The 53311-nt window shown below is 42.2% G+C and carries 78 protein-coding genes (2 of these 78 running past the window's edge); 13 read left to right on the top strand and 65 right to left on the bottom strand.

Annotation, left to right across the window (positions count from 1 at the left end):
- On the top strand, positions 1 to 140 hold the 3' portion of the coding sequence (locus H7F26_RS09635) for a hypothetical protein (protein ID WP_003179386.1). The gene continues 91 nt to the left of window position 1, outside the view; only the last 140 of its 231 coding nucleotides appear in the window; the start codon falls outside the window, past its left edge; its stop codon occupies positions 138 to 140.
- A 40-nt stretch (positions 141 to 180) separates the two neighbouring features.
- Positions 181 to 855, top strand: a complete 675-nt coding sequence (locus tag H7F26_RS09630; protein ID WP_011197592.1) for an SOS response-associated peptidase — start codon at positions 181 to 183, stop codon at positions 853 to 855.
- Between the two features lie 64 nt (positions 856 to 919).
- Here the strand turns inward: H7F26_RS09630 and H7F26_RS09625 are convergent, their stop codons facing one another.
- From H7F26_RS09625 to H7F26_RS09615, 3 genes are all read right to left on the bottom strand, one after another.
- Positions 920 to 1381 (bottom strand): GNAT family N-acetyltransferase, encoded by a 462-nt coding sequence (locus tag H7F26_RS09625; RefSeq protein WP_003179383.1) that lies wholly within the window; start codon positions 1379 to 1381, stop codon positions 920 to 922.
- Between the two features lie 223 nt (positions 1382 to 1604).
- Positions 1605 to 2054, bottom strand: coding sequence for a YfmQ family protein (locus H7F26_RS09620; RefSeq protein ID WP_003179380.1), 450 nt, complete (start codon positions 2052 to 2054; stop codon positions 1605 to 1607).
- 117 nt (positions 2055 to 2171) lie between these two features.
- Positions 2172 to 3089 (bottom strand): VanW family protein, encoded by a 918-nt coding sequence (locus tag H7F26_RS09615; RefSeq protein ID WP_003179378.1) that lies wholly within the window; start codon positions 3087 to 3089, stop codon positions 2172 to 2174.
- A 1058-nt stretch (positions 3090 to 4147) separates the two neighbouring features.
- Here H7F26_RS09615 and H7F26_RS09610 point away from each other — a divergent pair.
- Both H7F26_RS09610 and H7F26_RS09605 read left to right on the top strand, forming a co-directional pair.
- On the top strand, positions 4148 to 4462 hold the full coding sequence (locus tag H7F26_RS09610; RefSeq protein WP_061565917.1) for a YolD-like family protein: 315 nt from the start codon (positions 4148 to 4150) through the stop codon (positions 4460 to 4462).
- 434 nt (positions 4463 to 4896) lie between these two features.
- Positions 4897 to 5463, top strand: a complete 567-nt coding sequence (locus H7F26_RS09605) for a hypothetical protein (protein ID WP_016886468.1) — start codon at positions 4897 to 4899, stop codon at positions 5461 to 5463.
- 1309 nt (positions 5464 to 6772) lie between these two features.
- Here the strand turns inward: H7F26_RS09605 and H7F26_RS09600 are convergent.
- Together H7F26_RS09600 and H7F26_RS09595 are read right to left on the bottom strand one after the other, a co-directional pair.
- The gene (locus H7F26_RS09600) at positions 6773 to 6994 is read right to left on the bottom strand and encodes a hypothetical protein (RefSeq protein ID WP_043054128.1); all 222 of its coding nucleotides are present in this window, start codon (positions 6992 to 6994) and stop codon (positions 6773 to 6775) included.
- 79 nt (positions 6995 to 7073) lie between these two features.
- Positions 7074 to 7292, bottom strand: coding sequence for a LexA family protein (locus H7F26_RS09595; protein WP_073461339.1), 219 nt, complete (start codon positions 7290 to 7292; stop codon positions 7074 to 7076).
- 226 nt (positions 7293 to 7518) lie between these two features.
- Between H7F26_RS09595 and H7F26_RS09590 the strand changes: the two genes are divergently transcribed.
- Positions 7519 to 8088, top strand: coding sequence for a hypothetical protein (locus H7F26_RS09590; RefSeq protein ID WP_073461338.1), 570 nt, complete (start codon positions 7519 to 7521; stop codon positions 8086 to 8088).
- Between the two features lie 245 nt (positions 8089 to 8333).
- Here H7F26_RS09590 and H7F26_RS09585 read toward each other — a convergent pair whose 3' ends face one another.
- The 42 genes from H7F26_RS09585 to H7F26_RS09390 form a co-directional block, all read right to left on the bottom strand.
- A complete protein-coding gene (locus tag H7F26_RS09585; protein ID WP_073461337.1) occupies positions 8334 to 9176 on the bottom strand; it encodes a peptidoglycan recognition protein family protein in 843 nt (280 codons plus the stop codon).
- Between the two features lie 51 nt (positions 9177 to 9227).
- Positions 9228 to 9491: a phage holin gene (locus H7F26_RS09580; RefSeq protein ID WP_145628628.1), complete on the bottom strand. Its 264-nt coding sequence runs from the start codon at positions 9489 to 9491 to the stop codon at positions 9228 to 9230.
- Positions 9492 to 9506: 15 nt separating this feature from the next.
- Positions 9507 to 9776 (bottom strand): hemolysin XhlA family protein, encoded by a 270-nt coding sequence (locus H7F26_RS09575; RefSeq protein ID WP_069500916.1) that lies wholly within the window; start codon positions 9774 to 9776, stop codon positions 9507 to 9509.
- Between the two features lie 62 nt (positions 9777 to 9838).
- Positions 9839 to 10024, bottom strand: a complete 186-nt coding sequence (locus H7F26_RS09570; RefSeq protein ID WP_009329195.1) for an XkdX family protein — start codon at positions 10022 to 10024, stop codon at positions 9839 to 9841.
- Positions 10021 to 10344 carry a hypothetical protein gene (locus H7F26_RS09565; protein ID WP_009329196.1) on the bottom strand — a complete coding sequence of 108 codons (324 nt, stop codon included), beginning with the start codon at positions 10342 to 10344 and terminating at the stop codon, positions 10021 to 10023. The genes H7F26_RS09570 and H7F26_RS09565 overlap by 4 nt, the downstream gene beginning before the upstream one ends.
- Positions 10345 to 10356: 12 nt before the next feature.
- Complete coding sequence (locus H7F26_RS09560) at positions 10357 to 11796, bottom strand: BppU family phage baseplate upper protein (RefSeq protein WP_185855268.1); 1440 nt, start codon at positions 11794 to 11796, stop codon at positions 10357 to 10359.
- Between the two features lie 20 nt (positions 11797 to 11816).
- Positions 11817 to 13862, bottom strand: coding sequence for a hypothetical protein (locus H7F26_RS21935; RefSeq protein WP_260627246.1), 2046 nt, complete (start codon positions 13860 to 13862; stop codon positions 11817 to 11819).
- A 19-nt stretch (positions 13863 to 13881) separates the two neighbouring features.
- Entirely contained in the window at positions 13882 to 15759 is a 1878-nt protein-coding gene (locus H7F26_RS09550; RefSeq protein ID WP_231133643.1) for a phage tail protein, read from the bottom strand.
- Between the two features lie 22 nt (positions 15760 to 15781).
- Positions 15782 to 16609, bottom strand: a complete 828-nt coding sequence (locus tag H7F26_RS09545; protein WP_069500278.1) for a phage tail domain-containing protein — start codon at positions 16607 to 16609, stop codon at positions 15782 to 15784.
- Positions 16606 to 20925 carry a phage tail tape measure protein gene (locus H7F26_RS09540; RefSeq protein WP_185855267.1) on the bottom strand — a complete coding sequence of 1440 codons (4320 nt, stop codon included), beginning with the start codon at positions 20923 to 20925 and terminating at the stop codon, positions 16606 to 16608. Before H7F26_RS09540 ends, H7F26_RS09545 begins: the two co-directional genes overlap by 4 nt.
- 203 nt (positions 20926 to 21128) lie before the next feature.
- Positions 21129 to 21491: a phage tail assembly chaperone G gene (gene gpG, locus H7F26_RS09535; RefSeq protein WP_098408404.1), complete on the bottom strand. Its 363-nt coding sequence runs from the start codon at positions 21489 to 21491 to the stop codon at positions 21129 to 21131.
- Positions 21491 to 22123 (bottom strand): major tail protein, encoded by a 633-nt coding sequence (locus H7F26_RS09530; RefSeq protein WP_098408406.1) that lies wholly within the window; start codon positions 22121 to 22123, stop codon positions 21491 to 21493. Before H7F26_RS09530 ends, gpG begins: the two co-directional genes overlap by 1 nt.
- Positions 22124 to 22504 carry a DUF3168 domain-containing protein gene (locus H7F26_RS09525; RefSeq protein ID WP_098408407.1) on the bottom strand — a complete coding sequence of 127 codons (381 nt, stop codon included), beginning with the start codon at positions 22502 to 22504 and terminating at the stop codon, positions 22124 to 22126.
- Positions 22501 to 22914 carry an HK97-gp10 family putative phage morphogenesis protein gene (locus H7F26_RS09520; protein WP_098408409.1) on the bottom strand — a complete coding sequence of 138 codons (414 nt, stop codon included), beginning with the start codon at positions 22912 to 22914 and terminating at the stop codon, positions 22501 to 22503. The genes H7F26_RS09525 and H7F26_RS09520 overlap by 4 nt, the downstream gene beginning before the upstream one ends.
- Positions 22892 to 23248, bottom strand: coding sequence for a phage head closure protein (locus H7F26_RS09515; protein WP_082142487.1), 357 nt, complete (start codon positions 23246 to 23248; stop codon positions 22892 to 22894). The genes H7F26_RS09520 and H7F26_RS09515 overlap by 23 nt, the downstream gene beginning before the upstream one ends.
- Positions 23211 to 23501 (bottom strand): head-tail connector protein, encoded by a 291-nt coding sequence (locus H7F26_RS09510; RefSeq protein WP_106071246.1) that lies wholly within the window; start codon positions 23499 to 23501, stop codon positions 23211 to 23213. Before H7F26_RS09510 ends, H7F26_RS09515 begins: the two co-directional genes overlap by 38 nt.
- Entirely contained in the window at positions 23479 to 24777 is a 1299-nt protein-coding gene (locus H7F26_RS09505; RefSeq protein ID WP_098408412.1) for a phage major capsid protein, read from the bottom strand. The genes H7F26_RS09510 and H7F26_RS09505 overlap by 23 nt, the downstream gene beginning before the upstream one ends.
- On the bottom strand, positions 24774 to 25364 hold the full coding sequence (locus tag H7F26_RS09500) for an HK97 family phage prohead protease (RefSeq protein WP_043054112.1): 591 nt from the start codon (positions 25362 to 25364) through the stop codon (positions 24774 to 24776). Before H7F26_RS09500 ends, H7F26_RS09505 begins: the two co-directional genes overlap by 4 nt.
- The gene (locus H7F26_RS09495; RefSeq protein ID WP_185855265.1) at positions 25357 to 26535 is read right to left on the bottom strand and encodes a phage portal protein; all 1179 of its coding nucleotides are present in this window, start codon (positions 26533 to 26535) and stop codon (positions 25357 to 25359) included. Before H7F26_RS09495 ends, H7F26_RS09500 begins: the two co-directional genes overlap by 8 nt.
- Positions 26536 to 26547: 12 nt before the next feature.
- The gene (locus H7F26_RS09490) at positions 26548 to 28302 is read right to left on the bottom strand and encodes a terminase large subunit (RefSeq protein WP_231133625.1); all 1755 of its coding nucleotides are present in this window, start codon (positions 28300 to 28302) and stop codon (positions 26548 to 26550) included.
- A complete protein-coding gene (locus H7F26_RS09485; protein ID WP_043054550.1) occupies positions 28299 to 28703 on the bottom strand; it encodes a P27 family phage terminase small subunit in 405 nt (134 codons plus the stop codon). The genes H7F26_RS09490 and H7F26_RS09485 overlap by 4 nt, the downstream gene beginning before the upstream one ends.
- 77 nt (positions 28704 to 28780) lie before the next feature.
- Complete coding sequence (locus H7F26_RS22215) at positions 28781 to 29002, bottom strand: HNH endonuclease (protein ID WP_367304416.1); 222 nt, start codon at positions 29000 to 29002, stop codon at positions 28781 to 28783.
- A gap of 146 nt (positions 29003 to 29148) precedes the next feature.
- Entirely contained in the window at positions 29149 to 29352 is a 204-nt protein-coding gene (locus tag H7F26_RS09475) for a hypothetical protein (protein WP_145644034.1), read from the bottom strand.
- Positions 29353 to 29354: 2 nt separating this feature from the next.
- A complete protein-coding gene (locus H7F26_RS09470; protein ID WP_185855264.1) occupies positions 29355 to 29639 on the bottom strand; it encodes a hypothetical protein in 285 nt (94 codons plus the stop codon).
- Positions 29629 to 29859, bottom strand: coding sequence for a hypothetical protein (locus H7F26_RS09465; RefSeq protein WP_069500267.1), 231 nt, complete (start codon positions 29857 to 29859; stop codon positions 29629 to 29631). The genes H7F26_RS09470 and H7F26_RS09465 overlap by 11 nt, the downstream gene beginning before the upstream one ends.
- 181 nt (positions 29860 to 30040) lie before the next feature.
- Positions 30041 to 30208: a hypothetical protein gene (locus H7F26_RS09460; protein WP_185855263.1), complete on the bottom strand. Its 168-nt coding sequence runs from the start codon at positions 30206 to 30208 to the stop codon at positions 30041 to 30043.
- A 204-nt stretch (positions 30209 to 30412) separates the two neighbouring features.
- On the bottom strand, positions 30413 to 30682 hold the full coding sequence (locus H7F26_RS22210) for a hypothetical protein (protein ID WP_048350381.1): 270 nt from the start codon (positions 30680 to 30682) through the stop codon (positions 30413 to 30415).
- Between the two features lie 76 nt (positions 30683 to 30758).
- Positions 30759 to 30962, bottom strand: coding sequence for a hypothetical protein (locus H7F26_RS09450; protein ID WP_017474601.1), 204 nt, complete (start codon positions 30960 to 30962; stop codon positions 30759 to 30761).
- A 336-nt stretch (positions 30963 to 31298) separates the two neighbouring features.
- Entirely contained in the window at positions 31299 to 31841 is a 543-nt protein-coding gene (locus tag H7F26_RS09445) for a site-specific integrase (RefSeq protein WP_043054216.1), read from the bottom strand.
- Positions 31841 to 32281, bottom strand: coding sequence for an ArpU family phage packaging/lysis transcriptional regulator (locus H7F26_RS09440; protein ID WP_069500264.1), 441 nt, complete (start codon positions 32279 to 32281; stop codon positions 31841 to 31843). The genes H7F26_RS09445 and H7F26_RS09440 overlap by 1 nt, the downstream gene beginning before the upstream one ends.
- 15 nt (positions 32282 to 32296) lie before the next feature.
- Positions 32297 to 32425 carry a hypothetical protein gene (locus H7F26_RS21930; protein WP_087654055.1) on the bottom strand — a complete coding sequence of 43 codons (129 nt, stop codon included), beginning with the start codon at positions 32423 to 32425 and terminating at the stop codon, positions 32297 to 32299.
- Positions 32426 to 32563: 138 nt separating this feature from the next.
- Positions 32564 to 32812 carry a hypothetical protein gene (locus H7F26_RS09435; protein ID WP_069500263.1) on the bottom strand — a complete coding sequence of 83 codons (249 nt, stop codon included), beginning with the start codon at positions 32810 to 32812 and terminating at the stop codon, positions 32564 to 32566.
- 148 nt (positions 32813 to 32960) lie between these two features.
- Positions 32961 to 33194, bottom strand: coding sequence for a hypothetical protein (locus tag H7F26_RS09430; RefSeq protein WP_185855262.1), 234 nt, complete (start codon positions 33192 to 33194; stop codon positions 32961 to 32963).
- Between the two features lie 35 nt (positions 33195 to 33229).
- Positions 33230 to 33430 carry an XtrA/YqaO family protein gene (locus tag H7F26_RS09425; RefSeq protein WP_185855261.1) on the bottom strand — a complete coding sequence of 67 codons (201 nt, stop codon included), beginning with the start codon at positions 33428 to 33430 and terminating at the stop codon, positions 33230 to 33232.
- A 72-nt stretch (positions 33431 to 33502) separates the two neighbouring features.
- The gene (locus tag H7F26_RS09420; RefSeq protein WP_142237344.1) at positions 33503 to 33652 is read right to left on the bottom strand and encodes a BH0509 family protein; all 150 of its coding nucleotides are present in this window, start codon (positions 33650 to 33652) and stop codon (positions 33503 to 33505) included.
- A gap of 104 nt (positions 33653 to 33756) precedes the next feature.
- Positions 33757 to 34299: a hypothetical protein gene (locus tag H7F26_RS09415; RefSeq protein ID WP_395958891.1), complete on the bottom strand. Its 543-nt coding sequence runs from the start codon at positions 34297 to 34299 to the stop codon at positions 33757 to 33759.
- Positions 34300 to 34301: 2 nt separating this feature from the next.
- On the bottom strand, positions 34302 to 34460 hold the full coding sequence (locus H7F26_RS22205) for a DUF6906 family protein (protein WP_017474696.1): 159 nt from the start codon (positions 34458 to 34460) through the stop codon (positions 34302 to 34304).
- Positions 34457 to 34615 carry a hypothetical protein gene (locus tag H7F26_RS09410; protein ID WP_017474697.1) on the bottom strand — a complete coding sequence of 53 codons (159 nt, stop codon included), beginning with the start codon at positions 34613 to 34615 and terminating at the stop codon, positions 34457 to 34459. The genes H7F26_RS22205 and H7F26_RS09410 overlap by 4 nt, the downstream gene beginning before the upstream one ends.
- 13 nt (positions 34616 to 34628) lie before the next feature.
- Positions 34629 to 35462: an ATP-binding protein gene (locus H7F26_RS09405; protein ID WP_048350368.1), complete on the bottom strand. Its 834-nt coding sequence runs from the start codon at positions 35460 to 35462 to the stop codon at positions 34629 to 34631.
- A complete protein-coding gene (locus H7F26_RS09400) occupies positions 35446 to 36318 on the bottom strand; it encodes a phage replisome organizer N-terminal domain-containing protein (RefSeq protein ID WP_185855259.1) in 873 nt (290 codons plus the stop codon). Before H7F26_RS09400 ends, H7F26_RS09405 begins: the two co-directional genes overlap by 17 nt.
- Positions 36311 to 36529 carry a hypothetical protein gene (locus H7F26_RS09395; RefSeq protein WP_185855258.1) on the bottom strand — a complete coding sequence of 73 codons (219 nt, stop codon included), beginning with the start codon at positions 36527 to 36529 and terminating at the stop codon, positions 36311 to 36313. Before H7F26_RS09395 ends, H7F26_RS09400 begins: the two co-directional genes overlap by 8 nt.
- Before the next feature lie 101 nt (positions 36530 to 36630).
- A complete protein-coding gene (locus tag H7F26_RS09390; RefSeq protein WP_025807801.1) occupies positions 36631 to 36849 on the bottom strand; it encodes a hypothetical protein in 219 nt (72 codons plus the stop codon).
- 51 nt (positions 36850 to 36900) lie between these two features.
- Here H7F26_RS09390 and H7F26_RS09385 point away from each other — a divergent pair, with 51 nt between their 5' ends.
- Positions 36901 to 37299 carry a hypothetical protein gene (locus tag H7F26_RS09385; protein ID WP_185855257.1) on the top strand — a complete coding sequence of 133 codons (399 nt, stop codon included), beginning with the start codon at positions 36901 to 36903 and terminating at the stop codon, positions 37297 to 37299.
- On the opposite strand, the gene H7F26_RS09380 is transcribed toward H7F26_RS09385, so the two are convergent.
- Both H7F26_RS09380 and H7F26_RS09375 read right to left on the bottom strand, forming a co-directional pair.
- On the bottom strand, positions 37286 to 37561 hold the full coding sequence (locus H7F26_RS09380) for a hypothetical protein (RefSeq protein ID WP_069500259.1): 276 nt from the start codon (positions 37559 to 37561) through the stop codon (positions 37286 to 37288). The genes H7F26_RS09385 and H7F26_RS09380 overlap by 14 nt on opposite strands.
- A complete protein-coding gene (locus tag H7F26_RS09375; protein WP_185855256.1) occupies positions 37558 to 38139 on the bottom strand; it encodes a hypothetical protein in 582 nt (193 codons plus the stop codon). The genes H7F26_RS09380 and H7F26_RS09375 overlap by 4 nt, the downstream gene beginning before the upstream one ends.
- Positions 38140 to 38192: 53 nt before the next feature.
- On the opposite strand from H7F26_RS09375, the gene H7F26_RS09370 reads away from it, so the two are divergent.
- Positions 38193 to 38507 (top strand): hypothetical protein, encoded by a 315-nt coding sequence (locus tag H7F26_RS09370; protein ID WP_048406869.1) that lies wholly within the window; start codon positions 38193 to 38195, stop codon positions 38505 to 38507.
- 71 nt (positions 38508 to 38578) lie between these two features.
- Here the strand turns inward: H7F26_RS09370 and H7F26_RS09365 are convergent, their stop codons facing one another.
- Positions 38579 to 38824, bottom strand: a complete 246-nt coding sequence (locus H7F26_RS09365) for a hypothetical protein (RefSeq protein ID WP_017474860.1) — start codon at positions 38822 to 38824, stop codon at positions 38579 to 38581.
- A gap of 70 nt (positions 38825 to 38894) precedes the next feature.
- A complete protein-coding gene (locus H7F26_RS09360) occupies positions 38895 to 39599 on the bottom strand; it encodes a Rha family transcriptional regulator (RefSeq protein WP_185855255.1) in 705 nt (234 codons plus the stop codon).
- Positions 39600 to 39669: 70 nt separating this feature from the next.
- Between H7F26_RS09360 and H7F26_RS09355 the strand changes: the two genes are divergently transcribed.
- Positions 39670 to 39912, top strand: coding sequence for a hypothetical protein (locus H7F26_RS09355; RefSeq protein ID WP_017475022.1), 243 nt, complete (start codon positions 39670 to 39672; stop codon positions 39910 to 39912).
- Here H7F26_RS09355 and H7F26_RS09350 read toward each other — a convergent pair.
- Genes H7F26_RS09350 through H7F26_RS09340 form a run of 3 tightly spaced genes read right to left on the bottom strand, consistent with a single transcriptional unit; the run spans position 39889 to position 40594 of the window.
- Entirely contained in the window at positions 39889 to 40098 is a 210-nt protein-coding gene (locus tag H7F26_RS09350; RefSeq protein WP_017475023.1) for a hypothetical protein, read from the bottom strand. The two genes, H7F26_RS09355 and H7F26_RS09350, sit on opposite strands and share 24 nt — an antisense overlap.
- Positions 40099 to 40120: 22 nt before the next feature.
- Entirely contained in the window at positions 40121 to 40312 is a 192-nt protein-coding gene (locus tag H7F26_RS09345; RefSeq protein WP_185855254.1) for a helix-turn-helix domain-containing protein, read from the bottom strand.
- 33 nt (positions 40313 to 40345) lie between these two features.
- A complete protein-coding gene (locus H7F26_RS09340; RefSeq protein WP_043054093.1) occupies positions 40346 to 40594 on the bottom strand; it encodes a helix-turn-helix domain-containing protein in 249 nt (82 codons plus the stop codon).
- A 163-nt stretch (positions 40595 to 40757) separates the two neighbouring features.
- On the opposite strand from H7F26_RS09340, the gene H7F26_RS09335 reads away from it, so the two are divergent.
- The gene (locus tag H7F26_RS09335) at positions 40758 to 41390 is read left to right on the top strand and encodes a LexA family protein (RefSeq protein ID WP_043054092.1); all 633 of its coding nucleotides are present in this window, start codon (positions 40758 to 40760) and stop codon (positions 41388 to 41390) included.
- Between the two features lie 13 nt (positions 41391 to 41403).
- The gene (locus H7F26_RS09330; protein ID WP_009330104.1) at positions 41404 to 42621 is read left to right on the top strand and encodes a site-specific integrase; all 1218 of its coding nucleotides are present in this window, start codon (positions 41404 to 41406) and stop codon (positions 42619 to 42621) included.
- Positions 42622 to 42702: 81 nt separating this feature from the next.
- On the opposite strand, the gene groL is transcribed toward H7F26_RS09330, so the two are convergent.
- Complete coding sequence (gene groL, locus H7F26_RS09325; RefSeq protein ID WP_003179250.1) at positions 42703 to 44337, bottom strand: chaperonin GroEL; 1635 nt, start codon at positions 44335 to 44337, stop codon at positions 42703 to 42705.
- Between the two features lie 44 nt (positions 44338 to 44381).
- On the bottom strand, positions 44382 to 44666 hold the full coding sequence (groES, locus tag H7F26_RS09320) for a co-chaperone GroES (RefSeq protein WP_003179248.1): 285 nt from the start codon (positions 44664 to 44666) through the stop codon (positions 44382 to 44384).
- 225 nt (positions 44667 to 44891) lie between these two features.
- On the opposite strand from groES, the gene H7F26_RS09315 reads away from it, so the two are divergent.
- Positions 44892 to 45626, top strand: coding sequence for a CPBP family intramembrane glutamic endopeptidase (locus tag H7F26_RS09315; protein WP_003179245.1), 735 nt, complete (start codon positions 44892 to 44894; stop codon positions 45624 to 45626).
- Positions 45626 to 45817, top strand: coding sequence for a YdiK family protein (locus tag H7F26_RS09310; protein ID WP_011197587.1), 192 nt, complete (start codon positions 45626 to 45628; stop codon positions 45815 to 45817). The genes H7F26_RS09315 and H7F26_RS09310 overlap by 1 nt, the downstream gene beginning before the upstream one ends.
- 45 nt (positions 45818 to 45862) lie before the next feature.
- Here the strand turns inward: H7F26_RS09310 and tatC are convergent, their stop codons facing one another.
- Genes tatC through moaC form a run of 4 tightly spaced genes read right to left on the bottom strand, consistent with a single transcriptional unit; the run spans position 45863 to position 48025 of the window.
- The gene (tatC, locus tag H7F26_RS09305) at positions 45863 to 46639 is read right to left on the bottom strand and encodes a twin-arginine translocase subunit TatC (protein WP_011201569.1); all 777 of its coding nucleotides are present in this window, start codon (positions 46637 to 46639) and stop codon (positions 45863 to 45865) included.
- Positions 46640 to 46645: 6 nt separating this feature from the next.
- Complete coding sequence (locus H7F26_RS09300) at positions 46646 to 46825, bottom strand: twin-arginine translocase TatA/TatE family subunit (RefSeq protein ID WP_003179239.1); 180 nt, start codon at positions 46823 to 46825, stop codon at positions 46646 to 46648.
- A gap of 42 nt (positions 46826 to 46867) precedes the next feature.
- Entirely contained in the window at positions 46868 to 47515 is a 648-nt protein-coding gene (locus tag H7F26_RS09295; RefSeq protein ID WP_003179237.1) for a redox-sensing transcriptional repressor Rex, read from the bottom strand.
- A 3-nt stretch (positions 47516 to 47518) separates the two neighbouring features.
- Positions 47519 to 48025 (bottom strand): cyclic pyranopterin monophosphate synthase MoaC, encoded by a 507-nt coding sequence (gene moaC, locus H7F26_RS09290; protein WP_003179234.1) that lies wholly within the window; start codon positions 48023 to 48025, stop codon positions 47519 to 47521.
- A gap of 146 nt (positions 48026 to 48171) precedes the next feature.
- Here moaC and H7F26_RS09285 point away from each other — a divergent pair, with 146 nt between their 5' ends.
- A complete protein-coding gene (locus H7F26_RS09285) occupies positions 48172 to 50097 on the top strand; it encodes an ABC-F family ATP-binding cassette domain-containing protein (protein WP_003179233.1) in 1926 nt (641 codons plus the stop codon).
- Between the two features lie 239 nt (positions 50098 to 50336).
- Here the strand turns inward: H7F26_RS09285 and tsaD are convergent, their stop codons facing one another.
- The 5 genes in view from tsaD to thiL are tightly spaced (at most 12 nt apart) and all read right to left on the bottom strand, a layout consistent with a single transcriptional unit that may run on beyond the window.
- The gene (gene tsaD / locus H7F26_RS09280; protein ID WP_003179232.1) at positions 50337 to 51362 is read right to left on the bottom strand and encodes a tRNA (adenosine(37)-N6)-threonylcarbamoyltransferase complex transferase subunit TsaD; all 1026 of its coding nucleotides are present in this window, start codon (positions 51360 to 51362) and stop codon (positions 50337 to 50339) included.
- Positions 51352 to 51810, bottom strand: coding sequence for a ribosomal protein S18-alanine N-acetyltransferase (gene rimI / locus H7F26_RS09275; RefSeq protein ID WP_003179229.1), 459 nt, complete (start codon positions 51808 to 51810; stop codon positions 51352 to 51354). Before rimI ends, tsaD begins: the two co-directional genes overlap by 11 nt.
- Before the next feature lie 12 nt (positions 51811 to 51822).
- Positions 51823 to 52512: a tRNA (adenosine(37)-N6)-threonylcarbamoyltransferase complex dimerization subunit type 1 TsaB gene (gene tsaB, locus H7F26_RS09270; RefSeq protein ID WP_003179227.1), complete on the bottom strand. Its 690-nt coding sequence runs from the start codon at positions 52510 to 52512 to the stop codon at positions 51823 to 51825.
- Positions 52493 to 52969, bottom strand: coding sequence for a tRNA (adenosine(37)-N6)-threonylcarbamoyltransferase complex ATPase subunit type 1 TsaE (gene tsaE, locus H7F26_RS09265; RefSeq protein ID WP_003179225.1), 477 nt, complete (start codon positions 52967 to 52969; stop codon positions 52493 to 52495). The genes tsaB and tsaE overlap by 20 nt, the downstream gene beginning before the upstream one ends.
- Before the next feature lie 8 nt (positions 52970 to 52977).
- Positions 52978 to 53311: the final stretch of a thiamine-phosphate kinase gene (gene thiL / locus H7F26_RS09260; protein ID WP_009330105.1), read on the bottom strand. It continues 650 nt past the right edge of the window; the window shows 334 of its 984 coding nt (coding positions 651–984); the start codon falls outside the window, past its right edge — the gene reads right to left on this strand; it ends in the stop codon at positions 52978 to 52980.

Genomic DNA, 53311 nt, shown 5'->3' with positions numbered 1-53311 from the left:
AAAAACTGATTGACCGGACCGCGGAAGGATCGGCACTCAACTGGACCTGCAGTGTATTCATCAAAAACGGCGTGGCCATGACGGGCGATGACTGCTTTATCATGGCTGTTTCAGCGGCCTTGTTGGCCATTTATATATAAAAGCCTCAAACTTTCAATAAACAAAAAAAGGTGACCTAAGATGTGCGGCAGGTTTACGCTGTTTTCTGAATTTGATGAGATTATTGACCGTTTCGAGATTGATCAAATGGCGATTGAAGATTACAGCCCCAGTTATAACATCGCGCCTTCCCAGTATATTCTCGCCGTCATCAACGACGGTTCGCATAACCGGCTAGGGCGGCTGCGGTGGGGATTGATTCCGCCGTGGTCAAAGGATGAGAAAATCGGTTATAAAATGATCAATGCGCGCGCTGAGACTTTGGCGGAGAAGCCGAGCTTTCGAAAGCCGCTGATCAGACAAAGGTGCCTCATTCCGGCAGACAGTTTTTATGAGTGGAAGCGGACCGATGCAAAGACAAAGCGGCCGATGAGGATCAAGCTCAAAACAAATCGACTGTTTTCATTTGCTGGGCTTTGGGAGAAGTGGCAGCCTGCAGGCGGCAAGCCCGTCTATACATGCACAATCATTACGACAACGCCCAACGATTTAATGAAAGACATTCATGACCGCATGCCCGTCATTCTTGATCGCCAGGCTGAAAAAGAATGGCTGAATCCGAAGAATCAAAACCTTGCATACTTAGAAAGCCTTTTAAAACCATATGCGTCAAAAGAGATGGAAGCGTATGAAGTCGCGCCTCTCGTCAATTCACCGCATCATAATTCTCCTGAGCTCATCAAAAAAGCCCCTTAAAAGGGGCTTTTTAGCTAGGCGGCCGGGCATGACAACGAAGGCCGCTCCCACTTGATTCAAAAAACTAATTTGTCAGAAGATAAAAATCACTGCTGAAGCCGATGCCTTCCCAAAAATGCAGCGCCGATTGATTATCGATATCGACCGATACTTGAACGTGAGAGACTTGATGTTGTTCAAACCAATCCATCATACGGTCTGCAACAAGCTTCCCCAGCTTATTTCTTCGATAGTCCGGGGCTATGTACACTTCATCGATTTGCCCGCTCAGACAATCGCTGACCAAATCTTTCTTAATAGAGGCCAGCCCGTATCCGACCGCTTCTTGCTTCTCATTCACGACGGCAAAAACCGCTCCGTATGCGGATTGAACATATTGTTCCAGCTGCTGGTGTATCATTTCTCTATCTTGATCATCTAATGCACAATCAGCCGTTTCCAACGTATTATCATTCCACAAATTGATCAGTTCATCAACAAACTCACGATTCAGAGGGGCTTCAAGCTGTTGAATATGTATGGTCATGGCGTTTCTCCCTGTGCAAGACTTTTTATCAACCTCATTTTAATTTAGAATAATATGCAATACAAGGATTTTATTGCTAATAAAATGAAGAAAGGCGATGGTGAAATGGACAGCCGTACAGCACGTCAAAAAGAAAGAATCGCTGCCTGGTTATTTTTGATCGGTTACGGCGCTGTCAGGCTCTATTTCATATCATAATAAAAAAGCAGGTTTTTCCTGCTTTTTAAATCAAATCCGCCGTTTTCATCCCCCCGCATGTTTGCAGACTGTCAGAACGCAGACAATAAGCGGCCGTCTTTTTCTTATATTGTTTAACGACGTCTATATGATCATCGTATCTGTATACAAACAGCTTCACAGCGTTTTTTCCTTTAGTTGTTTCGATCACAAACGGTGTCCCGGCGTTTTTCGGATTGACATACAGCGGCTCATCTCCCGGGTATATGTAGTACCGCTCCATAAATACCGCTTCATTAAAGTTTTGAATAAATCGACTCTTGTCAGATCCCTCTAAACGTTTTCCGCCGAATGTCACTTGAACATTCGATTCCTCAAGCTTCACATGAACTTGAAATTTGCCGGTCAGCCACTCTACGACACCGCTCGGAAGGCAAGTGACCAATATTTTAAAAAGACTGAAGATCACCAAAAAGGTTACAAAAAGCCATGTCACTCGATCATCTCCTCTTGTCTGAAATTTAAAGATGTCCTTGATTCATCCTATCATACAGGCAAAAGGATTTTATTGTACATTGTGTGAACAAGTGCAGCGCCAGATGAACATTCGCCTTTAGTGATCCCCGCTTTGATGCTCTTCTTTTGGAATTTGGGCCGGAGCCTTCGGGACTTTTCGCAGCTGATGATTGACCACATCAGAAGAATAAAGCGTCACAACCATCGTTCCCCCGTGCCGTTTCGCCCGGATCAAGACCGGCTGGTTATATTTGTTTTGAAAGCGCAAATCAGGTCCGCCCCAGCTGACCGTCGCGTCGCGCCCCGGCGGAACATAAGGGACACGCCGGCTGTGGGAATAGCGCTGGACGATTTCGAGTCCTGCCCGGTCAACAGCATTAAACAATGTCGACGAAACCTGGCAAATGCCTCCGCCCACTCCTTCAGACAATTCGCCTCTCACAATCACGGGAGCCTTCATATATCCCTTGTCCGGCGTCCTCATTCCGACAACTTTGTTAAATGAAAACGTCTCATTAGGAAAAACAACATGATTGTCGATTGCCTTTGCCGCGAGAGAAATATTGTGCGTCCTGCTTTTATTCCCGGAATTAAAGTACGTCACATACTGGCCGATCCGCTGTGTCCGGATATGGGAAAGCAGTTCGCTGTCAACTTTCGGGTAAACATTCAATTCAGGCACTTCTATTGTGGACGGGCCATCCCCATAAAAATACGCGTAAAACTGCTCCTTAAACCCCTTCCGGGAAAGGCTGTAGCCAACCTTGCCGGGAACGATCCTTCCCTGATCGTTGATCACGGCGTTGACAGGATCCTTGTGTACTTTCCGTTCAAGCCTGTCAACGAATTCGTTGTATTTTTTATCATCAATCATCGGTGTTCCGGGAAGCGGCATTGTAAAATCTTCGCGGTTCACAACGGCCACTTTCTTCCCTTGCTGAGTGATCGTTAAGCTGTCAGAATGCCCCGCGGGCTGCGCTAATAGTAAAAGTCCAGTCATCCAAATTTTCAACATAAGTCGATGTACCTCCCGATATTAGTATGAACAGGAGATTACATTTGATGTACTGGACATGTGATGCTTTTAAGAGATCTATATTATGGATTGGAAAAGGTTACACTAGCGGAGAGAAGCTAAAATAAGTATAAAGCATGCATTAAGCCTGTTTATCTTTATTGATTCCTTTTCTTTTTAGCCTGATTAACATTACGGTGGTTGCGATCAGAGCTGTCAAAAAAATAATACCTAAGTACAGGAACCCGACCAGCTCCACGCCATTAAATTTGTACGTAAAATAACTGCCGATAAAAAAGATTGTCCCCAGTAGTGAAAATGAATTGAATCCATTTACAATTTTTTTGACCATCTTTTTAAAATCCCCCATTTTTCACAAAGAATCAAATTTAGGTCTTGCGGTTTTAATGCCATTTGCTGACGCACTGGCCGTTGAAAGAGATTACGGGCAATAGCAAGCTCCGATATTCAGATGCAGAATTAGAGTGACGTTTATTAAGGCTACTCTTACCGATGTTCATAATATAAAATATATGCCCTTCTCTTTGAGAAGGGCATGCCGCTACTTGTTCTGTTGATTTTCTTTTATAGTGAGATTTAAAAATAGAAGAACCAATAAAATGAATGCAATGTTCACCAGCCAAGGCTTCCAGCTAGCCGCAGGGTCCACTATTGTACCATGCAGGTGAATAATAGATGAAAATGATAAAGCAAAAACATTAGTTTGTTGTGCGACATCAATTGTTTAACCTTTCTGTTAAAAATTCAGATGCTAATTATACCATAATCCCCCAAAAGGAAATTATTCCATGGATAAAAGGGTATTTATATGTCATCGCAAGTTAAATAAAAAGATGCTCTTTTCCTTGATATATCAGCCGTTTTTGACGCTGGGCTTACATCATGCCGCATACACCTTCAAATTCCGAAACCGTGACCGATTTTGTAACCAAAATAGCTAAAACACTGTTTCCATTAATTCACGATTGAAACTCAAGGAGATAAACACCATGAAAGATGACAACTTGAAAGATCGGGGATCAATCAAATGAACAGCTATGATGCTGTCGGAACACCTCAGCCTGCTCCGCGAATTAGAAAGCAATCGGAACAAGGTTAAAAGGCCGGTTCTTGACATGGTTCAAATAGAAGACATGGATAAGATAATATGTGAAGCAATGGAATTTAATTTAACAGTTCTGTTCTCTGTATTTAAACCGCTGCCCTTTTTAAATAGAGCAGAATCAGGAGAGACTATTAACATAGAAGGAAAAATTCATTACATAAATCATATCCGTAAGGTTATTCATATTGTGGAAGGAGACACCAATTTAATTAAATTTGAGGATGCTGTTTTTAGAGAAATAAAGTAAGACCTATAATCCAAAGATCAACATAGTTACATCATAACATCCTTCATCTTAATCGTTTTTTTCCTTCTTAAATTAGCCCTCCATATTCTAATTAATCACACCTAGTATAATTTCATTACGCACAAGATTTTAGATGGTTCTTTTTTACTGTTATACACATCATGCCGCAAATTACCTTGTTTTTCAAGTAAAATGAGGTTGATCTATAATAAGAAGGGTGGCATTATCGTGAAAGAAAAGAAGCACAATGGTTTTAAGACATTTGTTATGGTACTGACATTAATATTGGTTTCACCTGTATTTTCAATATAGTATCAGCGTCAGAACTAACTGACAACGAAAAACTACATACTGAAACTACTGGAGCATATAAAGGAAATTCTGCACCCGATCAAAAACTGAACAGCGAAGAATTTAAGAATGTAAAGGTGAGTATGAATGATGTAAAGAAATTAGAAGCTTATCTTAAATTAAACGCAGATGGAACTCTTACCTTAGATCCATCTTATACTAAACTAGATATTTCACGTTCTGTCACCAACGAAGTTCAAGACTGGATTAAATACTTGAACGATTTAGTGAAACAAAAAGAAGCTGTCATTAACTCCGATTTTAGTGTGAAAATTTTAGACAAAGACGGTAGTGTATTGACACTGGAGAATGGAAACAATCATAAAATGAAAGTAGCGAAAAAAGGCTGCGGTCGATCTGGTCATGATCTCTACTGGTGGGGATATAATCTTTATTTTGACTGTAATGAAACAAGAACACTATATCAATCATTTAAAGCAGGCGGTGGAGCAACCTCTGGTCTTGCTTTAATATCAAGGGTTATACCCGTACCTCCTACACAATTAGCAAGCGTAATTTCCGGAGTAATCGGAGGCGGACTAGTTGGTTTTGGTCAAATGATTCAAGACGAACATGAAGGTCATGGTGTTAGAATACGTTTTACTGGACTCGGATATGCAGCTGTTCCAACTGGGGTTTTTCCACAATAAAAATGAAAGAGGGAAAATATGACTTTCTTAGTTTTAATGGCAGGGTTATTTCTTTTCATTTACATGAAAGAACCATTCAGCAAAAAAGTGTATGCTTATGTTTACGTGGCTTTTTATTTAATGGTTTTAGCCCTATATATTATTAACACTACATTTGTAAATTTAATATCTAGCAGACTATTATTAATTGTAACAGTAATTGTCATTTCACCATTGTTCATCAGTTACCTTAAATCCTCAAATGAATCTCGTTAGTTTCAAGATAGAGGAGCAGGCATTATGCCTGCTCCTTTTCGTTACTTCAATAACGCTTCAAGTTTTGAAAAAATAAACTTTTAAACCCGTTTAATCGGGTTTTCAAATCACCAAAAAGAGAGCATCAGTTTTCATTATACAGGGGGATTTTAATGTACTACCTTTCAAAATTAGAAGAAGAAGTTCAATACATATATATATAAATAAACATAGCAGAACCTTCCCAAGTCGATATGAAAGTTATTGCTGATAGATTAGACATTCAAATTAGGTACATGCCTAACAAGTGTGGGATCTTTAAGTTTTGTTTAAGTAATGTGGTTTTTTTCGATAGTCTCTTAAAAACAAGGAGCAGCACTGGAAAGACTTCTGCCATGAGTTAGGTCAAATAATGAAACACTCTGGGGGAGATTATGAAGAGAGTTGGCCATACTGATATGAGAGCCACAATTGAAATTTATACTCACATAACAAACAAGATGAAGAAAGAAACATTTAATAAAATGAAATGTTTCCTACAAGGTATCACAAGTTTTAAAACCGAAAAAATGTGATTTTTATGTGATTTTTTAAAAAAAGAGGCTCTAAAAAGAGCCTCTTTTCCTTGATATATCAACGTTTGGACGCTGGGCTTACATCATTCCGCCCATTTCTGTTATGGTTGCCCTTTAGTGCCTTGCTAACCCCTTCTATCCCTTATAGCACAAGGGGTTTCTGGTGTTCTCATTGCCCGTCTTTACCCTATAAAAAACAAGTGAAAATAAGCGAAAATTTCCCCCACTGTGGGCAAAATGTGGGCAAGAAGATGAACAATCTTTGCTATAATAAAACCACAAATACAAAAAGGAATGAAGGAAAATGAGTATCAACAAAATCAGATCAGCTTTATATAAGTCAGCCAAGATTTTGGGAGATGTAAACGCAGTGAAAAACGGAACGATAGGAAAACGTATAGCTCGACGTGCCGCTGGTAAGGCAACTGGCAAATTATTTAGAAATTTATTCAAATAAAGAATTAAAACAGGCCTTCCGTGTAACAAGAGGCCTGTTCTATTTATTGGCGTACCCAGCAACCGCATTCACAACTGAAATGAACATGTTTTTCGCCTTCCCAATCACAGATATAATTTGTTGATTTTTTTTGACATTGAGGACAAGTTATTTCCGGTTTTTCTTGGGGTTCACCTTGATGTTGTTCATAAATTTCCACAACTTCATTTATTAAGTTGATCATTCTTTCAAGTTCCTCATTTCGCTCTTTTGACAATTTATTCACTTACATCACCTCAGAACAATAATAACAAAACATACGTTTGATACCTAGTAAAATTTAAAAGCACAACAATGCCACCAATTTAAATGGTGGCTTTTTCTTTACGTAATAAATGCAATGTTCTCGGCTTACCTTCTTCCCAATCAACAAGCCCCTTTTTACGCAACCGGTCAAGATGACCTTTTGTTGTACTTGAAGATTTTAAACCAACCCTTTCACCTATTTCCCTAACAGATGGCGGGAAACCTTTTTCTTTAGTTAATTCGTCTATAGCTTCTAATATTTGTTCGGTTCTTTTCATAGTATCCCCCTTCATTGGTTTGTTTTACCTATGATAATTATACCAAACATTCGTTCTTTTTCCTACAGGAAGAGAACGTATTTTTGCATGCAGAGCATTATTGACCAGCTTCAAGTTCCTGCTTTTAAAATGTATCTTTTTTACTATTTTTCAATATTCAGAGGCGTTACCACTCATTTTATGGTAATCTATACAATACCAAATACATTAAAAGGGAGAGAGAAAAGTGGAGACGATAGCTAAAAGAGTCTGTAAACCATTTATCCTATTGCTAACAGCTGTCTTATTAGTAACCTTTGTTGTACCTCAAATTTCACAGGCAAGCGAATTTTCGAATTCCCAGGTGAAAAGCTATTCCGATTCTGGTGATTATTCAGAAAAGGAATTAGAGGAAATATTAAAGTTTTACTTCGAAGAAGTTGGGGAACTAACTAATGAGGGATATGTTATTAAAAACAAGGAATTGTTTGATAAAAAAGTTTTGGAGGGCGACCCTGCTGCCTTGAAACTAAAAGAATTAATAGCGTCAGACTCTTCTTTTCAGAAGTCTAGTTTTCAGGTTGCTAGTGCAACATCTTTTGGTAAATGTGTTGTAAACAAAATGATTGGTAGTTATGGAAATATAGCGCGTCAATTTTTAAATGGTGCTATCTTTACATATATCAAAACTAAGCAGTATGATTTAGCCGCAAGATTAATGTTCAAAACTTTGATTAAATCTGGGATGAAAGTTAATGCAGCGTCTCTTGCAATAGAGTTGGGATACTATGGATGGAAATGTCGAGGGAAGTGGTAAAAATGTCTCCATTAACAATAGTTGAAGTCATCTTAGCGTTAACCGTTTTAGGTTTATTTGCATGGACATTTAAAAGTAAAAAAAGTGCTGATGACGATGATGTGTATAGATATGCAAGGTATATGATTTATTTACTTGTAGCTGAAGTTGCGATATACGTCATATTCAGTTTCATTTAAAAAAACCCCCATTTGGGGGTTTTTATTGTGCATAAAAGAATTTTGAATATCGCCAAAAAATTTTCTTTACTTTAACAGAGATTCAAGCTTCGCCTTCGTTTTAGGACCGTAAATTCCATCGGCAGACAGCCCGTGCATCAGTTGGAACCGTTTGACCGCGTTTGCCGTTTTCGGCCCGTAATAGCCATCTATGCCGTTATTTTTGGCACCTTTGTCTGGATAATAATATACAGCCGCTAAAGCCTCTTGAATCTGACGGACAGCCGTTCCTTTCATCAGCGGGCTTTTCACTTTATAGATGCCGGACGGCAGCGTGTATTTTTTGCTCGTTTGCTTTTTGCTTGAGGATGATGACTTTTTATCTGGTGTTGTTTTGGAAACCGTCTTCTTTCCAAGCAAGCTATCGACTTTTTTCCGGAAAGCTGTAAGCTGGCTTGAATCGCTCACCCACGGCGCCGGACAGTTTTTGTTTGTCACATCGTAATGGCGGACAATTTTGTTTGTAGAAAGGCCGTAACGCTTGCACAGATCGGCAACCAGTTCAGCAGCATTTTGAATCGTTTGGCTGTGAATCTTGCCATCTTTTTCGACACACATTTCCACGCTGATCGACTTTGTGTTGGCATTCGGTTTTAGAAAGCTGACATAACACCGGTTTTGATCATGTGCATGGTATGCGACTTCATTTTCAGGGATAATCAGCTGCGCTTCTTTACGGTCAACAAAATAATGTGCTGATGCGTAACGTTTATCAGCGATACACGTGCCATTGAAATAATTCCGCTCATTCAGTGCGGACGCGCCGGGAGTAGCCGTCCAGTGCATGACAATCCCTTTCACTCCTGCCAACTTCAACCCTGGCCGAGTATATTGATTGACTTTCACATAATTCTTCACAACTTTAACCATCTGAACCACTCCTATTTTGTTTTAAATAAAAAAGGCTGCCAGCCGGCAACCTCATTTCGTTAACCCTTTTTGTTTTAGAACTTCTTTTTGCTGCTTTCCTTTGCCAGTGACATAGTTATTTTTGAACCAAGCGACCACAGACGTAATGATGGTGAATGCCGTGGAACCGGCCAAATACAAAGCATCAGCCAGCGTATTCACCTGGTCCTCGCTGATAGGCAAAGCTGCTTTTCCGAACATGATTAAAGTCTGGTTTACCAATGCAATAAAAAGAAGCACCGTCCGGACGACCGTGCCTTTGTCAAAGTTTTTCATATTGTGTTTTCCTCCTTATTTCTGCAGTAGATTATAAAAAACAGCGATTGCGCCGCCGATGATGCCGGTGCTGACCGCTGTAATAATCGCGCCGGTGATGCTGCGCTTGATCCAAGTTGTGTTTTCCTCGATCTTGTTCAGCTTTTCATTGATAGAAATGATTTGCTGATCATGACGGTCAGTTGTTCTTTCGAGAGTAGTGATCCGCTGATCTTGTGTTCTTTGATCTGCTTTAATTTCTGCGATTTCTTTTTGTAAAACATCATAATCATTGGGTTGTGTCATGTCCTGAAATCCTCCTGTTCTCACATCGTTTTCACCTCCCTAGAGGCAAAATAAAAACACCCTTATCGGGCGCTTGTCATTCCTAAATCCGCACAGACGGCGGGTTTGTCATAGCTCCGGCCTGTTATTTCTTCATATTCTGCCGGGGTAATATGACCCCATTCTACGTAATCTCTCATGATTGAGTCATCATCATAACAACCCCAATCATAAAACTGCTTAATAGCCGCAAAGTCTGGATACATCATGAGGAACCATCACCTTTCAATGATGCAACTTCTTTTTGAAGACGGGCCAATTGATAAGAGAGTAAAGCGTTTTGCTTTTTTAGTAGTTCAATTTCACTCGCTTCAGGCTCCGAAGGCAGCAAGCTTTCAATGTACTCTTTTGTAGCCGTCTCCTTCCACACCTTTTCGTCCGGAAAAAACTTCGGAAGATATAAACCCGGGTCAAATGGAATGTCTGTCCATCCATCCGGAATTTCATAGTTCCCTTGATCATCAGGCTGAATGATATCATTATCAATCAACAAGAACGTCTCTTTGTCATATTTAAAAATGTTTTTCATGACTTATCTCTCCTACAGGGGAATAATTTCGTCCAAACCATAAGAAGTTATGTTCTCGGATTTATCAGCGATTTGCCCCTCCAACCTCATATTTCCGTTTGTTTCGATATACAATTTAGTCATCCCTGTTGTACCGAATATAGGAACAAGTCTACTGCGGAGCTGGTCAGGTCTATATGAAGCTGGTAGCGTCCCAAAAATCACGCCTCTATTGGTGATAATCTCGCCTTTTAAACACAGAAAACCGCCAACCACCGCACACATAACTTTTCTAGCCCCATGTTTCGCGCCGTTTTTTAAAGGAACTTCAGTCCAGGCGGGGTCAAAGTCAGTGGAAGTTAATATTCTTTTCCAACCCCTAAAGTCACCATTTGTATGGATGGTCGCGAACCACATCTTATTGTGGTAACTTGCTGTGGCTATAATTGTTTTTCTTCCAGAGTTTCCATCCATAATGTCATAATTGAACCATCCAGCATCATCAGGGTCGGGGTTATTAAGCAGTCTATTATTGATACCGTAATAAAAACCAGGCGGCAAAGTTAATAAATCAGTACCATCAGGAATAAGGATTCGCACACCATTATCTTGTGTCAATTTATACAGTTGCCCCTTATTCCACTTAGTCCGCTCATCAGCGGTAATATGGCGCACATTATCCGCAGTATGTGCATCAAAATCCGTTTTCGCTGCCTGTTTTACGTTGTCAACGTTAGCCAATCCAACTTGAGCCTTCGTTACAGCGTGAGGGTTGCTCTTATTATTAGCGTGGCTATCAAACTCTGTTTTCGTCGCTTGCTTGACGTTATCAACGTTGGATAACCCGACCTGCGCTTTCGTTACCTTGTGCGGATTGTCCGTCTTAGCTGCGTGTGCATCCGTATAGGCCTTTGCATGAGCTTCCGCAGCATCTGCCTTTTCCTGCGCTCCCTCTTTCGTCTCAATCCGTCCGAGGTCCGAGAACTTCGCTTTTAACTCGTCAAGCATTACTGTTTCTTCGTCATACATCGCTATGATTAACGCCTTTAACGATTCGAAATCATCGACGTAATATTCCGCGAGAGGTGCCATGTTCTGGTCCACAAGACTTTGCGATACTTCAAACCCGAATTTGTGAGCAGAGAGTGATTGGCCGTTCGTATATTTCAGAATGAGCTGACAGTTGAATTTGCCATACATTTTAATTTCGTCCTCGTCTAAAACGTACTCTGCGATACCTTCAAACGGATCAACTATCGTAACGTCCCTTATTCTTTGCTTGCCGCTTGAAGGAATGAGGACCACTTTTCCGGTTACAGCTGACAGTGGCAAAGGGATGCCATCCTTGCGCAAATAAAATATTAACTTTGCTGTATTAATATCTTGCGTTGAAAATATAAAAGTCGAATGATAAACCCCTTCTGTTTTCGCGTTTATATCGAACGCGTAAGAGCCGGTTTTATAAATAGCCAACAGTATTACCTCCCTTTCTTTTAGTATGTTGGAGTTTCAGGCAGCTCCGCATCATACCCGTAATTTCCGTCAGGTCTTTTCGATATCTTTGGAGCTTTACGCATTGTAGGTCTGAGATCAACTTGCTTAACGGTATTTGTGCTGTATATCTGATAATATCTCTGGCATTCAGCTATTTCTTCAGTCAACGGTCTTGCGACATACGGCGTAGCAAGCCTTCCTTTTTCTAATTTGACTAGGTAAAATTCTACCCATTCGCCGGGAGCCAAACTATCATAGGAAGAACTGTTTGTTGTGTCGACATCTATTTGAACTTCAACGTAGTCTTCTTCCTTAAATTTATAAGCTGACATATCAGGCATCTTTATGTTCAATACAAAGAATGTGAGCCTGGTTGTTACTTGACAAGAACGGATTGCAAGATTGTCGTGTTTTCCATCATGTGTCATATCAAGATGAAGTTTCATTCTGTGAGAGGATTTATTGGTCCTCGCCCATAAAGCTAAAGTATAATCTTCGCCGCTTTTAAACTGAGTTGGATTTTCGATCCGTTGAATTAGATCAGTACGCGACATATTCGAAACATTTTTCAATTTCGTTATTCTCAACCCGTACTTATTTGAGAATGGCGCACTCATCGGCTTTTTCACTCTCTCGGTCCGATTGATCCCACTCTCATTTGTACCAACAGCATTAACGAGCCACCTATCGGCTGTAAATACACCGTCGTTAGTAAAACTTGTTCCGCGCTGCCATACATCAAAGGCGCCGTTTGTCACAAAGTTTCTATTCGGCATATGCAAGGCAACTTTGTCATAAGTTATTTCAGTAATATTCGGCCTCTGCACGGGCTGTGTAGATATTAACATCCCATCTTGTGCACCGGCCAATGTCACAAATATTGTTTCTTTCCCGCTCCGTTCAACTGTGACTTGTAGCAAAGCCGGAATGACATAGCCGTCATGGTTAAACATACAGATCCCTTCATTTTCAAAGTCATAATTATTGCGGTCAAAATCATAATTCTCTTGTATTAAGTCCGCGAAAGAATCTTTCGAAAATGAATATGATTTAGCGATACTTCCGTCTAAATTAATGACTGTAATCGCCGGGGTTCCTTTTCCTTGACCTAAAATGATTTTGTTCTCGTGGAACGTAATCCCTTGAACTTTTTCGAACATAATTTCTTTGTTGTTTACCATGACTTCCATCAATAAATTCGGACTACCCGCAACTATACTTTGGAAATCATAAATGTATATTCGATCCATCTTCTCATTCGTTGAATTACCAGAAATAAAGTATTTTTTGTCGATATCATTACCGGTTTTGTACGAACCAAGAACTTGCATCGTTTGTACAATTTCCCCAGATGTATAATTGAAAATAGACAACTCGTTTTCGAATTTTTGTCTAACGAGAAAGCATAGATCGCCGCTTGAATTCTTGAACCAAGGAAGCCCCTCGTTGTAGGTAGAATTTGTGATTGCAAATTGCTTCGAATCTTTAAATTTGGCACTAGACAATTGATATCTTGATATTATACAGACGGTTCCTCCGTTTTCCTGTCGTGCTATATATAACTCATCATCATCTTGATTTATTGAAAGCGCCTGAGGGAATGGGCGTGTATGATCCCTTGCTGGCACCGAAAAAATAATTTTTTGATAATTGAGATACTCCTCAAACATCAAATTCCTTTTTGCTAACTCCCTATACAGTCCGTCGATGTTCTTCTCTGTATGAAATAGCCGATCATTTGCTGTATTGAAAACCTCACCTTTATGATTGACCCGGAGGTCGACGACCTCTTTAACATTGGACCCATCGGCATTTAAAATTAGGTTGTTTATCCGTTTTTTTGCTCTCTCGATCTCATCCGATACTGTCAGACCGTCAAAATGGGTTATTTGATCGGACGTATGGGCGTTTTTAGCTTTTTTATGTTTTTTTAAATTGCTTGCATTTTGGTTTAGTGCATTTTCCGTTATCCAAGCATTTTCATCCAATTGTGAAAGGAGCTTGGCATTAGGGACGGGATTATGCTGCTTCTCTAATTGATACATCGTTTCACCAACTTTCCTTTTAACTGTATCCCACAATCAGAATAGTTATTTTTGATCCTTCTGGAGCGTTTGATGGATCCAATAGTTTTCCGTTTTGAAGAAGAGAAACTGTAAAACTGTCTGTTTGGCTCCCTTCATAATCAACAGAGGCCGAAACATTGTTTTGTTTCATGACTGTTGAACTTTCAGATGTCACATACTTAATTTGAAAATCATCATCCGTTTCCAAAAGGAGGCCGGTAGAACTGACAGAAACATTCCCCAGACCGCTCGTGACTGCCCAAACACCAGAATTAAAGGTCAGTGTATACGTAAAGTTTCCGGGGATTTTGCCCTGTGTTGAGTTCACTACATTAAAAAGCTCCGCTTTGGCCGCCTGTATTTGGGCCAGTATCTGATTTTTTTGCTCGATCAGATACCTTTCTTGTTTTTTGATGCGACGCCTGCTGTCCAGTTGAATATCAATTAGGTCCTTCTTAAAGTTGGAGAAAGTGACTTCTGGCTTTTCGGTGTCATCCAACGGATTATAGACCATACTCACCGCGCGCAAATCGTCCTCAAATGTAATACCGTTTTGAGGCGTGTCCGCAATGACGTGGAGGGTATCTCCTTTTGTGATCTTGTCTTCTATGCCTTTCAACTCAGGGACTTCAATTTCTTCAAAATCAATATCAACTGTGACCTCCGGAAACGGATTGACTTTTTGTTTCAAGAGAGCTTTCATATCTTCTGCCTTTGTGATCGATTCATCTCTTATGGTTTCTGCCCATGTCGGCTGCCCTTCAATTAAAAAATCCTTTTCATTCGGATGAACAAAAAGGACGGGAGGAAACACATATTTTTCGGCTTCATTTTTAAATTCCCTGTAAATCTCAAATATATTTCCACGAAGCAAGTACATAACCGGCGCAGCACCTTTAGTTCCTTTTGTGTTTGGGTTTTTGCTGTCTTTGCTTTTAAAGGTCGCAACCACATTATGTTTTTTATGGTCAAGGCCTCTAACCACTTCAATGACTTCCTCTTTCGGATCATTGTCTTTATAGACTGAAATCGTCTTCGTTGTATCTTTATCAATGACAAATTCCCATTTACCGCCAAGCTTCGAAGTCAGAGTTTTAAACCTGAATCCTGTGCCTGTAAAAGAGAAAGTAAAAGCTGAACCAATTTTTGATGTTTTATCAGCTTTTAATGACTCATCATAAGTCCATGAACCAGTTTTTGCTTCGTATCCGATTGATTCGTCACCCAACATGTCTTTTTCTTCTTTTTGTTTCCCATAGCCGCGCCCGCGTGTGGCCGTATTATCTTCGGATATTTGAATCTGCAGCCCTTGTATATTTGCCCTGGTATCAAGGGTTTTATTAATTCTACGGCCCATCTTTTTATAGACGTAGATATGACTATTATCCACATCAAATTCAACCTTGTAATTAGAGGCGATAGAGTCCATCAGATCAATGGAAAAAGCATCCCCAAAACTATCAGTTTTTACGGGCTTGATGTCTCTGGCATCTGCCATAATTTCATAAGTGAAATTGCTGCCTTTCAAGGCATGATTTAAGGCTTTATCAAGGGAAATGTCCCCCGTTATCACATCATCAACACGATTTTTTCCAAGTAAAAAGACGTAAATATGATTAGCCGAGATCGACTTTGATAGCAATTCCCCATTTTGAGAGATTTGAACGTTACGAATGACATATTTTTGATTTTTAAAAACCCTCTCATCAATAACGATAAGATTACGGCCAGTCAACGCATTAAATGCTAATGGATCACTAAAACTATTTTCAAGAGTGAAACCCAGACTCTTTTTCCCGTCAACTCCATCCGTTACACGCGGGGTGACGTCTGCAATTTCATATTTTTGACCTGTAAACCGATCTTGCACATACATTTGATTCACCTGTTACCGCCCCCTACTTATAGTAAAATCGTGTAATGAAATGAAGGTCACTATAATCTGCATTTTCAATTGAAAACTTATTTTCACCTGGAGCAAGTTCCGGGAATCGGCCACGGGTAGAAATGACATTACTTCCTTTGACGATATATTGTTTGACCACCGTCAAAAGATTCTTTTTTGAATGGCTGCCGGAAAGCGTTATACTGTCCCCGGTTGTTTTATTTGTGATCTTAATGTCTTTGCCTTCAAAGTACATTTGCACTTTGTAATCATGCTCAATAGGTGAAAGGGTGGCATCCCCAAAATTGTATACGCTGAATCGATTCTTGTTTTTAAACTGAAAAGGCTGCTCGCTGAATTTGCCTATATTCATTCCTAGATTAAATCGTTCTCCCTGCAAGTTCACAGGAATGGTACTGTCATAAACAGATTCAGCCAACCCTTGAATAGCCGTAAATGTAACAGAAAAAGTGTTTGCCAGTTTCCCGTTATCCTGGGAAATAGAAAACACATCATCTGCTGTCACAAGCCATCGTTTATTTGGCTCATATGAGTGAATCACATGATACGGGTCTTGAGTGACAAGCAAGGCATATAAATTCGAACGATACAAATAGAATTGCTCTGGGTTATGGGCTTCGACAGCAAATTCAGCCGCTATTTTTCTTTCTTTGTAACGTCCCGGACTGTTTTTTGATGGACTGAGCAGACCGTTTCTATTTTTCAAGGTAACGGTCTGCCGCTCATAAACAGGAGATTCAGGGACGAATGAAAGGAGAGACACACCAGGCAGAATTTCGCTAATGGGTTTATCACCTATGATCAAATCCAAATCCCTCATGAAATCCCTCCAATTAATGAGCTTCTATCATTGAATTCTTTTGTACTGATAGCCGTTAAGACCTTGCCGACTTTCTTGCCGCTCATGATTACATTACCTTCTTTTGCTGCAATTTCTCTTAAAAGAACGTTTTGTTCTATTAGCAATGCAATTTGTTGATCCTGCCGCTGTGTGATCGGTTCAATGGACGGCATTTGCGGAACCGTCTGCGCTGGGATACCTAATTCTTGCCCGGCTCTGGCCCAAATACCGATACTTCTTTCGCGATATTTCGGGTCCGTCGTAATGATATGCTCGTCATACCCTCTTTCGTTCAAAGCCGCAAGTTTTGTACCGCCTGCGCCTGGTGATACTCCGCCCGCAGCATATCCAACATATCCGCCGCCTCTGGCCATCGATTTTAAACCCGGATGATTTGATATATCTCCATAACGCGCCTTGATATAGTTAATGGCCGCTAGAATGTTGTCTATAGGGTTTAAGATGTTATTATGTCCCGGGAACTTATAGGCGTTGAATGTGGACGGGATGGTTTGCATTAGGCCCTGACTTGGGTGTCCGGCTTTTGCGTTAGAATCCCATAGGTTGATAGCGTTCGGATTCCCGCCGCTCTCCTTCATGGCAATTGTAACTAGCCCAGGAATCCATGAAATAGGCACGCCCGCGATGCCGACCGCTTCCGTTACCCATTGGTTGACGGCTTTCGTCCCGCCAGTTCCTTTGAATGTTTCCTGGTCCGGCATAACCCCTTTCAGAAATTCGGCAGCTCCATTTTTTAAGATCTTGAATATGCCGGTTCCAAATGAGTCAATGCCTTTCCCTGATTTGTATGGGATCAGCCCATTAAACAATTTTTTGATTAATTTACCTGGGCCGTGGGTAAGCAAGTCCATTGCAGTTGCGCTGACATCCCCGACTTTATCCGCGACGCTTTTTCCAAAAGATAAAGCCCCATTGACCATCTTTTTAGAGCCATCCACAGCTTTTTTGAAAAAGTCGCCGACACCGCCGGCATAGCCAGGCATCTGCGTCATAGATGTTAGCTTTTTAGATTCATCATGAGGAAGTACAGAAGTTCCACGCGGGAGGTCCCAGATTTGCGGGCCGCCCATACCGACAACATACGTTCCAATTCCGGGTGAATGCGCCAGCTCCCAACCTTCCTCACCGACTAATGCCGCCCCACCAGGGTGAAAATTTGTTCCTTTTGCATATTTACCATTCAGCTTTTTACCATTTTTGCTATTGTAGCCTTTCGGTGTCCATTCTGGAATGGTTGGGATATGCATAAATTCAAGAACCTTATTAATTCCCCCGGTGACGCTATTGATAAAGCCGGCCAAATCAATAACAAATGAATCCCATTTAGTAAGGACATCGCCTGTTTCTTTGTCAACTTGTTTGATATGCCCGCCTGCTTGTTTCTCTGCTTGCTTTACAACATTTTCGTGCATTTCCTCTGCTTTTTTAACAGAACCATCGCGCTGCCGTTTTGCCTCTTTGATCAACTTATCTGCTTGTTTCTTGCTGATAGAACCTGTCTCATCCCGTTCGCGGACGATTGCTGCCACAGTTTGATCATATTTTTTGTTCGCTTCTTTCACCGCGCCATCACGGGCTTTGATACTGTTTTTGATTGTATCGGCTGCCTGGCGAGCTGTAATATTTTTCGACTCGTTTTTTAGTTTACTCATGATGGCCTTTTGTTCTACCTCGCCTTTGCTCATGGTTTGAACAGCCGTGTTCATCATTTTCTTTTGAATGCTGTTGATTTGGGTCCGTTCTTTTTGTGTAAGCTGGCGTTTTTCTGCGCTGGCCTTGTTTAATATTTCTTTGATCTGTTTCTGCCCTTTATCGACAGCCTGGGTTTCTTGATTTTGCTTCTTTTTCACATTGTTTAAAATGGCATTTTGTTCCCTCTGACTCAGGCTTTTACTGGATGAAAGGAATTTACTAAGGGTCTGGTAACTTTGGTTTCCTTTTGTCTCAATACTTGTTTTGATCTTGCTACCCATCTGTTCAAAGTTTTGTGCGATACTGTCCGCCGTTTTTTTAGAGACAGTTTCACCTGACCATTGCAGCTTGTTAAGCTGGACAGTTGCTTGATCATTTAATTTTTTGTAGCCCAAAACAGCTTTTGTCGTGGATTCAGAAACCTTGTTCCCGAAGCTGTCTAGCGTCGGAATTTGTTCTTGTTTCATATGGTTATATAGCTTGTATCCACCTTCTGCTAAAAGGCTGACGCCCGTAACTGCAAGCCCAACGGGGCCGCCCAGAGCGCTAAAACCAAGCCGAGCAATTCCAGCGACTCGCGAAACACTCCCGAGACTCTTAACAAGACCCAGAGCCTTTGCTCCAAACCCGGCAAATTTGCCAGTTGCTTGAGCTGCACCGCCGCCCAAAGTTTCGGTTGCCGCTGTTGCTGTTCGTGCGCCTCCGCGGAAGTTAAAGAGTGATTTGGTGCCCTTTATAATTTCAGGCGCGAACGTTGTTGCGATCCCAAGAACAGACCCCCATTTACCGCCAAACATCGCAAGAGCACCGCCAGCAAGTCCGGCAGCGCCCCTGAACCCGCGAAGGCCCCGAGTATTTCGAGATAATGCAGTGCCGCTTGCGTTCATTTGGACAGTTGCAGCCGTATTCGCGGCCGCTAATTGTGCTGTTGAACGTTGGGTCATAGCTGCTTCTGCTCTGTATCGACCGAATGCTGCGGCACCTCTGCCCAGGGCACCAGTGAGGGTGCTAATGCTTGATACAACTGCACCCAAAGCAATGACAACAGGAGGAAACGCCGCAGCAACCAATCCTGCGATAACGATTGTGTTCTGCATGGCCGGTGATAGACCTTGAAACCAATTCGTAAAGTCTTTGACTGTCTTTCCTGCCGCCTGCAAAGCCGGTTCGATCTTATCAAGTAAAATTTCACCGACCGGAAGTAAATTAGACTGCAATAGCCTAAAATCTTGGGCCACGCGATCACCAAAGTTGTCTTTCAAAGCCTTTCCTGCCTTGTCTGTGGCTCCTTTAACATCACCAAGCATATCCTTGGCCGGATTCATCGCGGTTACCACTTTGCCCCGCAAATCTTCCCATTGCGTGCCGAATAGAGCGACACCGGCCTGATCCTTTTCTAATGGGTCTTTCATGGCCGCTAAGGCGGACACGGTTGCCATGAAAGCTTGTTCTCCTTCTTTTCCACCTTTGGCGATGGCTGTCCCCATCTTGTCAGCGTCCAGGCCGATAGCTTTAAAGCCTTCGGCAGTCGTTTTTGATCCATCTTGGGCACGAATATTAAATTCTTTGACCGCATCCCCAACCTTATCCATGTTCCAAGCGCCATTTTGTGCGCCTTGAATCATAATGTTAAACATGCCGTCAATGGAAAGCCCTGCTGATTTGAACTGGGCTGAGTATTCTGAGATCGTATCTAAAAGCTCGTTTGAATAATCGCCGCCTTTTTGTGCAGAAACGGTGATGTAATCAAAAGCTTTCCCTGCATCCACACCAAAGTTATCAATCAAGGCTTTGGCTGCCCGAGTACTTTCAGGTATTTCAAATTCAAAAGTATCTCTGAGAACATAAGCCCGTTTTGTGGCCTGTTCAAGTTCTTCTCCCTTTAAGCCTTGAAGATTTTTTCTCACATCAATAACGCCCTGGTTTGCTTCTTCGAGTGATTCACCGAAGCCGCTAACCCACACATCTTTTGATATGTTGGCTACTTCCTGCGCCTCTTCTTTCGTCATGTTCAAGGAAGATGAGATTTTCCCTTGGGCTTTTTGGAAATCTGCTGCGGATTTAAGGGCCAAACCCCCGAGTACTCCGATAGGAGCCGTAATCCCGGCGAATCCTACCTTTCCTATCGTCTGTAGGCGTTCGCCTTGGGTTTGAAGGCGTTCGCCATATTCTTGCAAGCTTCTGCCCGCTCGGGTCCATGCAGAATTTTGGGTGTTAATTTCTAATGTCGTAGTCCTTAACTGCCGGCCGAGACGGTTATACATGGCTGTTTCATTGTTGATCCTCTGGGCCAGTTGTAAAGCAGCTTGTGAGTTTTCCCCTTTTTCACGTGCGAGCTCTTCATATTTCGCCCGCAGCTGTTCGATTTTTGAACCTTGCAGCTGATACAGTTTGGACAAACCTTCCTGTTTTTGGCGTAGCTTGTCGGATGCGTCCCCAAGCTCTCCAAACTGCGATGCAGAAGCCTTCAATTCACTTCGAACCAACGCCATTTTTTCCGCCACGTTATCTATTCCGGCCGAAAAACCGCCATCATCAAACCCTAAGCGATAAATCATATTTCCTAAGCTTTCCGTTGCCACAGTCTCACCTCCCACCTAAAACACATGATCTATCGGCACAGTTTTTGCTCGCTTGCGTTGCTCTTTCGGGTTCTTGAGTTTTTCCCGATGCTCAAGCAATTCAATAAAAAAAGGATAGTCGCTATTATCAATTTCATTTAGCGTCCATCCTCTTTCGTCCATCAATTGAACGTATATATCTTTGACGTTGTCTAATGCCTGATCTATTGTGACTCTTTCTGTACCTTTTCCAGCAGCTTTCCCAAATCAAAATCCTCTTTTTCTTTTTCGATTTCCTCACGGGTTGGATAGCCGAGAACCCCTACCCCGATAATGTCATAAATCACATTCCGGTGATCGATCGTATTCAGACCGTCATTAATCTGCTTTCTTGTGAATTTTTTATCAAAAATTTCAACGATAAGGTTCAACTGTCTGTTTTCAACTTCCTCTGGATCTGCCTCATCGCTTCTCGCGTACTTCTCAATTTCAAGTGCTTTACGCTTAAATTTAAAAGGGATAAATTCCTGCGTAAACGCTACATCTTCGCCGTCAATTCGTAATGTAATTTCCAAAGGTTTAGACATTATGCTGCTCCCCCGCTTGTACTTGTTTTAGTTGTGGTTGTTGTTGAAGCCGTAGCCGTTGAAGAACTATCAAGTTTAGAGACGTCAAATACTGCATCAAAGAATGTATCTCTGTATTCGTCATATCCTTCCACGCTGCTGTCACCGGTGATTTTAAAGACCTTGTCACTACGTTGAATAAATGTGCCCTCAATTTCTTCTGTTTGGAAATCTGTTTTATCTTCAGCGGTTTTCCAATCAATGCCTGGGATTCCAAAGCGCCCTTTGGTTAGCCAAACATGGCGTACGTTTCCGTCCTCTTTTGTTCCTGTAAACCCGAGGGCGACATATGGAGGAACAACACCTTTTTTCCACACAATGACCCCTTTCACAAGTTTTTGTCCTGTAATATCTGATAGGACCTCTTGAGGAATTTCAGAAATCCCCAATTTCACTTTTGTTTCTCCGATATTGGAATTGACGATAATCGGCCCGTTATCGGCATATAGTGTACTCATTTCATTAGTTGTATCAACGTTTGCTTGAATAGCTGGTGCAAAAGGCTGTACAGGCCCGTATTGAATATTTCCTTTTTCGTCTTTGATGAGCTTGGCATATACTAAATTTTCAAGACCTACATTAACACTGCCCATTTAATCTTCCTCCTTTAATTTCACAATTGTTCGATATAAAAAAGCCTTTCTAAAAGCAGAACGTTCCTCTTCGTCAAAAGGAGTAACAGACATTCTCTTACATTTGAGAGCTTTCATTTTTTTATCTACCGCGGTTTGTAAAGGCCCTATGTTGCCATCAGCCTTCACCCATATATTGACTTGAATATCAATTTCCGCTGATGCGGCTTTATTGTCCTCATAGTCCTTATCAACGTTATCCATTTCCAGAACTAAAATATGAGGATATTCACGAGATTCCTCTAAAGGGAAGTTTCCGGCATATATCCGGCCGTCAGTCATCTGAAATACGTCAGGATCATCTAAAAGGGCTTTTACGATGTACGGTTCATAATCAATCATGACCTTGCCCCTTTCCGCATTTCATTCATGACAGCCTGGTTGATTGCCACGCGTTTAAGCCGATAAGCCCGAACAGCAAACGGGTTTCCCCGTACGAAACGGCCGTTCTTTGCAACATAGCCATTATGAACAAACTTCGCCCGCCAAGCCGTTTCCTTTCCGGGGCCAATATCAAAGCTGATTGCGTTTGGAATTGGCCTGTCTTTCTTCGGCGTCTGCCGTACCTGAATATCGTCTTTGATGTGTTTGTGATCAATTTCTGATACAGGAACCTCTGCCCTCATACCGTCTCTTAAAACGTTCCCACCGGCTCGCAATGATCTGACTTGACGTTTTTCAACATCTTGCCCAAACCTTTCAAGACGGCGAAGAGCATCGTCAAAGCCATCAACTTGAACCGCTATTCTCATGATCCCACCCCACACATTGCAATGTCATAAGCTCCTGATTTTGCAAATCGGGAATGACCTTCTCGATCTTAAAAGGTTGACCCTTGTATACAACACGCATAGAGCCTGATTTAATCCCTTTTCGGTGTCGAATGCGAAACCATGCAGTATTTTCCTGATGGGCCGCAGATGCTTGGATAATGTAACGATCCCGCGGCTGCATAATTTCGGACCAAGCTTTTATAAACGTTGTCCAAACGTATTCCGGTTTCATCGTTTTAGGATTGCGCCCTGGCACCCCCTTTTGAATCTCAATTTTATGTTTCAGCTCCCCCGGATTCACCGGCATTGTCATCACCACACATTTCCGCTTGAAGGATTAAAGGGGTCAAGGCATCCAGGGCAAGGCTCATACTTTTTTCCGTCACCCTAAATTCATAAAAGATGCCGGCCGCCAGAATAATCAAATGATCATCCTCACGCCCTGTTGCTCTTCTGATGTAATTTGCAGCCGACTGCAAATAAAAAGACAGCAAGGAATCTTCCTCACTGTCTTCGATTCTTAAATGCTCTTTTAAGCGATCATTAAGCCGATGTAGTTCCGCCATCAGTCGTCAACTCCAATTTAAATACTGTTGGCTCAAATGGTGAGTAGATCAATTGGCCGTCATTTAAGTGCCAGATTTTGAAGCCGACATGGTTTGTATCGCTGTATTTTTCAAGAAGCTTGCTGACTTCTAAAGAATTAATGACATCTTGAATGTGGAATGAACTAAAATCACCAAAGTATAGGCGCGGTACATCCGGTGTGCTGCCGTCCACATAATCAGTTACATCAACCGGATAGCCCAGAATCCTGTAACCGAAGGCTCCTTCAATATAAGCCTCACGCAACAACGGCTTTCCGTCTTTATCTTTTAACGTTTCAATAGCTGTAAGAGCAGCTCTATTCATCATCCAACGAGAATTTTTGAGTTTAGACGTTGGAACAGAATTTTTCAATCGAACAAGCTTGTCATAAACCTCTATATTCCCCGGATTAAATGCAACAGCTTTTTGAATCAAGGAACCGGGATTATCTGTAGAGTTGAAGAAGAAATTTGCCTCTTCTTCTACATAGGATTTTTTCAGCTCTTCAATCACTGTTTGCTCAACAGGCATGTCAGTCATGGCAAGCAATTTTTTGGTGATCAACACCAGCGCATCAATTTCAGAAGGGTTCAGGAATACTTCATCAAAATTGATGTCGGTCTGCGGAATTGGATTGTCCAATGTTCTTTCAGTTTTAATCCGCTGGGCTTTTGCTTTCTTCACCAGAACCGGATAACCTTGTGTTCCTTTTGTCTGAACGCGGGTTCCGTATTTCCGCAACAGGTTTTCTTCTTGGGCATAAGTAATGATTTCTTTTGATAGAGATTCTGGAATTAAAACCTTCCCGTTAGTTGTCTCAACACCCATCGCCCGCGCTTCATTCTCGCTTATACGCCCGACAAGATAGTTTGCGAAGGCTTTGCGCTGCTCCCCTTCTTTTGCCTGTTTGCGGCTTTCAGAGGATAGAGATTTCATGATATTGCTGACAATAGCGTCCCGCTTTTCAGGTGCGATAAACTGCTGGCCGCGCTGTTCTGTTTCATCTGATTCCCTTTCTTCTCCGCCTTCGTCGCCGTCTCTTTCGCCTTCTTCTGGCTGCTTTTCTTCGTCGCCTTTTAAATTTTCAAGCTCCGCTTTTACGGCATCAAGTTCCGCGGCCAGTTCGGCTACCTCTTTTTCTATTGTTTCAATAGAGGAGGATTCCGTTTGGTCTCCTTCTAAATCAGCCCGCAGCTCCTTCATACGAATTTCAATCGTCGCTTTACGTTTTTCTAAAATATCACGTAGTTTCATTTCATAGCCTCCTGAATTTTATTAATTAGTTGCTGCTTTTTTTGCCGCAGCTCATTTTTTTGTTTTGCTCTCTGATAAATGTCACCAGATCGGACAAGTGACGCTTCTGTATCCTCATATGCAGGAAAGGCGACAACGCTAATTTCAAAGAGTTCTACCTCTTGAATCGTGCGTGTCGCCGGTGATGTATCATAATTCCATTCGTCTTTTACTACGTTGAATCCAAAAGAACATTGATTAATGTCGCCCCGCTCCATACTCCGGCGCAGATCATTTGCCCAAGAGGTATCTGGCGGCGTAACAGTAAATTTCAAACCCTTGTCATCTTCTTCGAGTTGGAGGGTGCCGCTGCGTGTCCGCCCAAGCACATAATCCCAATTGTGATTAAAAAGGGCACGAACATCGGCCTGCCTTGATAACGCTTTTTGAAAGGCTCCGGGCGCGATCACTTCGGTGAACATCCCGCCAATATCGGCCGGACTATTAAAAACAGCCCCATAACCGGTTATTTGTGGTGTCTCTTCCTGATCTGCAAGCTGCCGAATTTCCAGCCCCTTGATTTGAAAAGTCCGCTGCTCTTTATCCATCCTCATCACCACCTTTCAGGCTGCTTTTCAGAACATCTTCCAGCCTATCCAAGCCCACAAGGTCCTTACTGATATAAAGCTTGCTGGATTCTTTTGTATTCAAACGTGGGAAACCGATCATTTCCCGTGCATCATCAGGAACGGCGATCGATGTCCGTACCAGATTGTAGGCAATCTCTGTTTTTGTTTTCATTCCAACGAAGTTTAAGAGATTGTGACGGAATTTTAGGCGCAGCCCGCTATCTTTTCCGAAGAACAAAATGGTCAAATGCTCTTCGATGTTGCGAAAAATAGGCTGTAGACAGCTGGTATAAAGCTTCATCATGGCTTGTTCCATGTCTTTTTCTTCGAGCTTGTCCAGCAGGTCCTTATCCATCCCGAAAAACTTACCTAAATCTTTTTTGTAGATATTCAAATATTTGAGCGTCTTTTCATCATCCACAGGGGATTCAAGGGCTTCGATTTCATACCCTCTGCCTAAAGGAATCAATTTTGTTTTCCCTGAATCTTTAATTCCCTCAAGCTGGTCAAGTATCGCTTTTACGGTTTTGGTTTGATTCGTGTTGGTCGGGGAAAGGTGCGTCTCTAATTTAAGAAGGAACGCCATAAGCCCACCCTTTTTATATTTTTCAGTCAGCGCCTTTTCAGCGTTCATGACGCCTTCCAGCGTTTCCTTTGCCAGCTCTAACAGGCCTACACCCTCCAAATGGCTCAAGCCTATATTTTTGATGTGCCTCACCATGTAGGACGGAACGACTTCACCGGACACAGTGATTTTCTCTATTCCGGCGGCGGTCAGCTCGCTATAAACATTATTCAAAATGTGCAGCTGGCTTTGATCGTAGAAGACATACACGTCACCGCGAAGCAAATATACATTTGTCAGCAGTTTCTTAAATTCAAAACCGGTTAAATAATCATTGGGACAATTTAAAATCCGCAAAGCTTGAAGAGCCCGCGGGTCTTTTGAGTCTCTACCCGTCGTTCCATCTTCCACAACAAAATCTGTCAATGCGACCTGGTCGCTGATCAGCTTCATCAGATTGTATGTGTCACTGGATTTCAGGATATTATCGTCATTGACAAATGCACCATAATTAAAATATGAGTTTTGAAACCAATTGAAACTACGTTTGCTGAACCGTCCTGCTAAATTACGGATAAACCCCACTCTCATCACCCCCTATCTGTACAATTCATTAAGCATTGCGTCATATTCGTCTTCATCGTAATCAACCAGCATCATCATGGTTTCTTTATGGGCATTCAAAAAAGCAACAAAGCCGTCAATTTTGGCTTTACTTTGCTTTTTGGAAGGCCGCTTCAAGCCTTGAAAGTTTTTATCCGCTACGACATTTTCTGTGCAGTAGATAAAAAGGGGATTATCCGTCTTAATTCGTTCTTCAAACATTAAAATTTCAGCATCATCAAAAGGTGCATTAAGGACGGTAGAATATTGTTTTGTCTCCACGCAAGTCAATCCCTCAGCCTCAAGCGCTTCAATCACTTTTTGAGAAAGAGCAGGGTCATAATTGACCTGCTCAACATCATAAATCCGAGAACATTCCACAATGAATTCGACAACCATATCATAGTCAATCGTTTTACCAGGGCATAACGTTAAAAAACCCCGCTCGGCCAAGTTCCGATACGGGATGTTCTCCATTTTTTCGCGTGCTTCCAGGTTATGATCCGGGATAAAATACATCTGTTTGACTTTCAACATCGATTTTCCGTTTTCATCATGGGTCGGGATATTAATAGACACGCATGTGAGGTCTGTCGTTCTGGATAAATCAAGGCCAATGACTGCCTGTTCGCCAGATAAATCGCCCAGGTCTTTGATCAGGTTCCCTTCCTTGTCCTCGATCATTTTCTGGACAATATCTTTGTCAAAATACGTGCCGGTGCTGCGGACGAAAATATTCAGATACTTGGCCAAAAACTCATCCTTTCGCTCCGCGCTCATCTGGGCCGTTTTAAACTCACTTTCTAAAAAGTCGGGTTGGACACTGATTCCCCAATTTGGGTTTACCTTTTTCCAGACTTTTCGATCATCCCATTTGTCTCCCTTGTCGGGTTCGGTAATGTATGTGAAATAGGAAATGTCCTCTTCTTCCTCATTTTTGTTATTCAGCAGGCCCCGCGCATAATCATAAATTTGCAGGCCGACGGATGTCGTCCCTTTTCCCGCTGTTGAAATGATGAACATTAACGGTTGCAACCGCGAACCCATACCGGATTTTAAAACATCGTACATGTCGGCATTATTTTGCGCGTGTACTTCATCCAGCAATACGAAATGAGGGTTTTTACCATCAAGGCCCTGTGTATTTTTAGACAGAGGCAAGATGCTATTTTCAAACCGTGTACCGTTGATGGTGTACCGGTAAATGATAGCGTTAATGTGCCCCTTCGGACCTTTATAAATTTGGGTCCGCATGTTAAGATCAGGGCTGTTTTGAATAGTCGCCGCAATTTGTTTCGCGGCAATATTCGCTTGTTCTGCATCGGTCGCCGCTGTAAAACATTCGGCGCCCTTTTCTCCATCTGCGTACATTGCATAAGTGGCAGCACCGGCTGCCAAAACAGTCTTGCCGTTTTTCCGTGGAATCTGAATATAAACAGTCCTAACAGCCCGGACAGTCCTTCCCTTGTCATCCTTTTTATAAAAGCCGTATATGTTTGTGAAAATGAATTTTTGCCACAATTCCAATTCAATAGGTTCGCCGGCAAGCTCTCCTTTTGAATGTTTGCAGAAGGTTTCTATAAAATCCATGACTTTATTTGCTTCATCGACATCAAGCCAAACGTCTTTTCGCTTTTTCATCCTCTTGTAGCGCTCAACAACTTTTATAACCGATTTACAATGCTCTTTTTTATTCTTCAATACCTGATCAGCATATAGATCAGCATAGTTCACACCCCGTTCTATCACCCATCAGCACTCCACTTCGATTTAAAAGTTTGGAAACTGTCGGTATTAGAATTAGGCTGGCCGCCGACTTGTTTTTGAAGTTTCGGAGTAAGCCCCAGCTGTTCCAGCAGCTTGCTTTTTTTGGTGTTCCAATCGGCTACCTGTTGAGCAAGAGGGTGCTTCATTTCATTTACTGCACCAGCTTTATTTTGATGCAGCCGCGTGGCCGGAAAACCTTCATCCCGCCATTCTTCATACATTTGGGTATAGATCACATGAGCATCCAGATAGGTATTGATCAGAGGCGTAAGGGTTTCAGAATATGTCCCCGCCTCTTTCAGCCAGGCTAAAATTTTCCCTTCTTCATCAGCTCGTATTTTTTTCAATTTTCGAGTCCGGGCCGACCGTTGCTGTGGTGTCATTTCCTTCAAATTCCCTCACACCCCCCTTTAAAATTTCATTTTTGTATACACGTGACTCCCCCTGCCCTGTCCCCAAATCAAAAAAATTTTGTGAAAACGGATGGGGGGGATTGTTTTTCCTTGTTTTCTATTTTTGCGTGGCATTTTGGACAAAGAAGAATCAAATTGGTTTCATCAAGCTTCAATTCTGGCTGCTTGGAAATCGGAATGACATGGTGAATGTGCGCGTTCTGTCCAAAAACAAAACGACCGCACTCATTGCAGGTGCCGCCGTCACGTTGGTAAATGTACTCTCTCATGGACTTCCAGGCATCAGATCGATAGAAAGCCTTGTTTGCAGACTGAAACTTGTTTTGCTTCCTGCTTTTCTTCCTTGGCCTGTGCTGATCACAATAATAGCTGCCTTCCTCTAAAAGATTCCGGCAGCCGTCATGAATGCAATATCTCATTTGGTATCAGTCTTCTCGTCCTTCTTTGTCCCTTTCGATTTGGTTGCCTTTGGCTTTGACTTTGACTCTGCTACTTCATTGGCTGCCGTCGATTGTTCAATCTCTGCGGCTTCCTCATGCGTTACGAAATGGGACTTCATTTCATATTTGTCCCACACTAATGCGCCGTGTGCTAACTTTTGAATGATTCGTTTGCTCATTGTTACTTCTCCTTCCTTTCGTTGTAAAAGTATCGATTATAAACAATCGACTTTGATCCAAACTTGCTTTCTTCATCAATGTATTCAATGTCGATATGTGTTGGACGAAAACCTGTATCATCATTCGTTAAGAATGAAAAATCCACACGGATTTTACGTTTAATCTCCTTTCCTTTGTAGAAAACACGTGGGACTGAATCAATATCATCAAGCTCAATCTGCAATAATGGCGGTTTTTCTTTAGATAGCTTTACAACTTTCGTAAGGCTTGGTTTTTCAATGCACAAATGAATCACCTTCTTTGACGAAAAACTCACGTATTTTCTTCTCGGCTTTTGAAAAACTCATTTCCTGTTCACCCGGAAAATAAAAGCTGCCTTCAACTTCAGCGGACTTAAAACGAACGGTGGCTTTTATTAAAAAACCATAGGTTTGAAATCCCATTATGCTCCCGTCACTAAATAGGGTTTCTCCTTTTCTCTCAATACTTTCTATAACGACTTCCATATGTAAGCCCTCCCTTAAATAAAAAACGCCCTCCCATTTGGGAAAGCGCCTGGTATATTCTTTCTAAACCGAGCCCACACTCAGAGGCCCACATTGGCCGCCAATCGTCTATTCTGAGATTCACTGGACCCGGTTTACAGAGAACATAAAAAGACGCCCTCCCATTTGGAAAAGCGCCTGATCATTTACCTGGCTGATAAACCATAACACTACAGAGATATGTGTCTACGCTATTACAGCTTGGATCATCGATGCGGTTAGCAAATTCCTTTTGTGCTTCTTCATACGTTTCGAAGAACTCTTGACCAGCATCGCAATAATCCGAGAAAACCACATACGCATTTTTCATTTCTGGATTCCCCCTATTAAAAAAGGGATGAACAAATTGTTCACCCCCCTAAGGTTGCCCTCCCGCACTCAGAAGTCGCTTTTCAATTTTGACCTAATACCATATTAAACGATCTAAAACAAAACAGAGTGCCAACGTTGTGCCATAATTGTGCCAAAATCATTCCTTATTTTTTAAATAAAAAAAGACGCCTTGAAAGACGTCTTACTGAGAATTCAAAAAAGCTTCTAGTTTCTGAGTGATTCTTTGTTCATCGCTCTTCACCAGATGTCCTTTATAATTATCGATTTGATCCTCAGCTAAGAAAATCAATTTTGAGCATCTTGCTGTTGACGGTTTTGTTAAACCGCATTGTCCCCAATATTGAATAGCTATATCGTATTTATCATATGGTCGAGGACTGTGTTTTGTAACTTTTATAACGAGGTATTCATCTTCTACTTTATCAACTATTATGCAGGGCCTATCCGGCATCAAGTCATTGGGGTCTTCCTCTTTTGGGAGAGTAGCATACCAGACTTCGCCTGGACTTGGTGTCCGATTTCTCAATCTAGTTCAATACTAAAGTTTTTGTTTCAGAACAATCATTTCTGAAACTGTTGGTGTGCTCATCATCTTCTCTCCAAGCGTCGCCCTTTTCGATAACTGTAAGACCATCCTCGTTACGTTTAGTGTTTCTTTTTGCGATTTCAATTAATTTAGAACGGTGAGTGGCTGCTAGTTGCTTTAACATTTTTCCCAGCTCCTTTTTCATACGTATCCCTCCTTCTCGTAGGGTAAAACGTATGCTCTTTGCTTCTTAATTATAACCATCTGATAGTTGGCTTTTCAATGAATTCTTACTGAAAAGAGCAAATTTCATCGTTTACCCTATTTGTCAAATTGTTTTCTTTCCCCCTTTTTATGCAATTTACCCACATTATCCACGAATTAACCATATCTTATATTGTGTCCAATTCAACGAAACGCGGAACCCTTTGCCCTGCATAGTTTCAAGCCATTTTGTCAAAATGAGTTGGACACTTTCTCGTTATGGTTAGTTCGTTAAAATAGGCAGAAAAAAACTCATCCGTTTTGAAAACAGATGAGCTTATAAGCTGAATGCGTCCATTGTTTGGTCCATTGTGTCTTGAGTGATCCCGATATATCGAAGCGTGACGTCCGGGCTGGAATGGTTGAATATCTCTTGCAGCAGAGCAACGTCCTTGAATTTTTTATAGTGCCAATAACCGAACGTTTTTCTCATGGTGTGGGTGCCGATCCCATCAAGTCCGACGTATTCCGCCGCCTCTTTCAATATGTTGTATGCCGTGCTTCTGCTGATTGGTTTGTTAAGCCCTTCTCGGCTCTTAAACAAAAATTCCTGGTCATCCTTGTCTTTAATGTAATCAGCCAGGGCCTTTTTTAGGGCCTTATTTATTTTGATTCGTTTCTGCTTGCCGGTTTTCTTCTCTCTTAAATCGATGTACATTCGTTTGGCGTCGCGGACTCTTAAACGAAGTAAATCGGATATACGCAAGCCTGAGTTTATGCCGGTAACGAAAAGCAGATAGTTTCTTTCACTCCGTTCTCTCAGGAATTTCTTTATATAATAAATCTGGTCCATATCCCGGATAGGCTGCACGAAATTCATTATGAAGCACTTCCCTTCACATACACTTCTTCTTTTAATGCAAAAGCCAGGTTGTAAAAAGCGCGCGACTTAATTCTGAAGTATGTGCGCGGGCTTAACCCAATTTCGTTGTAAACCTCATAATCAAAACGGTGATCTTGGGACATATATCGCATGATGATGATTTGCCGTTCATTGACAGGCAAACGGTTCACAGCCTTTTGCACTTTTGCCAGAAAGGCATTTCGTTCTTTTTCCATTTCGACCCTTTTGATAGCCATATCCTCCGTAGATGAATGAAACGCGTTTGTATTTGACGGCGGGACGAGGTTAAATCCTGCCGTGACTTTTGGCAGTAGATCATCCGGAACTTGCAAGAGAACCACCCTGTAATTATCCAGTATGGCTTCAATTTTCTTTTTCGTCGCTTCTCTATCAATTTCGGGTAATTGAAATAGCATGGTTTATTCCTCCTTTTATTTTCGCTTATAAGCGCCGCCTTTGCCTCGTTTAAGAATCTGCTTGTTTTGCCCCATGATCTCTCGCCAAAAGCGCTCAGAGTGCTCCTGCGTTTTTTCAGGGCGTTTTCTTTTGGTGGGTTTCATGTCTATTTCTCCTTTCGCTAGACCACAGCCGGGACAAATAAAAAACGGACACCAAACAAACAGCGTAAAAGCTGTAAGTTCAGTGTCCGCAGGTATTCCATTTAGGACATTATTCTTTTTCCGTCGCGCCTACAAATTTCAATTTGCAAGCATCGGCAAAATCACAATAACAAAGAACAGCACGGCAACCCCAAGTATCGGCAGCAGAAAAGATTGTTTCTGAGCATAGGCCACGTTGCCCTTAATCGCCAGCCCTTCAGTTCGCTCTATGATCGATTTCACGTAATCCGGGTGAAGTTCGTACTTCTCAGCCAGCTCGTCAATGGTCATCATGTTATCCGGCTGAGCCTTGATTGTATGGAGTAATGAAGATTGTAAGAGTGTCATTCTTTCATCGCCTCTTCTATTTTTTTAAAATCATCCGAATCTATCGCAACATCTTGGATTCCACAGAAAGGGCAAAAAATTTCGGACGGACAATCAGCTTCCGCCGTCTTGCATAGGGCGCACGGGTTCGAAAAAACATTCGGGTCATTCATCCCTTCTCACCCCCCGTCTGTTCCCAATGGATGACAACATCATTTGAATAAATCCGTAAGAAATCCCCTGAATCAAAGCGGACCTCAAAACCGCCCTCGTTATGTGAAAAAGTATTCCGATTATCTACAATATTTGTGACAGTCGCCATCCTTGTGAAGCCTGGCGGCTTATATTTTTGACCAAGCATATATGTTTCAGAATTAAAGGTTATTGTCTTTGCTTTAAACATTCCGTTCCTCCCCCGCAGGGGAAAGCCCCTGCAAATTAATTGAATTTGTGTGATGATTCAAGATTAATCCGTGAAAAGTCACCTTTAAATGTTTCAATGATCGTTCTGCCGTGTTCCGGGGCCTGTGCTTCATAAGCCTTTCCGTTTAGGCCATCTATAACAATGACAGTGACCTTCCCGTCTTGAATTTTGCTTGATAAATCTTGATTGACTTTGATTTCTTTAGGACTGTTCACCAGCCGCACCCCCGTGTTAAAATAAAAGTGTTGGGTTTTTATTTTCCGGGGCTTTTAAAAGCTCTGTTTTTTTTATGCAAAGATTTCATCCGTCTGCCTGAGCATAGCCAGGTTATAAAGCTTTTCAATTTCCTCATCGCTCTTCTGTTTAAGCGATTCCTTTCCATACCTTTCGATCAAATTGATCCATTCGATTTTTTCCATACGCTCCTGTTCTGTCATAAAGACTTCACCTCTTTAAAAGATTTTTCAAAGCGGCATTTTTGTAACGCTTTGGACAATGTTCAAACCTGATAATCACTAAAAGCTGCTGTAAGGATGCTTTTTCAAACGATAATCTTGAACCGCCTTTTTTCTTGTTCAGATGCTTCCTCACCTAAAAGCCCCCCTTTTCGCGGCTGAATCATTCCCTTGTTCCCCTGATCAATGACGAGGAACAATAATTCTTCTATTTCTCTTTTGAAGGATTTTGCTATTTTGATAATGGACTGCCCCCGATTCCACAAATCTCTAAACCTATAAAGCTCCTGATCATACCAGATAAAATTATTTTCAAGGAACGGGATATAAACAGGGCTTTCAATGAATAGCTGTCTTACTCCGTTCTTTTTAGTAATCATCCTTTGGGGACCGATCCATATTCTCGGATTCGCGGCTATACCGTATGGCCTGTGAGGAAGAATCCTTCTTTTTGCAAGGTCCACAATTAGAATCAAAAGCTCGTCCGGTTTTCTTCTCAGAAGATCGGAAGCGTCATATAATGATTTGCCGTCATACCAGTAATCTATCAATTTACAAAGCTGGACATATGACCATTCATAATTCAAGTTATTCAAGGCAATTTCTAAACGATCAGTGCGGACTGCCATTTTCACGCCCAACACTCCCGCACGGTACCGGTATGACGGTGAACAACTACTAATCTTTGTTCATGCTGCAGATTCTTTGATACCAGCCAATTCTCAGGGTTTAAACCGTTCTTTTTGATGATTTGCTTCTGCGCGCGTGTAGGTCGCTTACCATGTTTCATGCGTTCTCCCTCCGTACATTTGACCAATAAGCCAGCCAATTTTCTAGTTTTTGTTCAATTTCCTTTAATCCTTGCTTGAGTTCCTCCGGTGTTTTATCGGTTGCCACATGCCCCCACACGCCCGGCATGATCGTTTTCAAGTTAGTATCCTTCACTTATTTTCATCTCCTAAAAGGTTAAAGCAGGAGCTTTCCGCCCCTTTTTCTCTTTTTGTTTTTCTAAAAACTGAATCGTTTCAAGATGTGCTGTCAGACGGCTAACAGTTTTCTTGTCATAGAGTTTGGTTAAAGCCACACCTGAAAGATTGGTCGTGATGATCGTTACTTTTCCTTGACGGCCAGTAGAAACCCCATACCATACACGATGAATAAAATCATTTGCGGCTCTGTTTTCGTTGTCCGTGTCCCCTACTTCGGCGCCCAGGTCATCGATTACGAGATAATCAACCCTTGTCAGCAGCTCGATTGCAAAAGCCTCTGTCAACTTTTCGGAGTCATCTTTAAATGAGTTTTTAATTCGCCTCATGAGGGCATCACTGTTAACAAAGAGGGCTGACTTCGCGTACTCTTCGGAATCATTTTTGTTCAGTTCTTTAAGGGCGGCCATTGCAAGATGACTTTTTCCGGCGTTAGACTCTCCTGTCAAAAAGATGTTCATCACAGCGCCTGCCTTGATTCGGCTGACAAGCTCCATCATCCTGCGTTTATTCTGCTCGTCCTCTTGGTTGTAGCTGCGGAACGTTTCGAATGTTGCTTTTTTAAGAGTAGGGTCGGCAATTAGGGAGTAAGTCGATAAAATCTGCCGTTCCACCTGGCGGCGCCATATCTCGGCTTCACGCTCGATTTCCTTATTTCGCTGTTCTCTTTCACACATAGGACATTTTATTGAGCCGTCTCGCAGTTTCATCAGTTGAACCGGGTAAGGCTTCTCTTCTCCTCCAATGAGCCTTGTATGCTTGCGGCAATAGACAGGCTTTCCATTCTCATCAGTATGGAATGTCATCCTCCGTGATAACTCGGCCTTGACTCTTGCCGCCCGATCTTTGGTGAAGGTTTCTGTCATGAGGTCTACCTCCTTTTGGCTTTTGGTTAAGATAATTTTCAAATTTAGTGCCAAACAGCGTTTCAGGCCTTAGATACTTGTCCAGATCAGTGCCGCGCCATTCTTCGCATTTGACTAGAATGACATGTTTGAAATCATCAAATCTAAAACCTTCATTCCATCGCGCCTTTATTAAGGTTTTGGTTTTTGGTGTAGTAGGTCGGTACTTTGTTCCAGCGACTTTGTTTAAAAGGTCGATGATCAGTTTGTAAGGAATTTCATCTTTTTCAGAAGATGCCTTGTCGGGCTTGCCCGACAATATATTATTTTCTTTATCTATATCTTTATCTAATTCTTTATCTATATCTGCACCGTCACGTGACGTCACGCTAACGTCACTCTTTTTTTGGGGAGAAGAAAGCTGCAATTGCTTTTTTCTTTCTCTGTATCTCTTGTTTCGTTCGGCGTTGAGTTTTCGAACCCGGTCCATGCCTTCGACATTTTGATGCTTTTCCCAATTTGAAATATTAATGAAATTATGTTCATCTATCTCAATCATGCCGAACTGTTGAAACGTCTGTAATGCCATTCTTACGATCGGTAACGGACGATTGAAAATTGTTGCCAGCATCTCGTCTGTATACGGGATATTTTTGCTTAGGTAGATGTATCCTGACGCATTGGTTTTCCCAGCCTGGGCCAGCAGCTTGACCCATATAATTAGAATGGTGTCGGCTTCCGGCATCTGTTCAATCAGTTTGATTTTTTCGTCTTCAAACATTTGCGTACTCAGCTTGATCCACTTGACCTCAGCCATTTACTTTCAGTCCTTCCGACTTGGTCAAAGGCCAAACTGATCTTTTCCCGTTCACGATCACAGAGCCGAGATCATTGTCTTTGCGTTCATTTTGGATGATGGTACCGCCCTGCTGCATTAACCTGTACAAAGCCTGATTATGCGTATGGACAGATTCACTGATGACGGCATGAATTTGATTATGTAGCCATACATAGCTGACTAAAAACATGCTTGCTCCTCCTTTTTTGGTATAATGTCCCTATCAAATAATAGAAGGTGAAAGAATATGAAACTAAATCATGATTGTGTCCACTAAGAAGATTTTCAAATTCAATTTAGATACATTCGGATACTTAAAGAGTTGCCTTCCGCTGCCAGGAAAAGTTCTGAAGGTTCGAAACCAAAATTTTCAATAAAATCAGATGTTAACTCTTTAATGTACTCATCAATATCTTTTAGTCGTGTGTCTTTTATGATCAGTTTTATACAAACTTGATTTTCAACCTCTGTTGCCGCAGGGGTCGATTTATTTTCGTTTTGGATGCTCATTTGTTTCTCTCCTCTTTGGTATAATGTCCCTATAGGATAGGGGGTGATACTATGGATAAAACTTTTCCAGACACGATAAAAGCAATGCGTACTCATTTAATTAATGGAATGCACGCTGCTGAAAAGAGTTATACAACTCTCAAAAATTCAGGGCTAATTAGTAAATTAAAGATTTCTGATGATCGTCGAATCACAATCGCTTTAGCTCACCTTAACCAAGCGAATACTTTTATTACAGCAGCTCAAACCGTTTATCAATTGGAAACTCCGGGAGAAAACCAAGAAATAGAACGCTTTTTCCATCAATTCCAAGTATTTAATGATGAGTTGTTAGACAGTATTTCAACGGACCATTCTGACCAATGGACAGGCATTGAATTCAGAGAGCTAGTCAAGAATTACAATGAGCTTCCTGAAATATTTGAGCTCAAACCATTTATTGTTGATTAATTTTATTTATCTGATTTCGTAAATGGTTGATTGCGATATTCAATTCACCTAATTTTTGCTCAATCTTTATCATTTTTCTGGATTGCCAAAGGATTTCTTTAGCCAAATAGCTTTCTGGATCAATACCAATAGTTATTTCAGTTTTCTTGGCTTTTTCAATATTTGCCAAGATAGCTATCCGTACAGATTCAGGTAACTCTTTTAAATGTTTTTCAATTTCACCCTCTGTTGCCGCAGGGGTTGTCTTATTTTGTTTGGTCATTGTACATGTTCCTTTCTAATTGGATTCTGTTTTCTTTTCAAAAAGAAAATCCTGTTAAAATCAGACCCGTATTTCTTTTTAAAACCCTGTGCACCTTTTTGACCCATCTCATATCGAGAAAAAACAGGTGTAGTTGCAGCTATATATGGATCCCAACCAAGTTTAGTTACACGACTTTTTAGAGTTTTATACCTGATGCCATTCTTTTCGGCTAGCCTGACAAGGTCTTCTGAAAATTTACGGCGCTTAGTTCTCGGTGAAAGTTCGCACATTCTTTTCATATGTTCGTTTTGATCTATTTTTGGTGTCGTAGCTGCTTTTTCTTCAGTCCAACCACGTTCTAACCTTTTGCGAAACACGGCTCTTGAGACGCCATTTTCTTCAGCAAGCTTTCCCCATTTATCCCAGACCGCTGAGATTTTATCTCTATCTTGAAATTGAACCGGTTCTGTTAAAGCTCTTTGCTTATCCCAACCTTGCCTCCTTATTCTCCAGATGAGTGTATCCTTACAAATCCCGTTTGCCTCAGCTTGTGCAAACTCTTCTGGTGTAATGTAGAAGTCATAAGGGTTGAACATTTTCGCTCCTCCTTTTTGGTATAATGTCCCTGTATAAGACAGGAGGTGAAACTATGAAACTTGATAAAAGCGACTTTGCACCCATTGAACAACTAGAAAATGATATGGAATTGATTCAAAAGGATGCTATGGATATCGCAATAACAGCATTACAAGATGGTTTACAACATGTCTTTGATGAAGCAGACAAGAAAAATTTATCCGATAAAGATTACCTCAAAGAACTTATTTCTGGTGCCTGTGGACTCGCTCTTTCTGCTTCCGCTCTTCATACGAAACATATTGTTTCGAATTATTTTCCGATAATAGTGGAAACGGCTTATCAAAATACTTCTCAACGTATTGAATCGCAGTTAAAACAGAAGTAGTAAAATCCAATTTATTAGTTTTCTTATCAACCTCTGTTGCCGCAGGGGTTGATTTATTTTGTTTGTCCATTTCACAAGCTCCTTTCTAACGGGATGCTGTTTATCTCTTGTTTAACAAGTCTTTTAGCATATTCGGCAATCACTTGTTCAGTTTTTGGCTTATATCTAAATTGATCTAAACAATGTAGTAAGTCTCCATATGTCTGACAAAATGATTTGAGTTGTCTAATGAGGTCTTTTGCTGTATTCTCCAAAGCTTCTTCATATTCAACAGATTTGATTTTTACTTTTTGCATTTCCAATCTAAAAGGCTTCATTTTCTTTCTCCTCCTAGGGTGTCCAGTTTTACCAGCTTCCTTTCCCCATCTTTGGGGGAATCTGCGGCACTTATGCCGATTGACTTCCGTTAAAAATCGGTCTCCATCCTTCAATGAAGCTCATCGCTTCTTCAAAGTCTTTTTGAAGAATGTTCGGATAGGCATTGACTCTGTACGCATCTTTTAGGTTCTTCCATAATGCTGCATAAACTCTTCTGGTCGTTTCATAGAAAGTTTTGTCGACCTTATTTTCATTCCAGAGCTTATGCACACGTTTGTTGACTGCGTTTCTCATGGCTTGCTGCTGTGAGTAATCGAGCGTTAACTTTTTATCCAGATCATGCCGAAGTTGCTTTATGTCCTCTTTCATTTCGCCAACATCTTCGTTGAGCTGGATGGTTAGTTTCATATTGGCAATGATGCTCTCTTTTGCGTTCATCGCTTTTGGCTGCTGCTGTTTCTGGATGTATTCTTTCATCCGCTTAAATTCTTGAATGAATTTAATTTTGGTTTGAACAGCTTCCTTTGTGTTGTAACCGAACACAACCAGTGTGAATGCTTCTTCGGTAAGGTCGTATTTTGGTTTGAGACGGTTTAAAGAATCCTTATAAGAGTTGCGCTCAAAATTGAGCTCATTAAATTCTTCACCTGCATATTCCATTTGAGTTTCAATATCTCTCAATACATTTTTATGTTCCTTCCCAAACATCTCCGCAATGGTTAGGCTGTCTGTGACAGCGATATTTTCTTTAATGAAGACTAATTGATTTTCCATCTATGTGACCTCCTAAAAAGTTTTATTTTGCTCCCCTTCTGATAAAATATTTTTGAAGGGAGGTGTTATTATGAACGACATCGTTTTCACTTTAGAATTTGATGATGATTATGCCAATTCATCTGCCAACGAATATCTTAAAAAAGGTTGGACTCTATTACATGTTGGTCAAAAGTTAATTGACATTTTGGACAATGGACAAGTGTATTACAACACTGTGTATGTTGTAGGCGCTAACCAACAACAGTACGACGAATACCAAACTGAATTAGAAAATGATCCTTTTAATTCATTTTTGAAAATGAGAGAATGACTTATGAATAACATTTTTATAAAGCTCTTCATCTGCAAGGTGCAGAGCTTTATTAATTTCAACATAACTTAAACCACTTTTAGAGCATTCCTTAATGACTGCCTTTAAAAGTTCAAGTGTTTCTTGTTTTAGTTCATTTTTTGTAATGTTCGAAGGCATTCCATCTGTTAATTGAATTCGTCTCACTCTATTAACCTCCTAAAAAATTTTAGTTTTGGGCTTCCATTTTTTTAATCCATTCCAAGTATGCTTCTCGACGTATCCGCCTGCTGTTGCCACTTTTAAAACTTGGCAAATCACCAGAAGTACAACGTTGATAAACAGTATTTGGATGCCATCCCATTAACTCTGAAACTTGCTTAACAGTAAGTATTGGCGGCAATTGATCAATTATTTGCATTGTATTCAAATCTCCTTTCATACGAATGTACCTTTAAACGGTAGTTAGCTGTAAATTTTTTTCTTCTTCATCATATGCCCCATCATTTACAATAGGTAATTTGATTATGTCCTCTGGCAAGTCATAAACTTCTGCGGCTTTCTTAAGTCGGTATCCAGGTATAGCGGTAATACCTTTCTCATAATTCCGAAGAGTTTTTGGTGTTATGCCAATCTCTTTAGCAGCTTGCGCTTGGCTTAGGCCTGCATTGACCCTAGCTGCAGCTAAAGTTATTTTAATCAACACTTTCAACTCCTTTCATTATTCTATGCTCTCAATATACTACCTTTAAAAGTTACTGTCAATACCTTTTAACATTATTTTTACCGAAAAAAAGTAGTTTGATCCTTTACATACTTACCGTTTTTAGGTACTATAATAAGGAAGAAAACAAGGAGGAATTAAAATGATTGATATTCAAAAACTAAAGGAAATCATGGCAAACAATTTAAAAAAACAATTAAAACGTAAGGGAATATCACAAACTATGATGGCTCGAGATTTAAATATTCCAGAGATGACCGTATCTAACTGGGTTAAAGGGAAAACATATCCCAGACCAGACAAAATTCAATTAATGGCTGATTATTTCGGAATTACTCGTACTCAATTGACAGAAGAAGCACCATCCAATCTTACTCCTTTAGCACCACAAACAGTTCCCGTTCCTGTACTCGGAACAATTGCATGCGGTGAACCGATATTAGCCGAAGAAAATGTAACTGAATATATATACGAGTCTCCCGATCAACTACCAAGTGGTAATCTATTTTATCTAAAGGCAAAAGGGACAAGCATGGAACCAACGATTCCTGACGGATCATACGTCTTAGTGCGCGAACAACCGGAAGTAGAAAATGGGGCAATAGCTGCCGTGCTTGTTAACGGCGACACAGAAGCTACCCTGAAAAGAATTAAGCGTCAAGGAGATATGGTAATTTTGATGCCGGATAATCCGAATTACAGCCCTTTTATTATCACCCCGGACAACCCAGCCAGAGTCATCGGACAAGCGATACAATTCACACAAAAGTTGTAAAGGGTGATAAATAATGAAAGGATCATTTAGGCGTCGAGGCTGCAAGTGCAAAAAGAAACGGTGCACCTGTGGCGCAAAGTGGTACTATCGGTATGATATTGTTGATCCGACTACTGGTAAGCGTAAACAAAAGGAAGTTGGAGGGTTTAGAACAAAGGCAGAAGCCGAAGAGGAAGCTAAACGAATCCAATATGAGCTACTGCAAGGAACCTATATTGAAGAGAAAGAAATTACATTCGAAGAGTTCGCGAAAGAATGGCTGATCTGGTACGAAAACACCGGGAAGGTAAAGGTAAGTACGATAAGGGTTCGTAAGCACGAAATCAGTCGTTTGATGGACTATTTTCAGTATTTGAAGATGAAAGATATAACACGCAAGCAATATCAAGAGGCACTCAATGACTTAAAAGCAAGAGGATATGCAGAAAATACAATCGACGGTGCCCACCGAACCGGGAGAATGATCTTTAAACGTGCGATTGAACTTGAAGTGATCAAAACCGATCCGACCGAATATGCGATTGTCCCGAAAGTTCAAAAAACCGTTGAGGAATTAGAGCGAGAAAAAGAATTGCCAAAATATTTAGAGAAAGAAGAACTTGCACATTTTCTCTCTATTATCCCGGATCATCAAATGGATATTCGTGACTATCCAATATTCTTAACGCTTGCCTATACAGGCATGAGAGCTGGAGAACTTTGTGCTCTAAAATGGAGCGACATCGACTTTGAAGAACAAACTATAAGCATTACAAAAACGTATTACAATCCACGCAATGCCATAAAAGAATACGAATTACTCACTCCAAAAACAAAAAAATCTAAACGCGTGATAGATGTTACGAAAGATGTCCTGATCGAGCTTGATAAGCTTAGAAAGGCTCAAAAAGAAGTGCAAATGAAACACCGCAAGACGTATCATAATGAAGGGTTTGTTTTTGCTCAATTGGATGAAGTAAATGCAGGGTATCCGGCTTATGTGAAGTTAATTGAAATACGTATGAAAAGATTGCTTAAAATTGCCAATTTAAATCCATCACTAACCCCACATTCATTAAGACACACTCATACCTCTCTGCTGGCTGAAGCAGGGGTTAGCTTGGAACAAATTATGGATCGTTTGGGACACACTGATGATGATACAACCAAAAATATCTATTTGCATATCACTAAGCCAAAAAAGAAAGAAGCTTCCCACAAGTTCAGCGAACTCATGAGAAGCTTACTTTAATCTGTCAACTGTGGGCAAAATGTGGGCAAAAACTCCACAAGAGGTAGGGAAACCTTGATATAATAAGTTTTTAAAAGCCTATTACATCATTCCGCCCATGCCGCCCATGCCGCCCATGTCAGGCATTCCTGCGCCGCCTTTGTTTTCTTCCGGTTTGTCGGCAACAACTGCTTCAGTTGTCAGGAACATAGCCGCTACAGATGCTGCGTTTTGCAGAGCTGAGCGTGTTACTTTTGTAGGGTCAACGATACCTTTGTCGATCATGTTCACCCATTCGCCTGTTGCAGCGTTGTAGCCGACGCCGATTTCTTCATTTTTCAGGCGCTCAACGATGACAGATCCTTCAAGACCCGCGTTGTGCGCGATTTGACGGATTGGTTCTTCAAGAGCGCGAAGAACGATGTTGATACCAGTCAGTTCGTCGCCTTCAGCTTCAAGGGCAGCTACTTTATTGTAAACATTGACAAGAGCTGTACCACCGCCGGATACGATTCCTTCTTCTACCGCAGCGCGAGTAGAGTTCAGGGCGTCTTCGATGCGAAGCTTGCGTTCTTTCAATTCTGTTTCAGTCGCAGCTCCGACTTTGATGACAGCTACGCCGCCTGCAAGCTTAGCAAGGCGTTCTTGTAATTTTTCTTTATCGAACTCAGAAGTTGTTTCTTCAACTTGAGCGCGGATTTGGTTGACGCGTGCCGCGATTTGCTCTGTATCTCCCGCACCTTCAACAATTGTTGTGTTTTCTTTTGTAACAACAACTTTAGAAGCGCGTCCCAATTGATTGATTTGAGTTGATTTAAGGTCAAGACCTAAATCTTCTGTGATCACTTCGGCGCCTGTCAGGATAGAGATGTCTTCGAGCATCGCTTTGCGGCGGTCGCCGAATCCAGGCGCTTTAACAGCCACTGCGTTGAATGTTCCGCGAAGCTTGTTGACAACCAATGTTGCAAGAGCTTCACCTTCAACGTCTTCAGCAATCAGAAGCAACGGTTTGCCTTGTTGCACGACTTGCTCAAGCACCGGCAGGATTTCTTGAATGTTTGTGATTTTTTTGTCTGTTACTAAGATGTACGGATTCTCAAGAACCGCTTCCATCTTATCGGAATCCGTCACCATGTAAGGAGACGCATATCCGCGGTCGAACTGCATACCTTCAACCACTTCAAGCTCTGTTGTGAATCCTTTGGATTCTTCAATCGTGATAACACCGTCGTTGCCGACGCGCTCCATTGCTTCAGCGATCAGGCTTCCGACTTCTTCGTCTGCAGCGGAGATTGAAGCAACTTGTGCGATTGATTCTTTGCCTTCGATTGGTTTAGAGATTTCTTTCAGGCTTTCAACAGCTACAGCCACAGCCTGCTCGATACCTTTGCGCACGCCTACAGGGTTAGCGCCGGCAGTTACGTTTTTAAGACCTTCGCGAATCATCGCCTGAGCTAGAACTGTCGCTGTTGTTGTACCGTCACCGGCAACATCGTTTGTTTTGCTCGCAACTTCAGCAACAAGCTTTGCGCCCATGTTTTCGAACGCGTCTTCAAGCTCGATTTCTTTCGCGATGGTTACACCGTCGTTTGTGATTAATGGAGAACCGAATTTTTTCTCAAGAACGACGTTGCGTCCTTTAGGTCCCAAAGTTACCTTTACAGCATCCGCCAATGCATCTACACCGCGCAGCATTGAACGGCGGGCTTCTTCGCTAAACTTAATATCTTTTGCCATGTTATTCGAACCTCCTATATAATTGTCTCGTTTTTATTTATGACTTAGCCGATAACAGCTAAAATGTCGCTTTCACGCAAGATTAAGTAGTCAGTACCTTCATATTTCACTTCGGTACCTGCATATTTTGAGAAGATGATGCGGTCGCCTGTTTTAACTTCTAATGCAACGCGCTCTCCGCTCTCTAACACACGGCCTGAACCGGCTGCAACCACTTTACCCTCTTGTGGTTTTTCTTTTGCGGAGTCAGGAAGTACGATTCCGCTAGCAGTTTTTTCTTCAGACTCAACGAGCTCAATGACAACGCGATCACCTAATGGCTTTAACAATGAAACAACCTCCTCAATATTTTCATATGTAATTTTAGCACTCGCACTCGGTGAGTGCTAACACAATTCTTATAATAAAGAATCTCCCAGGCAATTTCAAGTGAAAAGGTCAAATTTTTTTGCGCCTACATTTCTCCGCATATCCTTATCATCCTATAATTTAAAAAGAGTGTGTTACAATAAACATAGTCTGATTTAGATTTTTAGAAAAGGAGTACATAAAGCTTGAGAAAACAATACTGGTTTATTATATTGGCATACGTTCTCATGCAATTGTCGGCGGTTGTCGGCTTGCCTCTTCTCTACTTTTTGGGAGTGGGCAGAGGACAGCCCAAGGCTGAAGCTCAGCTTACATTGACGGGCGTCTGGTCTGTCATCGCGTTTACCCTCTGTCTCGTCATCGTGCTGCTGATTTTGCGGACGGTGCCGAAGACGACGCTTCGCAATCGTCCAAAAGCATCGGTTGCAGCGTCAATCGGATGGGCGGTAGCCGGCGTTTTTCTCGCTTTGTTTGCGCAGTCAATTGCCGCTTCGATCGAAATGAACTTGTTCGGGGTCAACCCGGAATCCGAAAATACGCAGCGGATTATGAAAATCATCACCGCATTGCCGCTGATGGTGTTTGTCTCTTCTGTATTCGGTCCGATTCTTGAAGAAATCATTTTCAGAAAGATCATTTTCGGTGCGATCTATGAGAAAACGAATTTTTTCGTTGCCGCTCTGTTCAGTTCGGTGCTCTTCTCGGTCGTCCATTTGGATTTCAGCCATCTGCTCATTTATACGGCAATGGGATTCACATTCGCCTTTTTATATGTCAGGACCAACCGGATTATCGTCCCGATTTTCGCCCATGTCGCCATGAATACGCTCGTCGTCTTGCTGCAGACATTCCGGGAGCCTATTGAAGAATATTTGAAAAACGTCGAGAAAATGCAAATGATTATTGGAGGATTTCTATGATGAGAAGCCCTAAATTCTGGGGAGTGATTTATTTATTAACGGGTGTGCTGTTTACGTATCTCGCGGCAACCTCGCCCGGAAGCATGTGGTCTTTTTATACGATCCTGCTGATGCTTTTCGCAGCCTATAATATCAGCATCTCCTTTAAAATGTTCGCCCTGGCCGGCAGGATGAAGCGAAAAGATCAATAGCCTTTTATTTGAAAGAAAAGAGCCATTCTGAAAAAAGAATGGCTCTTATTTTGTATGGTCGTTCAAAAACGATTGATTTTCCTCTTGAATCATTGTTTTTTGCGCCTGCCTGTAGGATATTCTTGAAATCACGATACTGATTTCATAAAGAATGAGCAATGGCACGGAGACCATTAAATGCGACAATAACTCAGGCGGTGTAATGAGCGCCGCAATGACGAACAACACAAAATATGCATATTTTCGGATTTTCGCCAAAAACATCGGCGTCACGAGACCGAGCCTTGTGATAAACATGATGACCACAGGCATCTGAAACAACAATCCAAAAGGAAGCGTCAACTGAAGCAGAAACTGAAAATATTCGTGTATTCCGATGACCTGGTTGACATTCAGATCATCTGAGACTCTCGTCATAAAGTCCACGACAAACGGAAATAAAATAAAGTAAGAAAAGGCAATGCCGCCTAAAAAAAGAATGATCGATATTGGAATATAGCTGAGCGTCACTTTTCGTTCTTTTTCATACAGCCCCGGGCTGATGAAAGCCCACAGCTGGTATAGAACAAGCGGCGAAGTCAAGACAGCGCCGATGATGAACGCGAACTGCACGTACACAAATAAAGGATCGGTCAGCTTGAACGCATTGAGAGTCAGCAGCTTCGCTTCATCCGTCTGCTGCAGGTAGATTATGAGCGGCTTCGCCAAAAAAAAGCCTGCCGCAACAAACAAAACAAAAAAGAAAAAAGTGATCACAAGCCGTCTGCGCAGTTCTGTGATATGTTCTAACAGCGACATTTCTTTTCCCTTCATAAATGTCATCCTATCCTACTGATCTTCTTTCTTTTTATTATCGGAATCGTCGTCAGCCAAACCTTTTGTCGCATTTTTAAACTCCCGCAGCGTGTTTCCCGCCGCTCTTCCCAGCTCGGGAAGTTTTTTCGGGCCGAATATCAAAAGCGCCACCACGACAATTAAAATAAAGCTTCCAGGACCGATTGTTGGCATAAAGCCTGCCCCCTTTCCTTTATTTATTTTTCGTTTTCCGTTTTACTTTTCCTGCATTGAATAATGTTTCAGAAAATACACCAGCGACTGAAGTTCCACTGCCAAATCTATATGATGAATGCGAATGTGTTCCGGCACATTCAAGCGAGCCGGCGTGAAATTAAGAATGCCTTTAATGCCAAGCGCCACCAGCCTGTCTGTAATCGACTGTGCGGCTTGAGCTGGAACCGTCAAAATGGCGACCGGGATATCATCATCCGTCATATGCTCTTCAAGCTTATTCAGGTCATAGACGGGAACGCCGCCGACCTCGGTTCCGATTTTTTCTTCATTGATGTCAAACGCCATGGCGATTTTTGTATTATTGTTTTTGATAAAATTGTAATGGAGAAAGGCTGTCCCCAAATTCCCCACGCCAATAAGCGTTACGTTCGTCGTTTCATCCTGATCAAGCGTCTTTCTGAAAAAGGACAGCAAATAATTGACATTGTAGCCGTATCCTTTTTTCCCGAGCGCGCCGAAGTACGAGAAATCCCTTCGGATGGTCGCGGAATCGACTTTGACGGCATCGCTCAGCTCAGCGGAAGATACACGCTGTTTCCCGGATGCATGAAGGTTTTTTAAAAAACGATAATATAATGGCAGCCGTTTCGCTGTCGCTTGCGGAATTTTTGAATGATCCATGTTCATAAACTAATCCTCCATGTCTACATCAGCTTTTTCCCTTTTATAGTCACCGTTTTTCCCGCCTGTCTTTTCGAGAAGAAAGGTCGGTCCTATCACCATTCCCTTATCCGCCGCTTTGCACATGTCATAAACGGTCAGCGCACATACGGAGGCCGACGTTAACGCTTCCATTTCCACACCTGTGCTCCCTTTGGTCTTGACGTTAGATTGTATATGCAGGATGCTCTTCTGCTCTTTCTTCTCCCAGCAAAAGGCGATGTCGACTCCTTTCAGAGCGATCGGATGACACATCGGGATGATGGCGGATGTCTGTTTTGCAGCCATGATTCCGGCCACTTGCGCCACCGCCAAAACATCGCCTTTTCCGATTTCGCGGTTTTTGATTTTTTCATGTACTTCTCGATTCATGGACACGCTTGAAACAGCCGCAGCTGTGCGCACTGAAGCTTCCTTTTCGCTTATATCAACCATCTTGGCTCTGCCTTGTTCATTAAAATGTGTAAACTCATTCATGTTCTTAACTCTCCTTATAATGATCATACACTATTTTTTTCAATCTGTCTTTTTCTTTGGCTAAAATCTTCCAGACTTCACTTAATTGTTTGCTGACTGCGCGGTGATAGGCTACACTTAAAATAGCAGACAAGAGGTGAAAGATCATGATGATTTTACAAGTAAATCAGCTTTCAAAATCGTTTGGAGCCGATACGATTTTAACGAATATAAAACTCGAAGTCAGGTCTCGGGACCGGATTGCGGTCGTCGGACGCAACGGCGCCGGAAAATCGACTCTTCTAAAGATTATCGCAGGAAAGCTCTCATACGAAAAGGGGGACATCATCAAACCTAAAGATTTGACGATGGGCTACCTTGACCAGCATTCCGGCCTCGATTCCAAGCTGACGCTTAAAGAGGAATTGCTGTCGGTATTTGATTTTCTTAAAAAAATGGAAAAAGAAATGCGCGCGATCGAGGAAAAGATGGCGCAAGCCGGACCGGACAAGCTTGAATCATTAATGAAGACATATGACAGGCTTCAGCAGGAGTTCAAGGACAAAGGCGGCTACCAATATGAGGCAGAGGTCAGATCCGTCATGCACGGGCTCGGCTTTGCGGGATTTGACGACTCCGTCCGCGTTCAGGATTTAAGCGGAGGCCAAAAAACAAGACTTGCCCTCGGAAAAATGCTTTTGACAAAACCCGACCTCCTCATTTTGGACGAACCGACAAACCACTTGGATATCGACACCCTGACATGGCTCGAACAATATTTGCAAAGCTACAGCGGAGCGATTTTAATCGTTTCCCATGACAGGTACTTTCTTGACAAAGTGGTTACCCAAGTTTACGAGATTACCAGGTCCCAAAGCAAAAAATATATCGGGAACTACAGCTCTTATCTCCAATTAAAAGCCGAGCAGCTGGAAAGGGAAACAAAGCTTTACGAAAAGCAGCAGGACGAAATCGCCAAGCTGCAGGATTTCGTCGATCGGAACTTGGCAAGGGCTTCGACGACGAAACGGGCGCAGAGCAGACGAAAGCAGCTTGAACGGATGGAGATCATGGACAAACCGCTTGGAGATGAAAAGTCGGCGTCATTCCGCTTTGAAATTACAAGGCAAAGCGGAAACGATGTACTGCGAGTGGAAGACCTGACGGTAAGCTATCAGGACCAGCCCCCGCTTCTCCGTTCACTGGATTTTCGCATTACCCGCGGGGAAAGCGTTGCACTAGTCGGGCCGAACGGAATCGGCAAGTCGACCCTTTTGAAAGCATTGATCCAAAAGCTGCAGCCGGTGTCGGGAACAATCGCGACGGGCTCTCACGTCTCAATCGGATACTACGACCAGGAACAGGCTGAATTGACGTCGTCAAAACGCGTGCTTGACGAGCTTTGGGACGATTATCCGGAGATGAATGAAAAGGATATCAGGACCTGCCTCGGCAACTTCTTGTTCTCGGGAGAAGATGTATTAAAGCCAGTACATGCATTAAGCGGTGGCGAAAAAGCCAGGCTTGCCCTCGCCAAGCTGATGTTGCAAAAAGCGAACTTCCTTATTCTTGATGAGCCGACAAACCATCTCGACCTGGACAGCAAGGAAGTCTTGGAGAACGCTTTAATCGATTACCCGGGAACGATATTATTTGTGTCCCATGACCGCTATTTTATCAACCGGATTGCGACAAAAGTACTGGAGCTTTCTCGCGACAAAGCCGAAGAATATTTAGGCGACTACGATTATTACACGGAAAAAAAAGCGCAGCAGCTTGAACTGAAAGAACTAGAAAAACAGACGGAAGAGCGTCAGAAAGCCGCTTCCGAAAAACCGGGCGCAAAAAAGAGCTATGAAGAAGAAAAAGAGCTGAAAAGAAAAGAACGCCAGCGGCAGCGCAGGATTGAAGACATCGAAACAAGAATTACGGCCATTGAAGAACAAATTGAAAAGAATGAAGAGCTCCTATGCAATCCCGACGTCTTCCAAGACCACGAGAAGGTTCAGGAAATCCACTCTGAAAATGAACAGCTGAATGAGGAGCTTGAACAGCTGTTATCAGAATGGGAAACACTATCTACAAATGAATAAAGGATGAGCCGCTCCAAGCCGGAGCGGTTTTTTTGTCCACAATTGAAATCCTTTATTTAAAAGAAAGAAAGCGATTTACCCACAATATCCACAAATAACATAATATTTATACACATTACTAACAGGTAAAAAAGGTCTGTAAATTAAGGTTTTTAACATTATACACAAGACTGTGGATATGTGTTGATAACTTGTTAATAACTTTTTCCGGGTAAAAAAACCTCACAAAGCGTGAGGTTTCAATAAGACGTCAGATCTAAGCCAGGCTGACCATTCATATCATATTTTCCTCTGATTCCTTTTTCAAAAGCAACCGTACCTGCGGCGGCAATCATGGCGGCATTGTCCGTACACAGCGAGAGCGGCGGGATCAAAAGCTCGATCTCCGGACGGCTGCTGAACGTTTTTTCGAGCGCGGCTCTCAGCCCTTTGTTTGCAGCAACTCCTCCGGCAAGCAGCACCTGTTTGACGCCATAAGCTTCCGCAGCGCGTTCCGTTTTTGTCACGAGGACATCTATGACGCTTTCCTGAAAGCTGGCTGACAAATCTTCCGGAGCTATCGTTTCGCCTTTTTGTGAAGCGTTGTGAAGCGTGTTGATGACTGCAGACTTCAATCCGCTGAAGCTGAAATGATAAGACCCTTCTTCAAGCCATGCGCGCGGCAGCGGCACATTTGCCTCGCCTTTTTGCGCAAGTTTGTCAATGTGAGGTCCACCCGGATAAGGAAGCCCCATCGTTCTCGCCACTTTGTCATAGGCTTCGCCTGCAGCATCGTCGAGCGTCTCTCCGATTACTTCAAATGAGCCGTGCTCTTTCATATATACGAGTTCGGTGTGGCCGCCTGAGACGACAAGGGCAATCGCCGGAAATTGAATGTCCTGAACAAGCCTGTTGGCATAGATGTGACCGGCAATATGATGCACGCCTACGAGCGGTATGCCCCGGGCAAAACTGAGCGCTTTCGCAGCATTCACGCCGATCAATAGAGCGCCTACAAGCCCCGGTCCTTCCGTTACTGCAATGGCATCAATGTCATCAAACGTCATGTCCGCTTGTGCAAAGGCTTCCTCAAGCACGATCGTGATCTGTTCCACGTGATGCCTTGATGCGATCTCGGGAACGACGCCCCCAAACCGTTTATGACTCTCGATTTGCGACGCTACGACATTTGAGATGATGTCCGTCCCGTTTTTGACAATCGCAGCGGCAGTCTCATCACAGCTTGTTTCGATTCCTAATACATACAGATCTTTTTTATGATTCATTTAGTCTCACCCACATTAATAATGCATCTTCCCCATTATCGGTATAATAATTTTTGCGAATTCCTCCCGGCTCAAAGCCGAGCTTTTTGTATAAGCTCTGTGCAATATGATTCGATACCCTCACCTCTAAAGAAAGCTGAACCGCCCTTTTCATCCGGCAAAGCTTCATGGCCGCCTTCAAAAGAGCTTCACCGAAGCGGCGGCCCCGGTATGCAGGTGAAACGGCAATATTGGTGATCTGGGCGTCATCCATTACGATCCAAATCCCGCAGTAGCCGACGACTTGCTCCTCAACTTCGAGAACGAGATAATGAGCATACATATTGTGAAAAAGCTCATGATGAAAAGATTCTTTTTTCCACGGAGAAGAAAAAGAGCTTTTTTCAATTTCAAAAACCTGGTCCAAATCCTTTGGATTCATATCGCGTATGACCATTTGCGTGTTCATGGCTTCACCCGTTTACTTTTGTTTTTCAAGCCAGACGGCCTCGGCTTCGGCCAGACGAATATAGTTTGGAACAATGCTGTGCACTGGCTCGTCCTCTTTAAGTTCTCCGATTAAAGCCAATTCTGAAGGTCTTGGAAGCTGCAGGGCAGGGTCTGCAATAACCGCTTGTTCATCGAGAATCCGTTCGATCATTTCCCTGTGAATCCCGGTGTCGCTTCCTATGAAAAGGACTTGCTGATCCATGGCTTTCAGCTTTTTTAGCCAATCTTCAAGCAGAATGTTCTGGTCCTCTTCCAATCCATGGAGTTTGCCGTCCCTATACTGGTACAGTCCCGTATAAACCTGACCGCGCCTAGCATCAAACAACGGACAAATCAAGCCTTGGAAAAAACGGCCGTTTGCCGCAAGCACTTCAAGGCTTGAAACGGTTTTAACCGGAATATTTAATGACCATGCAAGCGTTTTGGCAATCGTCACGCCGATCCGCACGCCTGTATATGAACCCGGGCCTTTGGCAACTGCAATTTGGGTCAGGTCACTAGGCTTTAAACCGCACTCTTTAAGGAGTTCGTCGATTGCCGGCATGGCTCTGACCGAATGGTTTTTCTTTAAGTGGGATATATGCTCGGCTATCACTTTTCCGTCTTTGATTAATGCCACTCCGAGCGTTAAATTGGATGTATCAATCGCAAGTATCGTCATGTTTGCTGATCTCCTCGCAAAGATTTTCGTAGCGCCTGCCTTTAGGTGTAAAGGTCAGCTTTCGCTTGTCATCACCAAGCCGCTTAATGACCACCTCAAGGCGTTCTTTTGGAAGCTGCTCTTCAATCAAATGCGCCCATTCCACAAGGCAGACGCCGTCTCCCTCAAAATATTCATCTAATCCGAGATCTTCCGTCTCGTCTTCCATCCTGTACACATCCATATGAAACAGCGGAAGAGAGCCGTCACGGTATTCTTTGATGATGGTAAAAGTCGGGCTGCTGACAACCCGCTTGATGCCGATCCCTTCGGCAAACCCTTTCGTAAAAGTCGTTTTGCCTGCTCCAAGATCGCCCTCCAATGTGATGACATCACCGGGCTGAACATATTTTGCCGCCAGCCTGGCAATGTTTTTTGTCTCTTCAGGCTCTGTCGTTTTCCACTCTAACGTTTTCACTTTACTTGTCACCTGTCTTGTTTAAAATGGTTATATCCTTTTTTTTCGAGAAGAACGCGGTCCTGTCCGTCATGATAAAACACTTCCGCCTGTCCTTGTTTTGTGACGCGGCCGATTTGATGAACCCGCACATCATGCTCGGAGCATTCCTGACTAAAACGTTCCCATTGATCATTAGAAATCGTACCGACGAGTTCAAAATCCTCGCCGCCGAAAAGGACCCACTCTTCCCATTTTGTGTGCAATATATGTAAATCCGAATGGACCGGAATCAACTCTTTATATATGTCAATGGAAACACGGCTCGCTTCAGCAATTTCATTTAATTCACTGGCAAGCCCG

The organism is Bacillus sp. PAMC28748, from assembly GCF_014250415.1.
GTDB lineage: Bacteria > Bacillota > Bacilli > Bacillales > Bacillaceae > Bacillus > Bacillus licheniformis.
Note: the sequence above shows the minus strand (reverse complement) of the source record. Positions and strands in the feature narration are given on the sequence as shown.

Bases quoted from the DNA above. Each gene is read 5' to 3' on its own strand.
- H7F26_RS09630 (WP_011197592.1), top strand. From the start codon at position 181: ATGTGCGGCAGGTTTACGCTGTTTTCTGAATTTGATGAGATTATTGAC.
- H7F26_RS09625 (WP_003179383.1), bottom strand. From the start codon at position 1,381: ATGACCATACATATTCAACAGCTTGAAGCCCCTCTGAATCGTGAGTTT.
- H7F26_RS09615 (WP_003179378.1), bottom strand. From the start codon at position 3,089: ATGTTGAAAATTTGGATGACTGGACTTTTACTATTAGCGCAGCCCGCG.
- H7F26_RS09610 (WP_061565917.1), top strand. From the start codon at position 4,148: ATGATGCTGTCGGAACACCTCAGCCTGCTCCGCGAATTAGAAAGCAAT.
- H7F26_RS09605 (WP_016886468.1), top strand. From the start codon at position 4,897: ATGAATGATGTAAAGAAATTAGAAGCTTATCTTAAATTAAACGCAGAT.
- H7F26_RS09595 (WP_073461339.1), bottom strand. From the start codon at position 7,292: ATGAAAAGAACCGAACAAATATTAGAAGCTATAGACGAATTAACTAAA.
- H7F26_RS09585 (WP_073461337.1), bottom strand. From the start codon at position 9,176: ATGGTTAAAGTTGTGAAGAATTATGTGAAAGTCAATCAATATACTCGG.
- H7F26_RS09580 (WP_145628628.1), bottom strand. From the start codon at position 9,491: ATGAAAAACTTTGACAAAGGCACGGTCGTCCGGACGGTGCTTCTTTTT.
- H7F26_RS09575 (WP_069500916.1), bottom strand. From the start codon at position 9,776: ATGACACAACCCAATGATTATGATGTTTTACAAAAAGAAATCGCAGAA.
- H7F26_RS09570 (WP_009329195.1), bottom strand. From the start codon at position 10,024: ATGATGTATCCAGACTTTGCGGCTATTAAGCAGTTTTATGATTGGGGT.
- H7F26_RS09565 (WP_009329196.1), bottom strand. From the start codon at position 10,344: ATGAAAAACATTTTTAAATATGACAAAGAGACGTTCTTGTTGATTGAT.
- H7F26_RS21935 (WP_260627246.1), bottom strand. From the start codon at position 13,862: ATGTATCAATTAGAGAAGCAGCATAATCCCGTCCCTAATGCCAAGCTC.
- H7F26_RS09550 (WP_231133643.1), bottom strand. From the start codon at position 15,759: ATGTATGTGCAAGATCGGTTTACAGGTCAAAAATATGAAATTGCAGAC.
- H7F26_RS09545 (WP_069500278.1), bottom strand. From the start codon at position 16,609: ATGAGGGATTTGGATTTGATCATAGGTGATAAACCCATTAGCGAAATT.
- gpG (WP_098408404.1), bottom strand. From the start codon at position 21,491: ATGTCTAAACCTTTGGAAATTACATTACGAATTGACGGCGAAGATGTA.
- H7F26_RS09530 (WP_098408406.1), bottom strand. From the start codon at position 22,123: ATGGGCAGTGTTAATGTAGGTCTTGAAAATTTAGTATATGCCAAGCTC.
- H7F26_RS09525 (WP_098408407.1), bottom strand. From the start codon at position 22,504: ATGATTGATTATGAACCGTACATCGTAAAAGCCCTTTTAGATGATCCT.
- H7F26_RS09520 (WP_098408409.1), bottom strand. From the start codon at position 22,914: ATGAGAATAGCGGTTCAAGTTGATGGCTTTGACGATGCTCTTCGCCGT.
- H7F26_RS09515 (WP_082142487.1), bottom strand. From the start codon at position 23,248: ATGACAATGCCGGTGAATCCGGGGGAGCTGAAACATAAAATTGAGATT.
- H7F26_RS09510 (WP_106071246.1), bottom strand. From the start codon at position 23,501: ATGGCGGAACTACATCGGCTTAATGATCGCTTAAAAGAGCATTTAAGA.
- H7F26_RS09505 (WP_098408412.1), bottom strand. From the start codon at position 24,777: ATGAAACTACGTGATATTTTAGAAAAACGTAAAGCGACGATTGAAATT.
- H7F26_RS09500 (WP_043054112.1), bottom strand. From the start codon at position 25,364: ATGGATAAAGAGCAGCGGACTTTTCAAATCAAGGGGCTGGAAATTCGG.
- H7F26_RS09485 (WP_043054550.1), bottom strand. From the start codon at position 28,703: ATGACACCACAGCAACGGTCGGCCCGGACTCGAAAATTGAAAAAAATA.
- H7F26_RS22215 (WP_367304416.1), bottom strand. From the start codon at position 29,002: ATGAGAGAGTACATTTACCAACGTGACGGCGGCACCTGCAATGAGTGC.
- H7F26_RS09475 (WP_145644034.1), bottom strand. From the start codon at position 29,352: ATGAGCAAACGAATCATTCAAAAGTTAGCACACGGCGCATTAGTGTGG.
- H7F26_RS09465 (WP_069500267.1), bottom strand. From the start codon at position 29,859: ATGGAAGTCGTTATAGAAAGTATTGAGAGAAAAGGAGAAACCCTATTT.
- H7F26_RS09460 (WP_185855263.1), bottom strand. From the start codon at position 30,208: ATGAAAAATGCGTATGTGGTTTTCTCGGATTATTGCGATGCTGGTCAA.
- H7F26_RS22210 (WP_048350381.1), bottom strand. From the start codon at position 30,682: ATGCCGGATAGGCCCTGCATAATAGTTGATAAAGTAGAAGATGAATAC.
- H7F26_RS09450 (WP_017474601.1), bottom strand. From the start codon at position 30,962: ATGAAAAAGGAGCTGGGAAAAATGTTAAAGCAACTAGCAGCCACTCAC.
- H7F26_RS09445 (WP_043054216.1), bottom strand. From the start codon at position 31,841: ATGAATTTCGTGCAGCCTATCCGGGATATGGACCAGATTTATTATATA.
- H7F26_RS09440 (WP_069500264.1), bottom strand. From the start codon at position 32,281: ATGCTATTTCAATTACCCGAAATTGATAGAGAAGCGACGAAAAAGAAA.
- H7F26_RS21930 (WP_087654055.1), bottom strand. From the start codon at position 32,425: ATGAAACCCACCAAAAGAAAACGCCCTGAAAAAACGCAGGAGCACTCT.
- H7F26_RS09435 (WP_069500263.1), bottom strand. From the start codon at position 32,812: ATGACACTCTTACAATCTTCATTACTCCATACAATCAAGGCTCAGCCG.
- H7F26_RS09430 (WP_185855262.1), bottom strand. From the start codon at position 33,194: ATGTTTAAAGCAAAGACAATAACCTTTAATTCTGAAACATATATGCTT.
- H7F26_RS09420 (WP_142237344.1), bottom strand. From the start codon at position 33,652: ATGACAGAACAGGAGCGTATGGAAAAAATCGAATGGATCAATTTGATC.
- H7F26_RS09415 (WP_395958891.1), bottom strand. From the start codon at position 34,299: ATGGCAGTCCGCACTGATCGTTTAGAAATTGCCTTGAATAACTTGAAT.
- H7F26_RS22205 (WP_017474696.1), bottom strand. From the start codon at position 34,460: ATGAAACATGGTAAGCGACCTACACGCGCGCAGAAGCAAATCATCAAA.
- H7F26_RS09405 (WP_048350368.1), bottom strand. From the start codon at position 35,462: ATGACATTCCATACTGATGAGAATGGAAAGCCTGTCTATTGCCGCAAG.
- H7F26_RS09400 (WP_185855259.1), bottom strand. From the start codon at position 36,318: ATGGCTGAGGTCAAGTGGATCAAGCTGAGTACGCAAATGTTTGAAGAC.
- H7F26_RS09395 (WP_185855258.1), bottom strand. From the start codon at position 36,529: ATGTTTTTAGTCAGCTATGTATGGCTACATAATCAAATTCATGCCGTC.
- H7F26_RS09390 (WP_025807801.1), bottom strand. From the start codon at position 36,849: ATGAGCATCCAAAACGAAAATAAATCGACCCCTGCGGCAACAGAGGTT.
- H7F26_RS09385 (WP_185855257.1), top strand. From the start codon at position 36,901: ATGGATAAAACTTTTCCAGACACGATAAAAGCAATGCGTACTCATTTA.
- H7F26_RS09380 (WP_069500259.1), bottom strand. From the start codon at position 37,561: ATGACCAAACAAAATAAGACAACCCCTGCGGCAACAGAGGGTGAAATT.
- H7F26_RS09375 (WP_185855256.1), bottom strand. From the start codon at position 38,139: ATGTTCAACCCTTATGACTTCTACATTACACCAGAAGAGTTTGCACAA.
- H7F26_RS09370 (WP_048406869.1), top strand. From the start codon at position 38,193: ATGAAACTTGATAAAAGCGACTTTGCACCCATTGAACAACTAGAAAAT.
- H7F26_RS09365 (WP_017474860.1), bottom strand. From the start codon at position 38,824: ATGAAGCCTTTTAGATTGGAAATGCAAAAAGTAAAAATCAAATCTGTT.
- H7F26_RS09360 (WP_185855255.1), bottom strand. From the start codon at position 39,599: ATGGAAAATCAATTAGTCTTCATTAAAGAAAATATCGCTGTCACAGAC.
- H7F26_RS09355 (WP_017475022.1), top strand. From the start codon at position 39,670: ATGAACGACATCGTTTTCACTTTAGAATTTGATGATGATTATGCCAAT.
- H7F26_RS09345 (WP_185855254.1), bottom strand. From the start codon at position 40,312: ATGCAAATAATTGATCAATTGCCGCCAATACTTACTGTTAAGCAAGTT.
- H7F26_RS09335 (WP_043054092.1), top strand. From the start codon at position 40,758: ATGATTGATATTCAAAAACTAAAGGAAATCATGGCAAACAATTTAAAA.
- H7F26_RS09330 (WP_009330104.1), top strand. From the start codon at position 41,404: ATGAAAGGATCATTTAGGCGTCGAGGCTGCAAGTGCAAAAAGAAACGG.
- groL (WP_003179250.1), bottom strand. From the start codon at position 44,337: ATGGCAAAAGATATTAAGTTTAGCGAAGAAGCCCGCCGTTCAATGCTG.
- H7F26_RS09310 (WP_011197587.1), top strand. From the start codon at position 45,626: ATGAGAAGCCCTAAATTCTGGGGAGTGATTTATTTATTAACGGGTGTG.
- tatC (WP_011201569.1), bottom strand. From the start codon at position 46,639: ATGACATTTATGAAGGGAAAAGAAATGTCGCTGTTAGAACATATCACA.
- H7F26_RS09300 (WP_003179239.1), bottom strand. From the start codon at position 46,825: ATGCCAACAATCGGTCCTGGAAGCTTTATTTTAATTGTCGTGGTGGCG.
- H7F26_RS09295 (WP_003179237.1), bottom strand. From the start codon at position 47,515: ATGAACATGGATCATTCAAAAATTCCGCAAGCGACAGCGAAACGGCTG.
- moaC (WP_003179234.1), bottom strand. From the start codon at position 48,025: ATGAATGAGTTTACACATTTTAATGAACAAGGCAGAGCCAAGATGGTT.
- H7F26_RS09285 (WP_003179233.1), top strand. From the start codon at position 48,172: ATGATGATTTTACAAGTAAATCAGCTTTCAAAATCGTTTGGAGCCGAT.
- tsaD (WP_003179232.1), bottom strand. From the start codon at position 51,362: ATGAATCATAAAAAAGATCTGTATGTATTAGGAATCGAAACAAGCTGT.
- rimI (WP_003179229.1), bottom strand. From the start codon at position 51,810: ATGAACACGCAAATGGTCATACGCGATATGAATCCAAAGGATTTGGAC.
- tsaB (WP_003179227.1), bottom strand. From the start codon at position 52,512: ATGACGATACTTGCGATTGATACATCCAATTTAACGCTCGGAGTGGCA.